The following is a 54066-nucleotide window of genomic DNA, read 5'->3' on the forward strand; positions in this document are numbered from 1 at the left end:
CTGCACGCCGTCGACCGCATCCTCGACTGGACCCTGTGGCGCCGACGTCACCAGAAACGCGCCCAACAATGCCACCAAAACCGCAGGTCACAACAACAATAAACCCGATCTACGGCTGTAGTATTAGGTGCCGCGGCATAGAACTGCCGGTCGACCAGATCCGTCGGCCGCTTGGCCGCCGCGTCGGGGATGGTCGTGCGCACCCGCTTCTTCTTGATCGCGCCGTGCCATCCCATCTCCCGCATGACCCGCTCAACCGTGCACCGAGCAACATCTAATCCGGTGCCACGCAGCATTATCCACGTCTTTCGTGTACCCAGAACGCGGGTCAGGGGTTTGTTCTTGCGGAGCATGAAGATCGCATCGATGACCTGCGCGTCGGTGAGCATCCGCACGCTCGGCCCGCGGTTGATGTGGTCGTAGTATGTGGACGGGGCGATGCGCCAGCCGTGCTCAGAGAGCACAGTGCACATCGAATCGACTCCCCAGATAAGACCATCCGCACCCACCCGGTGTCCCTGGTAGGTGCGGATGAAGTCCACAATTACCGGTGTGGCCGGTCGATTTCGGCCGCGAAGAAAGCCGACGCCGCCTTCAGGATCCCGTTGGCCCGTTTGAGTTCGGCGACCTCCTGTTTGAGCCTGCGGATCTCCTCGTTGTCGGCCTTCGCGGTGGCGCCCTCAGCATCGGCGGCCGGGGCCTTACGAACCCACTGGCGGACAGTTTCCGCCGAGGTCACCCCCAGCAGATCCGCGGTCTTGCGCATCGCCGGCCACTCCGCCGACCCTTTGCGCCACCAACTGGGCCACCATGTCCACGGCGTCTCGCTTCAACTCAGCCGAGTACCGCTTCGATCCTGCTGCCATAGGTTTCATCCTCCCTTGAGAGGAGCCCTCCGGAAACCCCGGGACGGATCACAGACGCGCCGCCGGATGAGACAGGTGTGGGCAAAATCGTGTCCGCCGACGGGCACTTTCCTGACCGCCGATGGGCAGTCCTTATTGGCCGTCAGCGGGCACTTTCGTGACCGCCCATGGGCAGTTTTTCATGTCCGCTGACAGGCGAGGTTCTCGCCGAGGCCGAGTCCTTCCCTCCCACCGCTGTCGCGACGGAGTCGTGGCCGCCGAACGTCGCGAAGGCCACCCGGCTGCTGCATCCTCGCGGTGTTGTCGTCGTGGCAGACCCGGACGAGCCTCCGTTGCCGTTTGCTGACGAGGGGTTCGATCTGGTCACCAGCAGGCATCCCGCGACGATCTGGTGGGAGGAAATTGCCCGCGTGCTCCGGCCCGGCGGCACCTACTTCGCCCAGCACGTCGGACCGGCGAGCGTGTTCGAGCTGATCGAGTTCTTCCTCGGCCCGCAACCCCAAGCCAGGCGAGGACGCCACCCTGACGACGAGGCAGCCGCGGCAGAGGCCGCCGGGTTGGAGATCGTCAATCTGCAAACAGCGAAGCTGCGGATCGTGATCCACGATGTTGCGGCCGTGGTGTACCTGCTGCGGAAGGTGGTCTGGTGGGTGCCAGGGTTCACGGTGGAGAAGTACCGGGATCGGCTCCGTGACCTCGACGAACTCATCCGGCAGGACGGACCGTTCATCGCCCACTCCACTCGTCACCTGATCGAGGCCAAGCGTTCGTCGTAGTTGTGCATTGCGCGAATGTCGGAGGCGCGGAAGCGGAGATTTGCGCCGGTTAACACGAGCTGCACGGCCTTCAGGGTGCGTCTGACCTGGATGGTCTGTCGCTTACTCCACGCGTACTCGCGGGCCCTGGGATAGAAGAAGTGGTCGGTGCGGCTGGTGATATGGCGCAGCCAGGGTCCATTTCATCGCGTGGTCATCCCTTCGAATCGGGCTTCCGGCTGTTGGTCGCAATCGTCTCAGTGATGGTTCAGAGTTCCAGAATTGAAGTGACGGAATGGATTCTGCGTCTGGAGCACCTAGCCCGCTGAGCGATAGAGCTACCGCGGGAGCGTCTGGCCCCCGCCGCGGTCACGATCTCGAATGCGAAAAGACAGGGCCAGGACAGACCGGCCGCGGCCGAGTCCGCTCAGGACAGAGAAAAACCCGCTCCGACCGAAGTCAGAGCGGGTTTCTCGATTGTGGAGCTAAGGGGACTCGAACCCCTGACCCCCACACTGCCAGTGTGGTGCGCTACCAGCTGCGCCATAGCCCCGTATTGTGTTGATCTCGCCCCTCGAAATGGGCACTGAGGAAGTTACACCATTGTGTCGGCGGGCAACAAATCGCCTGGTCAGTGAGTTGGTTGGCGACGCCGCGTATTCACCGGAACGTCACTGGGTCTCCTTGGTCAGGATCGTTGCCAACCACTGCGGGCCCTCTGTGATGTCGGGCACCGATTCTCCGTTGAGCAACACCGTCGGAGTGGCGACGGCACCGTCGAGTGCCTTCTGCAACTGCGTCGTCGACTGTTTTGCGGCCGCCTTGGCCTCGACGAGCTTCGCGTTGGCGGAGATGCATTGCTGGGTGGCCGGCGACGCCCCCTGGGCGGCGGCGATCCGGGCGAGATCGGCGTTGGAATGATCGGTGTCGCCGCCCTCCTTGGGCTGGTCGACGAACAGCGCCGTGTGGAATCGGAAGAACAGGGCGGGGTCCTTGGCATCGCCGATACATTGCAGTGCTCCGGCGGCTCGCTCGGAGTAGTCGCCCGACGCCGACTTCGAGTTGAGGAAGGTCAACATGTGGTACCGAACGCGCAGTGTGCCGGCGTTCACGGCGTCGACGATCGCCTGCCCGGACTCCTTCTCGAACTCCTGGCAGACCGGGCACAGGAAATCCTCGAAGACATCGATGGTGGTCGTCGCGGCCGGTTCGCCGACGATCAGTGCGGCGTTCTCGTTGAGAACGGTGTCGCTGACCGGCCCCAGATCCTTCTTGTTCGCGTTGAAGATGATGCCCATCACCACGAGCGCGGCCACCACGACCACGGCGACGCCGAGGAGGACGTAGGTGGCCTTACTCGACGTCGCTTTCGGCTGATGCCGCGTCGATGTATCGGTTCTCCGACGGCGCGAAGCGTCGGCGTTGGCCTTCTTCCGCGAGTCGGTCACGCACTCGACTGTAATGGGTGCGGCGCGGACCCCGTCGTCGGCTCAGTGGGCGGCTTCGAAAGCCTCGAGGACATTCGCCGGGATGCGACCCCGGTCACTGATCTCGAAACCGTTCGCCACCGCCCACTTGCGGATGGCCTGGGTCTGCTCCTTGCTCCGGGCACCGCCGACGGCGCGACGCTTGGCGGCCACCGCACGACCGGCATCCGCGGTCCGCGAGACCTCGAGATACTTCGCCACCGCATCACGGAATTGCTGAGCGTGCTTGGCCGAAGTATCGAATTCGTACTCCTTGCCGTCAATCGCCCAACGCACCGTTTCGTACTTGTCGAGAACCTTGCCGTCGATGTCGTCGACGATCTGAACGGACTGAACCTTTGCCATGTCAAATCTCCTGAGTCTGCGTGGACAAATCGCTGTGGACAAATCGTGGGGACGCGTCTCGGTGAATGTCACACTCTCTTCCGGAGACGGCTCCTCTGAGTTACCGCTGCTGGCGTCGATCATAGCCCCCGACTTTAAGACTTGGCTGAATTCGTGGCCGTGAGCCTCACTTATTTTCTCGGCGTCGATTCGGTTATGTTCGGCGAATCAACTCGGGGTGGCGGTTGTCGATGGAATGGAATCTGTATCACTGGTTCCGATCAACGCTGCCGGGGCTCGTTCGTTTGCGTATATCTTGCGGTAACCCGTTGTGGTGAGCGCGAATCCGGTATCCGAACTCGATTCGAGGCAGTAAGTTCCATCGGTCTCGACCAGGCACGAGAATCGTCCGATTGCGATAGTCGTTCCGAAGTCGACTATCGCCGAACGGTAGAGCACGGTGGTGTCGTCGGCGCATGCACCGTGTTGGGGTCCGGAGGAGTCCAGCACGGCGAGATTTGCCTCCCACTGGCAACTCGAGGGGGCCGACGCGGGCGGATTTCCCTCGGCGGGCTGATCGTTGAGCCGACAGGCGAGTGTTGTGCTCCCGTTGACGCCGGTTGAGCAATTGACCGTGCGGTCGGGGGTGGAGAAATGGAAACCCGATGTCTGTTCCAGTGGCTGCTGCGGCCCGGTGGCCCCATCGTGATATCGAGAATTATCGGCGCGGGGTGCGAGTGAGATCACTCGGCCGATACTCCAATCGGGTAACTCGGTGGCGGTCTCCGTTATGTGAGAGGTCGATGACGACGAGGAACTCGATGTGTCCGATTCGGTTGTCAATCGGTCGGTCGGCGGCAGCACCAACGAGGTGGATTCGGTGTCGTTCGACATCGAACATGCGGTGATCAGTGCGCCGGCTCCGACGATGAGCGCGGCGCTCGCCGGGAGCGCCAGACGCCGGCGTCGTCGAACTCCGTAATCTGACAACTGTGTCGACCCCCAAGATCGTCCTGTTCTATGTGTTCACCCCCTTGCCGGATCCCGAGGCGATTCGACTGTGGCAGCAGACGCTCTGTGAGTCGCTCGGGCTCCACGGCAGGATCATCTTGTCACCTCACGGCATCAACGGCACCGTGGGCGGGAATCTGGCCGAGGTCAAACGTTACGTCAGAGCGACCCGCGGTTACCGGCCATTCGCCGATGCCGACATCAAATGGTCCGAGGGCACCGGTGATGACTTTCCGCGATTGTCCGTGCGCGTGCGCCCGGAGATCGTCACCTTCGGTGCTCCGCAGGAGGTCGCCGTCGATGCGCACGGCGTGATCGACGGGGGAACCCGGCTCAGTCCCACCGAACTCCACGAGCTCGTCGCCGCCCGGGGCGACGACGTGGTGTTCTTCGACGGCCGCAATCGCATCGAATCGTCCATCGGGCGGTTCGCCAACGCCATCACCCCGGATGTGGAGACCACGCGGGACTTCCTGCCGCTACTCGACAGCGGCGCATTCGACGACCTCAAGGACCGGCCGGTGGTCACCTACTGCACCGGCGGGGTCCGCTGCGAGGTACTCACCGCACTCATGCGCCATCGCGGGTTCGAGGAGGTCTACCAACTCGACGGCGGCATCGTCGCCTACGGGGACCAGTTCGGCGACGACGGGCTCTGGGAGGGATCGCTGTACGTCTTCGACAAGCGGATGACCGTCGACTTCACCGAACGCGCCGCCGTGATCTCCACCTGCGTCGAATGTGGCAGTCCGACAAGCAATGTGGCCAACCACCCCGACCGGCTGGGACGCGATCTCGCGGTGATATGTGCCGAATGTTTCTCGGCGAGTGAGGAATCGGTGACCGGCCTCGTCGGGGAGCGATGAGTCGAGCACCCATCCCCGTGGTCATCGTCGCCGGGTTCCTCGGATCGGGCAAGACGACCCTGCTCAACCATCTCCTGCGCACCGGGGGTGCGGCGTCCGGTACGCGAATCGGGGTGCTGGTCAACGACTTCGGGGCGGTGAACATCGACGCGATGCTCGTCGCCGGGCAGGCGGACGGGGCGGTGAGCCTCACCAACGGCTGTATGTGTTGTTCGGTCGACCGTGACGGTCTGGAAGCGGCGCTGGACTCGCTGTTGCGACCGTCGTCACGTCTGGACGCGATCGTCATCGAGGCGAGCGGGATCGCCGAGCCGAAGGCCCTGATCCGGATGGTCGTCTCGGCCGCCGATCCACGGATGCGCTATGGGGGTCTGATCTACGTCGTCGATGCCGCCATGTTCGAGCGTGTCCGGGCCGAGCACCCCGAGATCGACGGCCATGTGGGGGTTGCCGACCTGGTGATGGTCAACAAGGCCGACCTGGTCGACGCGGACGCCCTGGCGCACCTGCGCACCGAGCTGGCCGAGCTGAATCCGACCGCGGCGCAGGTGGCGGTCACCGATGCCCGGATCGATCCGCAGATGTTGTTCGATCCGGTGGCGGCCGACGGTGCGGGCACGGCCGGCCCGGACCGTGGACCGCAACAGTTGACGCTCGATGCGCTGCTCGCCGAATCCGGCGACGACCATGCCGGCGGCCCCGATCCCGACGACCATCATGCCGACGACCATCATGCCGACGACCACCTTGCCGACGACCACCTTGCCGACGAGGCCGCCGGCCATGGCCATCCGCACCCGCACCTGCACGATTCGTTCACCTCGGTCCACTTCGGCACGGACGAGGCGATGGACCCACGAGCTCTGGCGGCCTTTCTGGAGCGGCCGCCGACCGGCTGCTACCGCATCAAGGGGATCGTGTGGTTCGATCTGCCCGGACATCGGCAGCGGTTCGTCGTGCACGGGGTCGGGGGATTCGTGGAGGTCCGGCGCGAATCGTGGTCGGGTCGTCCACGCTCGACGTCGCTGGTGGCGATCGGTGCGGGGATGGACGAGGAGCAGGTGCGCACGGCGCTGCGGGCGGCCGTCGCGACAGCGGCCACGGGCGACGATGAACACGGCATTCTGCACATCACCCGACATCTGCCGGCGCGGTGACCGTCGCCGCTCGGTCTCGGCGCAGTTCACGTCGCGTCACAGCTGGCTAACGAATCCGATCGGGCCAGGTCACCGATTTCCCCATCCGGAGCAGGACTGTTTGACTGTGTGACAGCTGTGACTACTGTGGCCACTGTTGCTGGATGGAAGGAGTGTGGTGCGATCGCCGACGGGGCGTGCGCACCCGTACCGCAATGACCCAGACAAGATTCTCGCGACTGCGGCTGTCGATCGCGGCGGTCACCGTCGCCACCCTGGCCGGTTCGGCGCTGCTGACCGCGACAACAGGAACCGCACCCGCCGCGGCAGCCCCGACAGCAGGGGCCCTGACCGGCAAGACGATCTTCCTCGATCCCGGTCACCAGGGCAGCGCTGCCGGACATGACCTCGCCAAGCAGGTCCCCGACGGTCGCGGCGGCACCAAGGACTGCCAGACCACCGGCGCGACGGGAGTCAACGGCACACCGGAGCACACGGTGAACTGGGACATCGCCCAGCTGGTGAAGGCCGGACTGGAGAGTCAGGGCGCCCGCGTGGTGCTCAGTCGCAACGACGACACCGGCTGGGGCGGATGCGTCGACGAGCGGGCCGCGGCGGCGAGCCGCTCGGGTGCGGCCGTCGCGGTGAGCCTGCACGCGGACTCCACGACAACCGGATCGGATGCCACCAAGAAGGGCTTCCACATGATCGTGCCGACGCTGCCGGTGCCGGATGCCACGGTCAACCAGGTCCAGGGCAGTGGCGGACGCACCGCGTCGAACCTGATGCGTGATGCGTTCCTCAAGGCCGGTTTCCCGGCCGCCAACTACGCCGGCGTCGTCAACGGCATCCAGACCCGCTCCGACATCGCGGCGGTCAACCTGACCAAGGTGCCCGCGGTGTTCATCGAGATGGGCAACCTGTCCAACCCGCAGGAAGCCGCGGCGCTGTCCGGGCGTGACGGCCAGCTCAAGTACTCGATGGCCATCACCGACGGCATCCTCAACTACGTCTCGGGTGCTGCGGCCACCTCGGGGTCGAGTGCCCCGACGACGAGTGCTCCGACCACGAGTGCTCCCGGCGCGGCGGCGACCACGCCGCCGACGACCACGACCACGCCGTCCGGGGATGACTCCGAACTCTCGGCCGTGCTGCCGTTCATCCAGAAACTGCTGGGCACCGAGGATCCGGCGGAGATCGCCCAGCTGATGCTCACCGAAGGGCAGGACGCCTCCGCGCAGGTGCTCAACGCGATGCTCGAGGTGATCTACGGGCTGTTCGGTGGAAAGCTCCCGATCGGCTGAGTGATCCGAACCCCCACGATTAGGGTCGAGGCATGGCACTTCGAGATCTCGTCTGGATGGCTCCGCCCGTACCGACCCTGCGCGGGCGCCGGGTCCTGATCACCGGAGCGGCGAGCGGGATCGGTCTGGCCACCGCGCGCGCCGCGGCGCGTGAGGGCGCCGAACTGGTTCTCACCGACCTGCACGCGGATGCGCTCGATCGTGCCGTCGCCGACCTGGTGGGCGACGGCGCGAGTGTGGTGTTCCATGCCGCCGGCGACGTCTCCGACTTCGACTGGGTGTGCGGGTTCGCGCGGGAGGTCGACGCGGAGGTCGGCGTGATGGATGTGGTGATGAACATCGCGGGCGTCTCGGCGTGGGGAACGGTGGAGAATCTGGAGCACCGGCACTGGCGCACGATGGTCGACGTGAACCTGATGGGGCCCATCCACATCATCGAATGCTTTGTGCCGCAGATGGTCCGGCGGGGTCACGGTGGTCAGCTGGTCAACGTGTCGTCGGCGGCCGGGCTGCTCGCGTTGCCCTGGCATGCCGCCTACAGCGCCTCGAAGTTCGGGATTCGTGGGGTGTCGGAGGTGCTGCGCTTCGACCTGCGGCGTCATCACATCGGGGTGTGCCTGGTCTGTCCCGGCGGTGTGGACACCCCGCTGGTCAACACCGTGGAGATCGCCGGCATCGATCGCGCGGATCCGCGGGTGGCCCGTCAGATCGACAACTTCCACAAGGTCGCCGTCAGTCCGGACAAGGCGGCGTCGTCGATCATCAAGGGCATCAAGAAGAATCGGTTCCTCGTCTACACCTCGTTCGACATCCGGTTCGGGTACTGGTGGGCGCGCAAATTCGCCCTGCCCTACGAAATCGTCATGCGGATCGCCAACGACCGTTTCGCGAAACTGGCCCGGATCAGCGCCTCCGCCCGGGGCGAGGCGGTCGACTCCGACTCCGGGATCGGCTCCCCGCAAGGCTGATCTCCATTGACCGACAACGTCTTTCGGAAGTCGCGTCGCGGCTCCGATCCCGACTTCTTTGCCGCCGAAGCCGCCGGCCTGCGCTGGCTGGCGGCGGCCGGCGCCCCGGTCGTCAAGGTGATCTCGGTGTCCGACGACGCCATCGAGCTCCGTCGACTGGCCGCAGCACGACCCGACCCGGTCGCGGCCCGCACCTTCGGGGCCGCACTCGCGGCGATGCACGATGCGGGTGCGCCGGCATTCGGGTCGCCGCCGCCGGGATACACCGGCCGCCAGTTCATCGGGGAACGCCCACTGAGTTCCCGCACCCACGACCGGTGGGGCGAGTTCTACGCCCGCGAGCGGGTCGAGCCCTACCTCGACACCGCGGTGCGGGCCGGGTACCTCACGCGCGCGGACGAACGGCTCACGCGACGCGCCTGCGAGGTGATCGCCGACGGCGTCTTCGACGACGACGAGGCGCCCAGCCGTCTGCACGGCGACCTGTGGAGCGGGAACGTGATGTGGACACCCGACGGGGTGGTGATGATCGATCCCGCCGCCCACGGCGGGCACCGCGAAACCGACCTGGCGATGCTGGCACTGTTCGGTGCGCCGCAGCTGTCGGCGATTCTCGACGGCTACCTCGCGGCCCATCCGTTGCGCGCCGGATGGCGGGAGCGGATACCGGTGCATCAACTCCATCCGCTCGCCGTCCACGCGGCCGGGCACGGACCGTCCTACGGCGACGAACTGGGGCGGGCGGCGCGGGCGACGCTGGACTTGGCGACAATCATCTGATGCACACCGATTCCACGGTCCTGATCGTGTCCGCCACGCGGTCGGAGGCGGCTCACGTTCCCCCGGGCGCCCGTCTGCTCATCACCGGCATAGGGAAGGTGGCCACCTCACTGGCGCTCACCCGTGAACTCGCGACCGGACCCGCGGTCCGCGAGGTCGTCAACATCGGGACCGCCGGCGCCCTGCGCACCCACCACAGCGGGCTGTTCGTACCGTCGGTGGTCGTCGAACACGACATCAGCAGCGCCGAACTGATCGCGATGGGCTATCCGGTCACCGACCGCTGGGATCTTCCCGAGGGCGACGGCACGGTACTGGCAACCGGCGACACCTTCGTCGCCGACCCGGCCCACCGGGACCGTCTCGCCGAGCAGGCCGACCTCGTCGACATGGAGGGCGCCGCGATCGCCCACGTCTGTGCCGCGTTCGGCGTCGGATGCCGGTTGGTCAAGGTCGTCACCGACACCGCCGACGAGGGGGCGATGGACTGGCCGGCGCTGGTCGACGACGCGGCCGCGCGTCTGGGGACGTGGCTGACCGACACCGTGCTCTGACTGACACCGTGCTCTGACCGACACCGTGGCCTGGGGTTCAGGCGCGGTTGCCGCCCTCGCGGCTCGTCCGATAGGGCGCCGCGCCGGCGGCCCGGGGTTCGTACCGATCGAGATCGGCGGCGGCGGATCGGGCACGTCGGCGACCGGGGTCGGCGGATTCGGTTGCCGCGACCGGACGTTCGGTCCCGCGCGGCGGGGTCTCGCCGGCGGGGCGACGGGTCGACGGACTCGCCGTGGCGGCCACCGCGGTCGGTTCGTCGGAGCGTCGGCGTCGGGGACGCTCACCTGCGCGCGCCGCCCGTGTTGCGCTGTTTTTCTGGGCGCGCACCGTATCTGGGCGTGGCGACTGCTGACCGGCGGCGTCGGCCCGGGCCCGGCTTCGGCGACCGGGCTGGGCCTCGGGCGCCGGCGATGCGGACGCACGACGCCGGGTGGGTGTGCGCTTCGCCGGGGCCTTGGCCGGGGTCGGGGTGGACGCGGGACGCGTCAGGTACCACCGCAGCAGCACCAGGATCAACGTCACCACGAACGTGATGGCCATCCACGGGAAGTTCGCGGCGATCGGCAGCAGCACCTTGAGCACCAGCGACCGCAGGCCAGACGAATCGTCGGCGTTGAGTCCGTAGAGCGCGAGCATGCCGACGACGAAGGCGATCAGCGGAGGCTGAGCCGCCGCGGTGAACAACGCGCGCCGACGCACCGCCAGCGCAGCGAGACAGCAACCGACGAGCAGACAGAAGTTGAAGGTCGCACCCAGGCTGTCATTGTTCTTCGCGTCGATGACGGCACCGATCGCGGTCAGGATCGTCGCAATGAGGACGGCGCCCCACCAGGGCACACCACGGACGGTCGGCAGCACCGACTGCTGATCCAGTGGTACCGCGGAGGAGCTTCGTTGCGGAAAGGGCACCCCTAGACGGTACCGGTTGTGGGCTGCTTTCCCGGCAACCGACGTGTCGTGGTGATCCGTCAGGTATCGATGCCGACGCCGTGTGTCCGACTCGCGGTGCGGATGGGATCGTCGACATGACGTGGTGCCGTCGGCTCGGGCAGATCGCCGAGCGCCTCGAGGGAGGCGAGTCGGCGGGCCGTCACACCCACGCGCGAATCCAATGCCCCCACGGTCGAGTTGTACGCCTCGACGGCCCGACGAAGGCCCACGCCCACGCGATCGAGGTGGCCGAGGACGGTCTCGAGTCGGTGATGCAATTCGACGCCGAGTTCGTGGATCACCGCCGCGTCGCGGGCCATCGCGTCGTGACGCCACCCGAGGGCGACGGTCCGCAGCAACGACACCAGGCTCGACGGGGTGGTCAGGACCACATTCTTGGTGATGCCGAATTCGATGAGTGTCGGGTCGGCGCGGGCCGCCCACTCGAGCACGCCGTCGGCCGGCACGAACAGCACGACGAGTTCCGGTGACTGGTCGAAGGCCGACCAGTACGCCTTCGACGACAACGCCGAGATGTGCGACCGAACCGCCCGGGCATGATCGGACAGCAGATCCCGACGCATCTCGGGATCATCGCAGTCGGCAGCCTGCAGGTAGGCCTGCAGCGGCACCTTCGCGTCGACGACGATGTCGCGGCCCCCGGCGAGGTGCACGACCATGTCCGGGCGCAGATCCCCGGTCAGCGTGGATCGCACCGAAACCTGCGTGTCGAAGTCACAGTGACGGGTCATGCCGGCGAGTTCCACCACCCGCTCGAGCGCCACCTCGCCCCACCGGCCGCGCAGGTGCGGGGTGTGCAGCGCGGTGGCCAGCGCCTGGGTCTGATCACCGAGACGCATCGACGCCACATGCATTCCCCGCACCTGTTCGCTGAGTCCCGCGTAGGCGCTGGTCCGGTCGCGTTCGACGCGACGGAGCTCGTCTCCCATCTGCCCGACCAGCGAATGCAGTGGTTCGACGATGTGGGTCAGTTGCGCGCCGATCGCGGCCGACTGCCGCCGCGCGGCGTCCTCGGAGGCCGCGGCCAGGGACTGGCCGACGAGATCCTGCGACGACCGCAGCGCCTTGGCCTCGGCGCGCGCCGCGGCGACGGCACCGGCGGATCGTCCGGTGCATGCGAGCCAACCGAGCAACACGCCGAGTGCGACGCCGACGGCGAGTCCGATGACGAGAGCGACGAGGGTGGAGGTCATGGCCACGATCCTGTCGGATGCCACCGACAGAAATCGTCCGACAGAAACCTCCGACCACCACCATGCGCCTCGTCGTCGGGTCAGTTCGTGGCTGCAGCGGCCTCGCGGTCGATCAGCCGCTGCTTGAGCTCCACCCCGTAGCGGAAACCGCCGAGTTTGCCGTCACGGCGCAGGACTCGATGACAGGGGACGAACAATGCCGCGGCGTTGCGGGCGCACGACGTGGCCGCGGCGCGTATCGCGGCCGGTTCGCCGGCGAGCTCGGCCAGATCGGAGTAGGTGACCGGCGCGCCGGCGCGCACGGTGCGCAGCGCGGTCCAGGACTTCTCGAGGAACGGTCCACCATGCTGGAACACCGGGACCGACTGTGGTGCGTCGTGCTCACCCGCGTAGTACGCGTCGACGACGTCACCGATCGCCGACAGGCAGGCGGACCGGCCGATGTCGGCCGGTCGCAGGTCACGATGGACGAGTTGGAGGAGGTACTCGGGTTCCGACGTCCAGCCGGACGCCAGAACAGTGCCGGAATCGTTCACGACGACGGTGAACGGTCCGTCGGGGGTGGACACCGTCGTCCAGCCGGCCGTGGGCGTCGCGTCGGTGGTGTCGGAGCTGTCGGGTGCGGTGATCGTCATCGGGGGTCCTGTCAGTTCGGGGATGTGGTGGAGAGCAGCGGTGGTGGTGGCGTCGACACGCTCGGTGCCGGTGTGGCGGGTGCGGGTGATCGGGGCAGCAGGCGATGGCGCCACAGATGCATGGACGCATACGACCGCCAGGGCGCCCACCGGAGGTGATCGTCGAGGTCGAGACCGAGATCGTCGGCGGCGTGCCGGATCACGAGGTCGTGGCGGAGCAGGATGTCCGGGTTGCCGGTGACCTGCATGGTGACGTAGTCGGCGGTCCACGGACCGACACCGGGAAGCTCGAGGAGGTGCGCACGTAGATCTGACGCAGCTGCCCCCGCATTCGGTTCCACCGAATTTTCGGCAATCGCCCGCGCGGCGTGGACGACCGCGTCGATCCGACGGCCCGGACCGCGTAGCACCTCGGTGCCGTGTTCGGCGATGGCGGTGGGCGTGGGGAACTGCCGCCACGAACCGTCCGCCCATCCGGTGGGCTCACCGAGCGCCTCGACCAGGCGGGTGATGTGCGCACGCGCCGCCTTCACACTGATCTGCTGGCCGATCATGGTGCGGATGAGGGTCTGTGCGCCGTCGTCGGTTCCGGGCACCCGGATGCCGGGTGCGGCGGCCACCAGCGGCGCCAGGGCCGGATCGTCGGCGAGGACGTCGGTGGCGGCCACGATGTCGGCGTCGAGATCGAACATCCGCCGCACCCGGTTGACGGCGACGCCGAGATCGCGCAGATCCAGATGATCGAGGACGACCCGCAGAAACCCCGTCGCGGGCCGTATCTCGGCGAGTGCGGGTCCGTGGGGCAGGCTCAGCACCCGGCGATGGGTCCACGTGCCGTCGGCGTCGACGTCGAGCTGTTCGAGTCCGTCGACGGCGTGTGCCCCCAGATACCACCGGAACCAGGAGGGGTCGAAGGGGTCCCGGAAGGCCAGACGCAGTGAGACCCCCGACGCCGACACCCCCGACGCCGACCCGGTGCCCGACCGCCCCGGACGCAGACTGCGCAGTGCCCGTGGCGTCAACGCGAACACCTCGCGGATGGTGTCGTTGAACTGACGCACGCTGCTGAACCCGGCGGCGAAGGCGACGTCGGCCATGGGCAGGTCGGTGCACTGGATGAGGACCCGGGCATTGGCCGCGCGGTGCGCGCGTGCCAGGGCGAGCGGACCCGCGCCCAACTCGGTCGTGAGTACCCGGGTGACGTGGCGTGGTGAATAGCCCAGTCGGGCGGCCAGGCCGTCGACACCTTCGCGTTCGATGGTGCCGTCGCCGATCAGTCGCATCGCGCGTGCCGACAGATCCTCGCCGAGATTCCATCGGGGTGATCCGGGTACCGCATCGGGCAGGCAGCGTCGGCAGGCACGGAAACCGCGGGCCACAGCGCTCGCCGCGGTCACGACGAAGTCCACATTGTGTGGCCGGGGTGTCTGCGCCGGGCAGGATGGCCGGCAGTAGATGCCGGTGGTGCGGACGGTGACGAAGAACTGGCCGTCGAAGCGCGCGTCGCGCGCGCACAGTGCGCGGTAGCAGCTGTCGAAATCCAGGTCGGTCGTCGTCACCCCTCCACTCTGGCATTCCCGGACGGGAGAAATCTGGCGGGAATCGGACACGGCCTCGCCGGGGATCTCTGGGCCCAACCAGTTTACCGATTTGGGTGACGTAGATCATATTTCATGTCACGATGTGCGCATGGGCACGTACTTTCGCGGCGTCCGACAGAGTCGGGGCGCACACATGGACCTGCACGACTTCCCCGAGTGGGGACTGGACATCATGCGCGGCCTGTACGGCCCGGATACCGTCGCCGCGGAATGTGAACGCGGGCGCGCGCGGACCCGGCCCGAGCCGCCGCCGGCGGACCCGCCCGAACCCGCCATCACCGCCCTGGAGGCCGAACTCCTGGCGTTCGACGCGCTCGGTGCATTTTTCATGCGGCTCGTTCGTCGTCGCTGAGACACCCGCGTGCCCGGGTGTGCCGGGTATGTGAGGATCGACGCGTGACCGCAACTGGCGACGCGACCCCGGCCGGACCCCCCGAGAACCCGACCCCGCCCACGCGGCTGCGGGTGCTGCTCGACGGACTGCGGTCATCCGCCGTCGTCGGAGCACAATTCGTCATCGTCGTCGCCGCCTTTGCCGTGCTGATGTGGGTCGTCGGCCGCGTCTGGGTGGTCCTGTTGCCGGTCCTGCTCGCGATCATCGTCTGCACGTTGCTGTGGCCGCCGGTGCGGTGGATGCGTGACCGCCACGTCCCGGCGGCCGCGGCCTCATTGGTGATGATGCTCGTGGGGATCGGTGTGCTCGCGGGGGTCATCGCGGTGATCGTGCCGTCGATCGTCGATCAGTCGCCGCAGCTTGCCGACGGCGCCGTCAAGGGGGTCCACGAGCTGCAGGACTGGGTGCAGGGGCCGCCGTTCAATGTGCGCGACGAGCAACTCAACGACGCGGTGGCCGCGATCACCAGCAAGGTGAAGTCGAGTGCGAGCACCATCGCGGCCGGTGTGTTCACCGGTGTGGGCACCGCGACGTCGATGCTGGTGACCGTGTTCACCACGATCGTGCTGGTGTTCTTCTTCCTCAAGGACGGGCCGAAGTTCGTGCCGTGGCTTCGTCGGACGGTGGGCCACCCGGCCGGCGCGCACATCGGGGAAGTGTTGCAGCGCATGTGGAATGCGCTCGGAGGTTTCATCCGGACCCAGGCGATCGTCAGCTTCGTCGACGCCTCCCTGATCGGTATCGGCCTGCTCGTCCTGCAGGTGCCGTTGGCCGGTGTGCTGATCGTGATCACCTTCCTCGGCGGGTTCATCCCGATCGTCGGTGCGTTCGTCGCCGGGGCCCTCGCGGTGCTCATCGCGCTGGTCTCCAATGGATTCACCACCGCGCTGATCGTGCTCGCCATCATCATCGCCGTGCAGCAACTCGAGGGAAATGTCCTGCAACCGTGGCTGCAGGCGAAGTCGATGGATCTGCATGCGGTGATCGTGCTGCTCGCGGTCACGCTCGGCGGCAGCCTGTTCGGCATCACCGGCGCGTTCCTCGCGGTGCCGGCCGCGGCAACGATCGCGGTGATCCTTCGCTACCTCAACGAGCAGGTCGCCCTGCGCGCCGGGGAGACCCTGCCGCCGTCGGGGGAGCCGGACGACGGGGACGGCGATGACGATGGCGGCGATCCCGTCGATGACCCGGAACCGTCCGGCGCGCCGGCCACCTGAGGTGAGGGCGCGGCCTACCGCCCGCCCGCGGCGGATAGACTGATCGCCCGTGAGTCTTACCCTCGGTATCGTCGGATTGCCCAACGTCGGCAAGTCCACCCTGTTCAACGCTCTGACCCGCAACGACGTGCTGGCCGCGAACTACCCGTTCGCGACCATCGAACCCAACATCGGAGTGGTCGAGCTGCCCGACGCCCGGCTGGGTCGCCTCGCCGAGATCTTCGGCAGCGAACGCATCCTGCCCGCGACGGTGTCCTTCGTCGACATCGCCGGCATCGTGAAGGGTGCCTCCGAGGGTGAGGGGATGGGCAACCAGTTCCTGGCCAACATCCGCGAGGCCGACGCGATCTGTCAGGTGGTGCGCGTGTTCGCCGACGACGACGTGGTGCACGTCGACGGTCGCGTCGATCCGCTCGCCGACATCGAGGTCATCGAGACCGAATTGATCCTCGCCGACATGCAGACCCTGGAGAAGGCGATCCCGCGGCTGGAGAAGGAGTCGCGCAAGAACAAGGACCTCGCCGAGACCCTCGCCGCCGCCAAGCAGGCGCAGGAACTCCTCGACAGTGGCAAAACCCTGTTCGCGCAGAAGGATTCGTTTGACCTCGGGTCGGTACGCGAACTGCACCTGATGACGGCCAAGCCCTTCCTCTACGTCTTCAACGCCGACGAGTCGGTCCTCACCGACGACGCGAAGAAGGCGCAGCTGCGCGAGACGGTGGCGCCGGCGGATGCGGTGTTCCTCGACGCCAAAGTGGAGAGCGAACTGCTCGAACTCGACGAGGAGGATGCGCAGGAACTGCTCGACTCGATCGGGCAGGACGAGCCCGGGCTGCGGTCGCTGGCGCGTGCCGGTTTCCACACCCTCGGTCTGCAGACCTACCTCACCGCCGGACCAAAAGAGTCCCGCGCGTGGACAATTCACCAGGGTGACACAGCCCCCAAGGCGGCCGGCGTCATCCACACCGACTTCGAAAAGGGCTTCATCAAGGCCGAGATCGTCTCCTTCGGTGACCTCGACGACGCCGGCTCGATGGCTGCAGCCAAGGCCGCGGGCAAGGTGCGCATGGAAGGCAAGGACTACGTCATGGCCGATGGTGATGTGGTCGAGTTCCGGTTCAACGTGTAGTTGGTTCCGATTCAACGTCTCACGTTTCACGCGGGGCGACGCGACTGTAGACAAACATGTCACGGTCCTCGGACCCGACGCGCTGCCAGCAGCGCAGCAATCCCTCCCGGTCGAATCCGCAGCTCTCGGCGGTGCGCCAGGAGGCCGCATTCTCCGGTTCCACGTGCAGTTCAAGGCGTGCCACTTCCGGAAATGTGAAAGCCCAGTCGGACAGCGTGGCCAATGCCGCGCGGGCAAACCCACGGCCGCGATGTGCTTCGGCGATCCAGTAGCCAGTCGAAACGCGCCCTCTTGCGATGTCGCGCGTCCAGAGGCTGATCTGCCCCACGGCCACGTCGGTGTCAGCAGCGGCGGCCGCGAACGAGTAACCAACTCCGGCGGCAAGCCTCGCGTGCTGACGATGGATGTAGTCGACTGCGTCTTCGGTGGAGCTGGACCTGCGGACCGATGTGATCAACGGAATCAGCGAGTCGTGCGATGCGGCGACGACGAACGGAACGTCGCCGTCGGCGAATGGACGCAGCCGCACGCCGCCACCGTGGAGTACAGGAACCCCGGACGGCATGGGCATGTGGCGACAATCCCGACTTCCAGGCATCATTGACGACATAGTTTGATGCGAATGGAGATGCAGATGCGCACGACGGTGACCCTTGACGACGACCTTTTGGCGAAGGCGGCCGAGCTGACCGGGGTTCACGAGAGAGCGGCGCTCATTCGCGAGGGGTTGCAGGCGTTGATCCGCATGGAGAGTGCGCGTCGCCTTGCTGCGCTCGGCGGTACCGATCCGGCGGCCGCGGCCGCTCCGCGCCGTCGTTCGTCCGTCGGATGATCCTTGTTGACACGTCGGTCTGGATCGACCATCTGCATACCAAGAACGAACGCTTGACCGCACTCCTCGGTGAAGACGAGATCGGTTGTCACCCAATGGTGATCGAGGAACTGGCGATGGGATCGATCGCGAACCGGGACACGGTGATCGATCTGCTCGGCAATCTTTTCCGATTTCCCTTTCTCACTCATGTGGAGTTGCTGCACCTGGTCGAGGCTCGGCAACTCTGGGGTCGCGGATTGAGTCCGGCCGACGCTGGATTACTCGGGTCGGTGCTTCTCGTCGATGGCGCGACACTGTGGACGAGAGACAAGCGGTTGAGCGCGGTGTGCGAAGAGGCCGGGTTGGATGCCGTGATCGGGTGACGTTTATCGATGCCGTTATCCGGTCGAGTTCCGGTTCAACGTGTGACGCATGCTCGACGCACCCGGCGTTCGCCGCGTGCAAGGATCGAGAGGTGATCACGAGTCTCGGGGACGCGCTGCGGGGCGCGGCTTCCCTGCCCTGGACACATGCGCTGTACGCGCCGGTCGCTGCCGATTTCAGCGACGAGCGCCTTTCGGTCCTGGTCTGGGACGTCGACGACGTCAGCGACGATGACGACCTGCCCGAAGCGGCCAGAGCGCTCGGTTACGAGTACGTGCTCGGCGTGGTCGACCTCCAGGGAATCGTCGCCAATGCGTGGGATCAGAGGCCGGAGGCGAACGTGGCGGATCTTCTGGTCGCATTCCGGCACTACGTTGATCGCGATGCGTTCGTGGACTGGTCGTCCGGCTCCCCGCACTAGATGCCGTTCGGTGGTGCGACCCGGTGGAGTTTCGCTTGAATGTATGTTTGCCCTCCAGTTCAGGTCCTACTCCACACGTCGACCGGCTCCGCCCCGCTGCAGGCTTTGTCTCGGTATCACGATGAATGGACTGCGCCGCCATTTCTGACAATTCGCCGTGTCAATTGGCGATGGTGTTGATGATGTCACATCTCCTTTCTTACCCACCGGTTCATCCGTAGTCTCCCGTGGCAATTGCGGTGCGCGCCGGTCGGGGTAATTCATTGCTGCTGCGAACGTCATTGCGATCACGTTCTGGAGCCTGAATGTGCGATGTATGACCCGAAAACGGCCGCACGACTGCATGTTTCGCCAACTGACTGAGGAGATGACACCGATGGAATATCACGGCCGCACGGCACTCATCACCGGCGCGAGCGCCGGTATCGGTGCCCAGTTCGCGAAAACCCTGGCGGCGAAAGGGACGAATGTCATCTTGGTGGCGCGTAATGAGGTCGCACTCAAGGAGTTGGCCATGCAGCTGCAGGATCAGCATGGCATCCGGGCCGAGTACATCGCCCAAGACCTGTCGAGTGTGAATGCCGCCGATGGCCTGATCGCCGAGGTCGATCGCCGCGCACTCGACGTCGACATCCTGATCAACAACGCGGGCTTCGCGATTCACGCAGACCTGGTGGATTCGGACCCGATGAGGATTCGGGATCAGGTGCGGCTCAACGTCGGACTCCTCACCGACCTCACCACCGTCTACCTCAAGCGTATGACCGACAAGGGTTCCGGCGCGATCGTCAATGTGTCGAGTGTTGCTGCCTTCCAACCGGTTCCGCACCTGGCGGTGTATGCGGCGTCGAAGGCGTACGTGCTGTCGTTCAGTGAGTCATTGTGGTGGGAGAGCCGGCGCCGCGGGGTGAAGGTGCTCGCCGTGTGTCCGGGTGCGACCGACACCGGTTTCTTCGAGGTGGCCGGTGCCGACCGGGATGCCGTGGGCCCGCGTCGCACCACGCAGCAGGTCGTCGACACCGCCTTGCGCGGGCTCGAGACGGGGAAACCGAGCGTCGTCGACGGATTGCTGAACGTCATCGGCACCACCATCAGCCGTATTGCGCCTCATCGGCTGGTCATTGCGGCGGCAGAGCTGGCCGTGCGGCAATCCTTGCGAACCCTGAAGAACTGAGCCGACGACTCCGAAGGCAGGGGAAGAAATCTCGCCCCGCAGTAAGGTGTCGCCCATGGCCATCACACTCGAGAACGTCGGCATCGCAGTCGAGGACATCGACGCCGCGATCGCCTTCTTCACCGACCTCGGCCTCACCGTTGTCGGGCGGGACACGGTCAGCGGCGAGTGGGCCGACACCGCCGTGGGACTCGACGGCAATCACGCCAAGATCGCGATGCTGCAGACCCCGGACGGGCACGGCCGCATCGAGCTCTTCGAATACATCCACCCCGAGGCGATCGCGACGTCACCCACCCTGCCCCACGAGATCGGCATGCATCGCGTCGCCTTCTCCGTCGACGACATCGATGCGGCCCTCGAGGTGGCCGCCGGGCACGGGTGCCATCCGCTGCGCGGCGTCGCCACGTACAACGACGTCTACAAGCTCACCTACCTGCGCGGTCCGAGCGGGATTCTCGTCATGCTCGCCCAGGATCTGACCAAGGGCTGACACCTCGGGCCGGCGCCATCGCGCATAACGATGTGGTGCGCCCGAGGCCGAAGTGATGCGCGGTGAGCCGGTCCTCACCGATACTGCTCCGGTGAGGTATCCCGCTCGAACCATGCTGTTCATCGCGTCGGTGGCGTTGCTGACCGTCGCCGCGCTGCTGATCGCTGTGCCCGGAGTCGGTGCGGCGGCACCGCCCGCCGGGTGGCGCTACACGATGGTGGCGTTCAGCAACGCCAGCGACCGCGCCATGGACGTCTACGAATCGTCCGACGGCACCACGTATCACCTGCTCAAGAAGGACGCGTTCACGCCTCCGGCCGGTAGCGTGCGCGATCCGAGCATCTTCCGCCATTCCGACGGGTGGTACTACGTCACCTACACGACGGCCGACGGGGCGAACATCGGGTTCGCGCGCAGCAAAGACCGCATCAGCTGGACATTCCTGCAGAACCACCCGGTCCCGCTGTGCTGCTTTCTGCTTCCCGGCACGGGAGATGGCACCGGCTCGCTCGGGTCGGCGGGGTCGGTCGACATCCCGTCGCTCTCGCCGTTCACCACCAAGGCGTGGGCTCCCGACTGGTTCGTCGACGGAGGTCGGGTCCACGTCATCCTGTCGATGTCGACCGGCGGTGGCTTCGTGCCCTACCTGATGACCGCCAACGATTCGTCGTTGCGATCGTGGAGTGCGCCCGTCCCGATCCTCGGCATCGGCGCAGACCACATCGACACCACCATCGTCAAGGTGGGATCGACCTATCACGCATTCACCAAGAACGAGACCCACAAATTCGTCGAACACGCGGTGTCGTCGTCGCTGATCGGTCCGTATTCCTTTGTGACACCCGGCAATTGGGGAACCTTCGTGGAAGGCCCCGAGGTCGTCCAGTTGCCGAACGGGGCCTGGCGCATCTACCTGGACTCCTACAAGTCCGGGAAGTATCTCTACTCCGACAGCGGCGACGGGATGCGGACCTGGACGGCCCCGTCGGTACTGCCGGAGGTGTCGGGCATCGTGCGACATGCCGGGGTGATGCGAGAACCGGCGTGATCACCGGTCGATGTCGTCCCCTGTGGTGCGCGGCGGTTCGTCAGGTGGCGGCTCCGTGGCGCTGCGACCCACCTGATCTGCCAGTTCCAGGCCGGCACCCGAGTAGACGTTGAACGCGATGTCGACTCCGTGATCCTTGGCCCATTGCACCTCGTCCTCGTATCGCGCGGCCGACGCGATGCGACCGCTGAAACCGGACTTGCGCAGACACTCGAGCGCGACGACGTTGGCGCTGTGACTGGGCATGGCCAGCACCGCGTGCCGGACCGAGTCCGAATGACGTAGCCGGATCCAGAAGTCCAGGTCGGTGGCGTCGGCCTCGATGACCCGGATTCCGCGATCGGAGAGTCGCTGAATCCGACTGCCGTCGTAATCGACGCCGACCACCCGCAGGCGGTGTTGTTCGGTCAGGCGCTGGTAGGCGGCGAATCCGACGCGACCCATGCCGATGACGACGACCTCGGCGTCGCCGGCGTCGCCGGGCCGTTCCTCTGGCTGCAGAGAGTGTTCGTCCTGTTCGGGTAGACGCGCCACGATCTTCTCCGCGATCACATTCGCACGCCCGTTGACCAGTGCGGAGATGACGAAGCTCAACGCGACGGCGATGGACAACTCGACCAGCCAGGCCTGCGTCAGCAGTCCGGCACTCACCCCGACGGACACGACGATCAGGCCGAACTCCGAATAGTTCATCAACCCCAGTCCGGCCAGAATCGCGGTGCGATACCTCAGCTTCAGCACGGCCAGCAGCGCGGTGTAGCCGATCGCCTTCATCGGCAGCAGCAGCATCATCAGCAGCGCGACACCGATGGTGGGTGCATCGGGGAGACCGGTCAGGCCGATCGACACGAAGAACGCCACCAGCAGCAGTTCCTTGATGTGGAACAGCGACCGGGACAGTTCGGTGGCGGCCGGGTGCGAGGCGAGCAGGACACCGACGATGAGCGCCCCGAGATCGCCCTTGAGCCCAACCGAGGAAAACCACACGTAGCCCGGCACCAAAGCCATGACGATGCCGAACAGTGACTGCATCTCACCGTGGCCCAGGCCGCCCCAGACCCGACGGGCGAGCAGGGTGACCGGCCACAGAGCCACCAGCGTCAATGCCCACGGGCTGGGCGCGTGACCGCTGGTGGCCGTCAGGAAGATCACGGCGATCAGGTCCTGCATCACCAGGATGCCGATGCAAATACGCCCGTACAGCGAATGCGATTCGCCACGTTCGTCCAGGATCTTGACGACGAAGACCGTGCTGGAGAACGACAACGCGAACCCCAGCAGGGCGATGGTCGTCAGGCTCGCGCCGGACAGCATCGTCACCCCGACGACCGCGGCCAGCCACAGGAACGCACCCCCGAGAACGACGCTGACCACCATGTGGATCGAGGTGGTCAGCCACACCTCGCGGCGCAGCAGGATGCGCACATTGAGCTTGAGACCGATGGCGAACAGGAGGAGGGTGACACCGAGGTCGGCGAGGGTGTCCAATCCGGAGAGATGTTCGACGTGCGCCGCGTTGAGCACGAATCCGGCGGCCAGGAAACCGACGAGCGGCGGCAGGCGCATCGCGAGGGCGAGGCCGCCCAGCCCGAAGGTGACGACCAGATAGATGGCGACGACGCTCATACGTCCCCCTTTCTCCCTCGGTGGGTGACGATCACGACCGACGACGGCCGGCGGCCACGACCGCCCGTGGTGCGCCGCTGACGGACTCTCAGTATCGACGATTCGTCACCTGGCATGACCGACCCGTCGGCTCAGCCGTGTCGCACGGGCACCTCGCTCAGCGTCCGGCGGGTGACGAACCGGCGTCGTCGTCCGGTCAGCGGATCGACGAAACGCAGTTCGCGGGCCAGCAATTGGAGGGGCAACCGACGATCGTCGGGCTCCTCGGGTTGCAGGTCCGGATACCAGCGGTCGCCGAGAATGCCCAGGTCGAGCGCAGCGAGGTGGACGCGCAGTTGATGCATCCGTCCGGTGTGGGGTCGCAGCCTCGTGTGTACGACGGTCCGTCCCGAGGCGCTGGTACCGGTACCGTGCACCTCGATCAGTGTCTCCGCGTTGGGTTCTCGTGCGTCGTCGACGGTCACCCGCAGTTCCCCACGGCGCGAACAGATGTGGTTGCGGTACACGAACGGAGTGGCGTATCGCGCCGGGATCGGTGCGTCGGCAGCCCAGTCGGCGGGCCGCCCCGAGACCGCCTCGTAGACCTTGGTGACCTCCCGCTTCTCGAACAGCGACTGGTAGGCGCCGCGCGTCGCGGGCCGGGCCGAGAACATGACCAGCCCGGCCGTCGCACGATCGAGCCGATGGATGGGCGTCACGTCGGGATTGTCGAGTCGGGTGCGCAACCGGACCAGGGCCGACTCCCGCAGGAAGCGGCCACCCGGTGTGGTCGGCAGGAAATGCGGTTTGTCGACGACGACGAGATCGTCATCGACGTACAGGATCTGCTCGTGAAACGGCACCGGCTCCTCGGCCGGCAGTTGTCGGTAGTACCAGAGGAATTCGATTGTGCCCAGCGGGGTCTCGCGCGTGATCGGCGTTCCGTCGTCGTCGACGATCTCGCCGTCGTCGAATCGTCGGCGTAGGTCGTCGGCGTCGAGGTGGCCGAACCGCTCGATGACGAAGTCGGCGATCGTCGACCACGGTCCCGACGCCGGGATGCGCAGACGCGTGGGTCCGATACCGTCGCGGACCGGCAGGGGAGCGGACGGGGCCATGGTGGGCAGGCTATCGGATACGCGGGCCGGTCCACACCGGCGCACTACACTCGGCGGCATGGGGTTCGACCGGGCGGTCCGCGCGCTCGTCACCCGTCGCGGCGACGCGTTGCGCGCGATGTATGTCGGCGGCAAGGGCAATGCCACCGCACGATGGTTCGCCCGGGTCTGGGCGTGGGCGTTCGGCAAAGGCATCATGCCGGGCAGGCGCTGGGTGACCCTGGAGGTGCCCGGCCGAAAGACCGGGAATCCCACACGTTTTCCTCTCGGCATGGCCACCGTCGACGGGCAGGACTATCTGGGCGCGATGCTGGGTAACGACTGCAACTGGGTGCGCAACGTCCGCGCCAACGACGGTGACGCGATCATCGAGAGACGCCGACGACGCCAGGTACATCTGATGGAGGTTCCGGTGGCGGCGCGCCCACCCCTTCTCCGGGAGTATCTCCGGCAGGTTCCCGGAGCCCGTCCCCACATACCGGTGGCATACACACAACCTGTCGCCGACTTCGAGTCGATCAGCGCGGACTACCCCGTTTTCGCCGTCCGGGCCGCGCGCCCGGTTGGTTGAGGCGGATCAGCGGACGGCGCTGCGCTGTACCGCGATCTGGACGATCGCCCGCAGATCCACGTTGCGCGACCGTCGGCGCGACTCGGCCAGCGGATTGTCGGCGGGCACCAACAGGCGCAGACCGCGGTGATGACTCCGGAACACCAGGGGAGTGGCGAGGTCGAGTGCTTCGCCATCGATTCCCGCATACGCCTGGCCGCTTCGGGAGTTCACCTCGAACTCGTCGGTGGTGAATTCGTGCCACGCCGGGCTGGTCTTGCGCAGACCCACCGCCGACAATGCGACCAGGCGGGCGGCGTCGGCGCCGGTCTGTGCCGAGACGGCGACCACCCCGAGCGTGCCGGTGTCCATCCGGCGTCGACTCCCGGCGTCGAACAACGCACCCGAATACGGATTGTTGGACACCAGGATCAGGAAGGAGCCGTCGATGTCACGGCCGTCCGGGGTGCGGAACTGCAGGTCGAAGGGATGCGCCGTGCTGCCGAGAAGCTCGGGCAGCATGGCCGCGGTGGTCTGGGCCTTCTCGTTGCGGTAGGAGTCCTGCTGCACGATCGTGGCGTATACGCCGAGCGAGACGTTGTTGACGAAGACCCGATCGTTGACCGTCGCATAGTCGACGTGCCGTTGCACCCCGTCGACGAAGGCCGACAGATTTGTGCGCGGATCGAGTCGGTCGAGGCCGAGATCGAGGGCGAAGTGATTGCGCGTTCCCGCACTCACGCATACGAATGGGACGTCGTGTTCGACGGCGACCGAGCACACCAGCGCCTGCGAACCGTCGCCACCGGCCATCCCCAGGCAATCCGCCCCCCGCGCGATTGCGTCGCGGGCGAGTTGTTCCAGATCGTCGCCCGGCGCCAGGACGATCGTCTCCACGCCCAGATCCCGTGCGTGCTCGACGAGGCCGAATCGTTCGACCTTGCCGCCGCCGGACTTGGGGTTGCAGATCAGCACCGGATGGCGTGGCCGGAACGGTTGGTGAAGCCGGTCGAGTTCGTGCAGGTGCGGTGTCAGTGCGTGCCGTGCGCATCCGGTGGTCACCGCGAAGAGTCCGAGCGCGACGAAGGCCATGATGACAAAGCGTCCGGTGTCGACGATGGCGAGCACCAAGGCGATGATGACGATCGCCAATCCGATGATCGCCACGGACGAACCGATGATCCGTCGCCGGTCGCGTTCGGTGATCGCGAACCACGCGCCGGCGGCGGCGATCGCCAGACCCAGGAGTCCGAACACCAGGTACACCCCATGGTGGATCAGGAACAGGGTGGTGATGACGATGAGGGCGGCGCCGGCGATCAACGCGAGGGCGGCGCTGAGCCGTCGATCGGTGCTCACCGGGGCCGGTGCGTCTGGCCGGTCGGTCTGCATGGAGATTCCTTTTCGTCACGGGCTCGGCGTATCGCCGCCAGAAGTATCACCCATCGACTCCGGCGACGTGGGTTCCGTGAGTGAAACCCTCACTCGTTGTCGGAGCCGATCAGCGCGCAGATCTCGGCATGACGCAACAGGAACCGGCGTTCGTCCAGACGCTTGCGGCGCATCCAGGCGGTGACCTCGAGATTGCACTTGCCGGCGTTACAGGATCGGCAACTCGGCACCACGTTGGTCACCGTGTAGCGCCCGCCTCGGGAGATCGGCAGCACGCAATCCTTCTGCACGGGTGTGCCCGTCCGTCCGCAGTAGGCGCACCCTTCCCACAGCGACGTCAGGCGCTGCCATTGTGCCGCGGTGAGGTCGTGCTCGACGGCGTCCATCCGCCGTTTGCGGCGTCGAGCGTATCGGCGTGCGCGGGTGCGGTTGGGCGTGGACACGACGACCACCGTAGTGGGACCGGCGTACCCGACCTCTGGTGACGCGCCGATGAGGTGGTGGATGCGACGCGCACGGTTTCGGCTCGCCCCGGACGGGTGGTGGCGGCCTACTCGTGCCGATCCGCGCCGGACCCCACCGACGGCGTGGCCGTGACGCGCCTGGGTTCCCGCCGACACCAGCAGTCCGTGGCGAGCGTCACGGATCAGGCGGTGAGTTCCGTCGACTCGGGTGTGGCGGCAGCGGAATACCGCTCCCGGTTGATGTTTCGTCCGGCCATCCGGCGGCGCTTACATGCCTTGACCGTCGCGTCGACCATCGCGGGCGGCCCACACAGGTAGCCGACATATCCCCGCAGCGATGCGAAGTCCTCGAGCAGTGCATCTCCCACGTAGCCACGCCGACCGTCCCACTCCTCGCGACTCAGACATGGCGTGAACCTCACGTGCGGATGGTTCCGCGTGAGTTCGGTCCAGAAGTCCAGGTCGTAGAGATCTCCCCGGTGGCGAACCCCGTGATACACATGTATCTCGTGGTCGGCGTTGATCGTGAGCGCTTGCCGCGCAATCGCTTTCAAGGGTGCGAGTCCGGTGCCACCGGCCACCAGGACCAACGGTGCATCGGTGGCGTCGTCGTGGACGAAGTCGCCCCACGGGCCGCGTATCCGGACGCGATGGTCCACCGCGAGTTCGGCGAAGATCCACTTGTCGGTGGCGGCCCCGCCCGGCACCCGGCGGATGTGGAACTCCATCGTCGAGTTCTCCGACGGAGTGTTGGCCATCGAGTACTGGCGTACCTGACGTGTCCCCGGAATCTCCACCTCGACGTACTGTCCGGCCGAGAACTCCAGCGGCTCATCGAGTTCCAGATGCATCGCCACGGTGTCCTCGGCGACGCGCCGCAGCGCCGTCACGGTGCCGTCCACATCGCGAAGCCGGTGTGCCGGAGCGGAATCGCTTGCGGTGTCCACGACGATCCGGGCGGCCGAGAGTGGCCGCGACTGGCACGCGAGAACGTATCCGGCGGCCCGGTCGTCGGCTCCGAGGACGGTGTCTGGGATGTCGGGCGCGTCGACGCTCCCGGTGCTCAGTCGCACCTTGCAGGTTCCGCAGGTGCCCTGATTGCAGGAGTTGGGCAGATAGACGCCGTTGCGGAGAAAAGCGTCGAGCAGGGTCTGATCCTCGGTGCAGACCACCGAGCGTTCGGCATCTCCGGCGACCGCGCCGTCGACGATGATCTGATGGGTCACGGGGTCCATCTCAGGCCTCCCACACCACGTTCAACGAGGTCGGTCCGCGGAAACCCCAGCCCCAGAACTCTACGTCGGAGGACGTGTCACGCTCGAGGTTCGGGATGGACTCGAAGAGTTCCTCGAGACCGATCCGGCACACGTGATTGGCGAAGTAGATGCCGGCGCAGGCGTGGTTTCCGGCGCCAAAGGCCAAGTGCGGCAGCGGCGGTCGTGCCAGGTCGTACTCCGATGGTGCGGTGTGGGTGGCGCTGTCGTGATTGGCCGACCCGTACGACATCAGCACCACGGTGCCCGCCGGCAGTTCGACGCCGGCCACCTCGACGTCGGTGATCGCCACCCGCGCGGTCGCCGACCAGATGGGGGAGGTCCAGCGCATGCCCTCGGAGATGGCGCGCGGGATGAGGCCGGGCTCGTCGACGACCTGCTCCATCTGATCGGGCCGGGTGAACAGTCCGACCAGGGTGGAGGCCATTGCGTGGCCGGGTTCCTGCATCGCGCCGAGCAGGTACACATACAGCGTCGGGTAGATGTAGTCGCGATCGCGGGTCTGGCCTTCGGGCATCCCGTCGTGCAGCCAGTGCGAGATCGCGCTGTCGTCGGGATGGGCGATCCAGTGATCGATCTTGGGGTCGACGATGGCCCGGATCTCGGCCTTCGCCGCGTCGCCCTCACGGAATCCGTCCGGGTTGGTGAATTCTCCGTTTTCGTCGACCCCGGCGTTGGTGAACGAGTGCGACAACTTGTGGAACCACTCGCGCAGCGTGTCGGAGCTGACGTCGTGCAGTCCGAGCAGGTCACCGAGGGCGCGAACGCTCACCGGTTCGCAGTACTGGGCCACCAACTCGGCGCTGCCCACGTCCTCGAACTGCTCGAGGTAACCTCGCGCGATCGGACGCACCAGATCGTCGATCCACCGATCGACCTCCTGCGGCTGCAAGGCCGGATCGACCATCGACCGAAGGTCCGCGTGGATCGGCCCGTTGACGCCGATGACAGCAGGATGCCCGAAGGTACGGCCGCCGGCCTTGGTGATGATCGCCTCGAACCGATCGCTGGTGGCGATCGTCCGGCAGATCTCCGCGGTGCTGGCGACGTAGGAGCCCAGCACCGGGATGTAGGCGAGCGGTGCCTCTGCCCGCAGCCGTTCGTACACCGGATACGGGTTGCGTTCGAGTTCGGCCATGGTGATCTCGTCGATCCAGGTCAGCGTCGTGGTCATGGTGCGTTTCCTCACACGTCGGGGGACTGATGATGTGCCGCCGACGGTAGGGGTGCGGGGCGACGGTCCACGACACCGATCACGCGGCGGTGGTACGGAATGCGCGGCGAAAATGTGACGGGCATCGCTATCGCGGGTGACTGTGAGGTAGACAAGGTGTGGGTCGGTTCAGCCCGCCGACTCCAGAACAGACCGAAAGACCGCACTCGATGTCCACCGAACGCGCTCACGGTGACGGCTCCGGCACCCGTGACTGGGATAGCGCCCACCGGGCGGTGGCCGCTGCGTACTTCCCGCACGAGCTCACCGATCTCGACGGCGACGGAAAGGTCGACCTGTCGCTGCAGACCGTCGAACTGGGTGCGGTGACCATCGGCCGCCTGTCCTGGGGCACCGACGTCGCCATCGAATGTGCTTATCCGGGTGCCTACGAGGTCAACATCCCGCTGTCGGGACGTCTGCATTCCCGGTCGCGCCCGTCGCGCGGTGACGTCACCGACATCGTGTCGACACCCGGCCGGGGCACGGTGTCCACCGCGGGCCGGCCGTCGCTGATCAGTCGCTGGACGGCCGACTGCGACGTGATCGGCGTGAAGTTCGACGCCGCTCATCTGGAGCGGGAGGCCGACCGCGTGCACGCCGCGCGGTCGCGTGGACGACTGGTTCTCCCCGAGCAGGTGGACCTGCGGACCGACGAGGGCCGCTCGTGGCTCAACCTGGTGACCGCGTTGTCGACGCAGCAGCGTGAACCCGTCGATCTGCTGGCGAATCCGCTGGTCGGTCCGCAACTGGCGACCGCGGTCACGGCGGCATTCCTGCTGATGGTGGGTCCCGAACCCGTCGACGCCGCGCGGCCGCTGCGCCCGCGCACGGTCAAACGTGTCCTCGATGCCCTCGAAGCGGACCCCGCGCATCCGTGGACCCTCGCGGAGATGGCCGCGCAGGCGCCGACGAGTGTGCGGCGCCTGCAGGAGGCCTTCTCTGAACATCTCGGGACCACTCCGACGGTGGTGTTGCGTGATATCCGGCTTGCGCGGGCCAGGCGTGACGTCGAAGCGGGGACGGGAACGGTCGGCGACATCGCGGCCCGGTGGGGATTCAGTAGCGCCAGCCGGTTCGCGGCGGCCTACCGACGGCGGTACGGCCATCCGCCGTCGACCGCACTGCGGAGTTGAGTTCGCGCGCATGAACTGTGTGAGGCGGCCCTGCGGTGTACGCAGAGTGATGTATGTCGTAGATTGGGTGCGATCATATATGTGATACGGATACTGGCCGACACGACAAGGTGGCACACCGATGGACATGAACTTCTCGGACGCGGACATCGCGTTCCGCGACGAGGTGCGCGAATTCCTCGGCGCCGAACTCACGCGAGAGCTGCGGGAGGCGGGCCGCCTGCGCACCAGCGTCTACACCGACCACGAGGCGTCGATGGAGTGGCAGGCGATCCTGCACAAGCGGGGGTGGGCCGCTCCGGCATGGCCGGTCGAGCACGGCGGCTGTGACTGGTCGCTGACCCAGCACTACATCTTCAGCCGGGAATCGGTGCTCGCCGGTGCGCCCGCGCTCTCGCCGATGGGTATCCGGATGGTGAGCCACGCGATCATCGCCTTCGGCACCCAGGAGCAGAAGGACTACTTCCTGCCCGGCATCCTCACCGGCGACGTGTTCTTCTGCCAGGGCTACTCCGAACCCGAATCCGGCTCGGACCTCGCGTCGTTGTCGATGTCGGCCGTCGAGGACGGCGACGACCTCGTCTGCACCGGCTCCAAGATCTGGACAACCCATGCCGCAGAGGCGAACTGGATCTTCTGCCTGGTGCGCACCTCACGCACCGGGAAGAAGCAGGAGGGCATCACCTTCCTCCTCATCGACATGAACTCGCCGGGCATCGAGGTGCAGCCCTTGGTGATGGCCTCCGGTGAGAAGGTGCAGGCGCAGGTCTTCTTCGACGGAGTTCGCGTGCCCAAGAAGAATGTCCTCGGCAGGATCGACGACGGCTGGACCGTCGCCAAGTACCTGTTGGTGTTCGAGCGTGGCGGTGGCGCGGCCGCACCCGCCCTGCAGGTGATGGTGGAAAACCTCACCGAACACGCGGCGACGGTGATCGGGCCCGCCGGCGTTCCGTTGGCCGACGACCCGGCGTTCTCCGCGAAGATCTCCGATGCACGGGCACGCGCCAAGGTTCTCGAGGTTCTCGAATTCCGGGCCCTCGCGGAGATGAATGCCGGCCGCAACCCGGGTGCCATCTCGTCGATGCTCAAGGTGCTCGGCACCGAACTGAGCCAGGAGATCACCACCCTCGCCGTGGAGGCGGCCGGAACCCGCGGGCGCGCCTACCAGCCCGTTGCGGCCAAGCCGGGCGGGCCGATCGCCGACTACGTGGCTCCGGCCGACGGATACGTCTCCGGCCAACCGTGGCAGGCGGTCGCGCCGCTGCTGTACCTCAACGATCGCGCCGGCTCGATCTACGCCGGCAGCAACGAGATTCAGCGCAACATCCTCGCCAAGGCCGCTCTCGGCCTGCCCCAATTCTGACCGGCCGCGCGGCCCGATACCGAGTAGGAACCCATGGACTTCGATCTCACCGCCGAGCAGCAGTTGCTCTCCGACGGACTCACGAAATTTCTCGACTCCCGCTATGACCTCACCGAGAGCCGCAAGGCCGCGAAGGTCGGCGACGGCTGGCAGCCGACGATCTGGCGTGCCTTCGTCGACGAACTCGGCGTGGTCGGCGCCTGCCTTCCGTCGTCGGTCGGTGGATTCGACGGCGGCCCCGAGGAACTGATGGTGGTCACCGAGGCGCTCGGCCGTGCGCTGGTCGTCGAGCCGTTCGTGGACACCGTGGTGTTGGGCGCGGCGCTTCTGGCGCGGACCGGACACGAGGGCGCCCTCGCGGTGGCCCACGCCGTCGCCGAGGGCGGCGAACTGCTCGCCACCGCAGCCCTCGAGGAGGGTTCGGGAGGTCGGCTGCATCACGTCACCACCACCGCCGAGCGCTCCGGTGACGAATGGATCATCAACGGCGCCAAGACCGTTGTCACCACCGCCCCGATCGCCGGGCATCTGATCCTGACCGCGCGCACCGCCGGCGAGGCCGACGACCGCGACGGCATCGCGCTGTTGTTGATCCCGCTCGGCGACGCGACACCGGATGGTCTGAGGCTGCACGCGTTCCGCACCGTCGACGACCGGCAGGCCGCCGACATCACCCTCGACGGTGTGCGCCTGCCGGACTCGGCGCTCATCGCCTCCGGCGAGGAGGCACTGGGCCTGCTCGAGCAAGCCTGGGACACCGCCACCGCGGCGGTCGTGTCGGAGGCCGTCGGCCTGATGCGCAAGGTCCTCGCCGACACCGTCGAGTACACCAAGCAGCGTCAGCAGTTCGGTCGTCCCCTGGCCGGTTTCCAGGCACTGGCCCACCGCATGGTGGACATGTACATCGAACTCGAACAGGCCGTTGCCGCACAGTATCTCGCGATCCTGTCATTGAATTCTGAACCGGCCGAACGTGCGGCGGCGGTGTCGGCGGCCAAGGCCACGATCAGTCGGGCGGCGCGCTTCATCGGGCAGAACGCGGTGCAGCTGCACGGCGGTATGGGGATGACCGAGGAACTGGCGGTGGGCCACTACTTCCGTCGGCTGACGGTCATCGAGTACGAATTCGGTTCCGCCGATGCGCATCTGGCTCGATTCGAGCAGCTGTCGAGGGCGTGACCGGACGCGGACGTGTCGGATCATCGGCACGTCCGCACGGTATCTGCGCGATTGAAGAACGTGCGCGGTTCAGAATTGGGCGGCGGAGATGCGGCGCTCGACCTCGGTCCGATCCAGTGGCAGGTCGCTGCCGGGGACGTGCGTTGATTCGGTGTGATCGGCGGTCGTTCCGGCTGCCACCCGTCGTCGGGCCTGCTCGAACTCCGGGGTGTCGCCCATCGTGGCTCGCAGACCGTTGAGCAGACTCCACACGATCGCGCGACGCGCGCGCCGTTCGATCGGTGACGGCGGCCGGTGCATCACCAACTGTGCCGCCCACCGTGGCATGGTGTCGCGGATGGCCCAGTCGACGGCGGCCTGAGTGGGATCGGTGACGTTGCTGCCGGTCGCCATGGCGGCGCCGTAGGTGAGCGACAGCCGGGGAAGGTACTCCCGCAGACAGATGAGGGTGTCGGCCTTGGTCATCGGCAGGTCGGTGGCGCCCAACGCCTTCCCGACGCGGACGAACTCGGCGTAATACCGATCGAGGTCGGCACCGCGGAGCGGACGGGGGTGATAGATCTCGTGGGCGGTGGCGATTCCCCAGACGACCGTCGCATAGTTCCAGCGCAACCAGTCCGGGTCGTCGGCGTCGTAGGCCGCTCCGTCGGGCCGGGTGCCCTTGATGGTGTGGTGCATCGCGCGCACGGTTCGCGCCAGACGTTCGGCGGTGTCGGAGGTGCCGTAGGCGGTGCCGATGAAGAAGGCGAGCGAGTGGCCGAGTCGGGTGGCCGCGCCGTCGGGATCGAGACGTGGCAGTGCTGCCGGGTCGTCGGACTGCTCGACGAGTCGGGAATGGTGCATTCCCATCCAGTAGATGCTCGGATCGAGGCGTTCGAGGTACGACGCGCACTGCAAGCCGAAGATCAACGCCGGCGTGTGCGAGTGGACATACCACGTGGCGCTGTCCGGACCGAACCACCCGGGATCGCCGGCGGGCTGATCGAACACCATGCCGCGGAAGAACTTCGAGCGCACATTGGTATCGAAGAACTGGTTGAACCAGTGTCCGAGGAGTTGGTGCGGCAGGGGGACCAACGACCCGACGGGCACGACCGGCAACTCGGGCAGGCGCAGCGGGCCGGTGGGCGTGAGGCGGCGGGGCAATGTGGCGAGCGACGACATCGGCAGGGCCTCCCGGGTGAGAAAGTCTGGTCACAGGTGTACCCAGACTACATTCTGGTCACGGACGTGACCAGGGTTTCGCCGGCCGCCGATCCCGTCGTACGGTGATGCGATGGCGAATGCGACCCGATGGGCGGGGGTGCCCCTGAGTGATCGGCGTGCCGATCGGCGCGCCCGGCTCATCGATGCCGCGTTTGCCGAGGTCGGCGGCGAGACCCCCGGTGTGCTGTCGGTGCGATCGGTCTGCCGCGCCTGCGGTTTCAACACGCGATACTTCTACGAGAGTTTCACCGGCGTCGACGAATTACTCGGGGCGGTCTACGACGATGTCGCACGGGATCTGGCCGAGGAGGTGGCAGCCGCGGTGACGGCGGCCGGCCGTTCGGCTCGGGCGCGCACGGCCGCGGGAATCCGTGCGGTTCTCGGATTCTGCTCGCAGGACGTGCGCCGTGGCCGCATTCTGTTCACCCACGATCGGGCCAATCCGGTGCTGGCGGAGCGCCGAGCGGCCACCGAGGAACTACTGATGACCTCGGTGCTCGCGGAAACGCTGAGCAGACAGCAGATCTCGGGCGGTCGGGGCCGGGATGTCGTGGGCGGCAGGGTGGCGGCGGCGATGTACACCGGTGCGATGACCGCACTCGCCGAGCAGTGGATCGGCGGGCACCTCGGTGACGACCTCGACGAGGTGGTCACCGCCGCACTGACATTCATTCTGCGGTGACGGCTGCTCGTTCCTCGGGTCTCGAGGCGCTCAGGGTGTGCCGTTGCCGGGCACCGTGGTCTGCTCGGTGTCGACGGCGCTGCCGAGCGTCACCGACACGGTGCGCTCGCCCCCGCTGCCGGACACGGTCACCGGGACGGCCTCACCGGGCGTGTGGGTGAGGACCTGGGCCATCAGATCGGCATACGAGTCGACCTTTTCGTCGCCGACCTTGGTGATGACGTCGCCGGCACCGATACCCGCCGCGGCCGCGGCGCCGTCGCGGGTCACGCCGGTCACCTGCGCGCCGGTCACACCGCCGGCGGCGGCGTTCTGTGTGTCGCTGATCGAACCGGTTACGCCCAGAACAGGTTTGGTGGCCTTCCCGTCCTGGAGTAGTTCGTTGGCGACGCGTCGTGCGGTGTCGATGGGGATGGCGAAACCGAGGCCGAATGCCTGTACGCCACCCTGTGAGGACTGGCCGGTGTCGACGGCCGAGTTGACGCCGATCACCTGTCCGGACAGATTGACCAGCGGCCCACCGGAATTGCCCGGATTGATGGGTGTGTCGGTCTGCAGGCCGTTGTACACCGTCACCTGCGAACCCTGCTCGTCGCCGGCGGTCACCGTCCGCGACAGCGCGCTGATGATGCCGGAGGTCACCGTGTTCGACAGGCTCTCGGGGCTGCCCACGGCGACGACCTGCTCGCCGACCTGGAGATTCGCCGAACTGCCCAGCGGTGCCGCGGTGAGACCGGATACGTTCTGCAGCTTGATGACCGCGAGATCGTAGGACGGTGACGTGCCGACAATCGTTGCCGCGTTGGTGTTCTGATCGGCGGTGGTGACCTGTATCCGGGCGCCGCTGCCCACACCGTTCACGACGTGATTGTTGGTCAGGACGTAGCCGTCGGAGGACAACACGATGCCACTGCCGATGGCGGTGCCCTGCGCCGTCGCCACCGCGATGTCCGCGGTGAACTTCGAGGCCGCAGCCGCCGCGTAGGTGACCGAGCCCGGTTGTGACGGTTGCGCGGGAGCGGTGGCCGCCGTCCCCAGTTGTGGTGTCGCGGTGGTGGTGTGATCGATCAACGTCGCGCCCCCGAGCGCCACCGCACCGCCGAAGAGGCCGGCGATGAGGGCGGTCGCGATGATCGGTTTCAGCGTCGATCTCCGTTGCGCGACGGGTGCAGGAGCGGTGTGGTGCGGCAGCACTCCGGTGACCGGAGGCATCGGCGGCGGCGAGTATCCTCCCGGCACCTGATGGGTGCCGGGAGGATACGGCTCGGTCCACTGCGTACCCGGACGGCGCCACTCCGGCGGGACGTCGGCGGCCGGACCGGGGTGGGCGCCCTGTGAAATCGGGATGGTCGGCTCGGGTCCGATCGGTCCGGTGGTGCCCGGTCCGGTGGTGATCGGTCCGGTGGTCTCGGAATGAGGATCGCTGGTCACCAGACCACGTTGCCGACGCTCACTGAGAGGAGGCCAAGCGAAACATCAAGAATTCTCTGACATTTCGCCGTCATCTGCAGGTGCAGATCTACTTGATCTCACTGCGCAGGATGCGTGCGACACCGATCGCGAGGGGGAGGGCGATCCAGAGGAGTGCGGAGACCGCGATCTTGGCCCACTCGCCGCCGGTCGGCCAGAACTCGGTCTGGAACGGCTCCTGGGTGGCTGCCACGTCGATCCATTGGCCGAGATGGTCGGCGAACCACGGGACCACCTGGCTGATCAGGGCGAACAGTGTCGGCAGTGCGAAGTACGCGACGATCGCACCGGGAGTACTGAGCAGCAGGGCGGCGAAACCGAAACCGAGGAGGAGACCGAACAGTTGCAGGACAAAGGAATTGACGAGCCCGGCGGCGGTGAACGACCACGCGCCGGCCGGATCGGGCAGGGCGACGGTGGCGATCACGTTGCCGAGGGCGCCCATGGCCAGCGCCACCGCGACGGCCCCGACGGCCGCGATGAGCGCCGTGGTCAACTTCGCCACGACGATGCGTTCCCGCCGTGGCTCCATGGTGAATGTGGTCAGTGCGGTCCGCTGGCTCCACTCGCCGGTGACCAACAGGATCGCCATAACCGGCAGGATGATGCCGATCGGGATGTTCATCATGCCGAAGAACTGGCCGAAGGTGAGGTTCGCGGGGTTGTCGCGATTGGCGATCAGCATGGCGACCATGACGATCACCGAGCCGAGTCCGATGGAGGCGGCCAGCCAGAATCCCGCCCGGGTGTCGACGAGCTTGCGTAATTCGACCCGAATCAGACGGCTCATCGGGATGGCGGTGGCCCGTTCGGCGACGGCCGCGGTGGTGGTGGGGGATGCGGTGAGTGTGGTCATCAGAAGGCTCCTGCGGTGAGTCGTTGTTCGCGTTGGGTATCGGCGGTCAGGGACAAGAACATCTCCTCGAGTTGTGCTCCGTCGCCGCGCCGCAACTCGGTGAGCGCGATGGAGCATTCGGCGGCGATGCGTCCGACGTCGACGGGTTCGGCGTCCACGGACAGGCCACCGGTCGCGGTCCGCGTGACGGTGAGGCCGGCGCGATCGAGCGCGTCGGCCAGCGTTCGGTCGTCGGTGGAGGCGACGACGGTGCCGGTGCCGGCGAGCAACTCCGACTTGGTGCCCTGGGCGACGATATGGCCGTTGCCGATGACGACGAGGTCGTCGGCGATGATCTCGATCTCGTGGAGCAGGTGAGACGACAACAGGACGGTGCCACCACGATCGGCGTAGTTGCGCAGCAGTGACCGCATCCAGTGGATGCCGGCGGGGTCGAGACCGTTGGCGGGTTCGTCGAGGATCAGGATGCGCGGGTCACCCATCAACGCGTTGGCCAGACCGAGACGCTGACGCATGCCCAGGGAGTAGTTCCGGACGCGTCGTCCCGCCTCGTCCGGGGTGAGGCCGACGAGTTCGAGCATGTCGTCGACCCGGCTGCGGGGTGCGCCGATGGTCATGGCCGCGAGGCGGAGGATCTCGTCGCCGGTACGCCCGGCATGCTGGGCGGACGCGTCGAGCAGGACGCCGACCTCGGCAGCCGGATTCGGGATGTCGCGGTAGGCGACCCCGTCGATGAGTGCGGTGCCCGACGTCGCGGGAGTGAGCCCGGTCATCACGCGCATGGTGGTCGATTTCCCTGCGCCGTTGGGGCCCAGGAAGCCGGTGACCTGCCCCGATCGGCAGGTGAAGGTGACGTTGTCGACGGCGGTGTACTCGCCGTATCGCTTGGTGAGTTCGGTGACGGTGATCATGTGTCCCATCGTCGGCGTGACGAATGGTCGTGTGCATCGGGCATGAGGCCGGGATCGGTCTACGACCAAAGTCGGATGCACGGTGGCCGCCGGTGGGACGCGGATCAGGGTTGCCCCCCACTACGGTGAGGGGGTGCGCCCCGAGGACTATCAACCACCACTGACGTGGTGGAGTCACATCTGGCGTCTGCTGCTCATGCTGGCGATCTCGGGCCTGGTGGTGAGCTCACGGGCCGACACCGGATTGGGCGGTACCACGTGGTGGTTGGCGGTGGACCTCGGACTCGGCGTGGCGAGTTACGTGGCCACCTGGTGGCGGCGCTCGCACCCGGTTCTGGTGTGCACGTTCACCACCCTGTGTGGTGCGGTGTCACTGAGTTCGACCGGTGCCGGTGCGCTCGCCCTGGTGTCGCTGTCGACGCGGCGGCGCTGGCGGGAGATCATCCCGCAGGCCGTGCTGGGTCTGGTCTGCGGGCTGATGTCCGAGGAGATCTTCCGGACGTCGAGCGATGGCGGTGCGAGAGAACCCCTTCTGGTGCTGCTGGTGTTCCTCACCGCCATCACCGCGGTCATGGTGGCCTGGGGTATGTACATCGGATCGCGTCGAGAACTGCTGGCCACCTGGCGATCTCGGGCGATGCTCGCCGAACAGGAGCAGCAGGCCAAGGTCGCCCAGGCGCGCTCGGTGGAGCGGGCGCGTATCGCACGGGAGATGCATGATGTTCTGGCGCATCGGATTTCGACCGTCAGCATGTTCGCCGGGGCGTTGGCCTACCGTACCGATCTGAGCTCGGACGAGGTGGCCGACACCGCGAGGACCATCGAGGAGAATTCCCGGCTCGCGCTGACCGAACTGCGTGAGGTGCTCGGCGTGCTGCGTGAGGGTCCGGGTGACGCCGATCCGGAGCAGCCGCAGGTGGGTCCGGCCGAGATCGATGATCTCGTCGCAGCGGCCGACGACACCGGTATTCGGGTGACCTACACGCGCACAGCGGATCTCGACGAGATGCCGGCGAGCACCGTGCGAACCCTGTATCGCTGTGTGCAGGAGGGGTTGACCAACGCGCGTAAGCACGCTCCGTCGTCGGCGGTGACCGTGCGGATCGAGGCGGGCCGCGAGTCGGGTGTGGATCTGCTCGTGGTCAATCCGTTGCCGATCGGCGGTGTCCCCGCGGCCCTGCCGCGTTCGGGTCTCGGGCTGATCGGTGTCGCCGAACGAGTGGAACTCAGCGGCGGTCGGCACTCGACGACGCGCACCGACGACGGGATGTTCATTCTGCATGTGTGGCTGCCCGGCACGGGTGCGCCCGAGTGAGGGAGTGGTGACCGCCATGGCACGTCTGATGATCGTCGACGACGATCCACTGGTCCGATCGGGGCTGAAGTTGTTGCTCGGTGGCGATCCGGCGTTGTCGATCGTGGCCGAGGCACCCGATGGTCGTGCGGCACTGGAGGTCTTCGCCGCCGATCCGGTGGATCTGGTGCTGATGGATCTGCGGATGCCGGTGATGGACGGGATCGCGGCCACCGCGGCGCTCAAGGAACTCGAGGCACCGCCCGCGGTCATCGTGCTGACCACCTTCGACGCCGACGACTATGTGATGCGTGCGTTGGCCGTCGGCGCCGACGGATTCCTGCTGAAGGACACCCCGCCGGAGAAGATCGTCGCGGCGATCGCCGATGTGCTCGCCGGTCAGCCCGCACTCAGTCCGTCGGTCACGGCGGCGTTGATCAAGCAGGTGGTGGATTCCCCCGACCGCGCGGGCACGGTCCAGGCCCGGGCGAACCTCGACTCGCTGACCGAACGGGAACGGACCGTGGCGATCTGGTTGGCCAAGGGAGCATCGAATGCGGAGATCGCGGCGGCGCTCTACATGAGCGTGGCGACGGTCAAGGCACACATCACCCACATCTTCGCGAAACTCGGTGTCGCGAACCGGGTTCAGGTGGCGATCCTCGTCCACGACGCCGGGTGGGAGTAGCGGGCTCGGCCCGGATCTGTCCGTGTCAGACGGGCTCGGGGACCGGTGTCGGCGTCCTGCGTCCGGCGGCGAGGAAGGAAGCGATCGCGATCACGGCGGCGATCAGCATGACCACGGCCAGTGGGGCGGCGGTGTCCGGGCCCTGGATGCTGACCAGTGGGGACACCAGTGCGCCGAGACCGAATTGCAGCGCGCCCAGCACCGCCGAGGCGCTGCCGGCGTGCGAGCCGACCGCCGACATCGCGAGGGCGGTCGCGTTGCCGAAGATCATGCCGAGGCTCCCGACCATGACGAACAGCGGCGCAGCCAGCCACATCGCCGGTGCAGCGGTGACGACGAGAACTCCGAAGGTGATGACCGCCAGGGACATCACCGAGAGTCCGACGCCCACCAGATGGCGGACCTGGCGGGTGGCGACCAGTCGTGCGGCCAGCGCGCTGATGGCCATCAGCGCGAGCGCGTTGGCGCCGAATGCCAGCCCGTAGCCGCCGCTGCTGAGTCCCATCATGTCCTGATAGACGAACGGCGACGCGGAGATGTAGGCCATCATGACCGCGAATGAGAACGCGAATGTGCCGGCGTAGCCGAGGAATCCCGGCCGGAGCAGCTCACGCGGTGAGGCTGCGGTGGTGGCCGCGGTATCGCGCCGACGTCGGTCCTTGGGCCGTGTCTCGCGGACGACGCCGATGATCGACACCAGCATGAGGACCGAAATACCCAGTACCACAACGAGGATCCCGCGCCAGCCGATCGGGTTCACCAGGAACCCGCCCAGCAGCGGTGCGAGGACCGGGGCCACGCCACCGACGATCATCATCAGGCTGAACGCCCGCGCCGCGGCTCGGCCGGCTGCCAGGTCGGAGATGATCGCCCGGCCGATCACCATTCCGGCCGCACCGCCGAATCCCTGCGCGAAGCGTGCGGCCACCAGGACGCCCACCGACGGCGCGATCACCGCGACGATGCCGGCGGCCACGCACAGTGCTGCGCCGAACAGCAGGGGACCGCGACGACCGAACCGATCCGACAGCGGGCCGAACGCCAACTGCCCGGTCGTCACGCCGACCAGAAAGGCGGTCAGCGTCAGCTGGATGGCGGTCGCCGAGGCCGACAATTCGCCGGTCATCTCGGGGAATGCGGGCAGGTACAGGTCGGTGGCGAAGGGTGCGACCGCCGACAGCAGCGCGAGTACCAGCAGCAGCGGACCGGTGATCGCTCGCTCGGTGCGCGGTTCGCTGGTCACGGACGCGGTGGTCGACGAGGTCATATAGTTATGAGATCATATCCAAATGAGTGATGTCGAATCGTACGGCCCTGCTGCGGGGTCGATGGGCGACGCCGGGTTGAGCGTGAACCTTCTCGTCGATATCGCCGAGGTGGTTCTGCGGGTGGCACGAGAGATCGAACCCCATGGGCCGGCCGGAGTCAGTGGGGTCGTTCCGCTCAATGGCAGCGAAGTCCTGGTGATGCGCTGGATTCATCACAATCCCGGGACGTGTCCCGCCGAGGGGGCCACGGCGACGGGCCTCAAGCGCAGCAACTTCTCGGCCGTGCTGCGTTCACTGGAGGCCAAGGACATGGTGCGACGCAGTCCCGATCCCGACGACGCGCGGTCGGTGCGGTTGTATGCGACACGACGAGCCGAGACCTCGATCGCGCGACTCCACGACTTCTGGCGGCGGCGACTGACCGGTGCTCTCGACCAGGCTTCCGCGGATTCATCCCTCTCTGAAGCTGAATTACTCACCGCGCGAATGGTTCTCGAGCGACTCTCGGCGGGCCTGCGCACCGCGCGCTGAGTTGTTGATCGGGTCGGGGCTTCGTCGGAGGGGCGTACATGCGCGCCCGTGTGAATTCTGTTCACCACAGGGGCTTGCGTTCACCCCAGTTCACCGCAGGGGAAACTGTTCACTGAAGGTACGAAATGCCTTGCAACCGTTACATATTCACCTCATGATTCACCCCATGGCGAACTGGTGATCGGCTACACTAGATGGCAGCGGCACTCACACAGGGGGACGAATGAGCGACCACGACCTCGCCGAGATTCTCGACGTCATCATCGACAACCTCACCGAACCGAGCATCGACCAGAAGTCACTGACCGACCGGCACGCCACCGAGGTGATGACCCAACTGCGCCTCATCCGCAACCTCGTCGACCACCTGTGCGTGGTGTTCACCGGACACCTCGAACAACTCCACGTCGCCACCCACCAAGGCCGTAAACTCCGAGAACTGTTGATCTGCATGGGATATCCACCCGCCGTCGCACAGCGCTACCTCAGACTAGCCGCCGCCACCGACATCCCCCGCGTCACCGCAAGCACCGCACTCGGCTCCCTCAGCTCCGAACACGCCGACGCCATCATCCGCGGACTGACCCACATCGCCCACCGATCCCCCGAAGACGTCACCCCCGACATGCGGCACGACCACACCATCACCCTGCTCTCCCACGCCGGAGCCGGAATGGCGCCCTCCGAGATTCAGAAGTACGCCCGACAACTCGGCAACCACCTCGCCGCCGACGCCGACGGCGGCCTCCCCGCCGCCGAGGACCGCAGCGTCAACGAACTGTCCCTGCACCATGATGCGGACGGACGACTCGCCGTGAAAGCCGACCTGGATGTCACCGTCGGAGAGAAACTGTGCACCGCGATCGACGTGCTGTCCGCCCCCGTACCCCAACCCGACGGCAGCAACGATCCCCGCTCCACCGAACGCCGCCAAGCCGACGCCCTCGAAACCCTCCTCGACGCCGCCGTCCGCGGCCTGGCCGATGACACCATCCCCACCACCGCCCGCCTCGAGGTCCTCATGATCAGATCCGCCGACGACCCGGCCGCAGCGTCACTGCCGCACTCCGGGCCCGTCACCGAATCCACCGCCGACATGCTCAGCTGTGACAGTGCCGTCACCGACATCACCACCAACGGTGACGGCGTCCCACTGAACGTCGGCCGCCGCAAACGGTTCTTCACCAACGCCCAACGCAAGGCCTACATCGTCCGCGACGACGGCTGCATCAAATGCGGGGCACCCGCATCCCGCTGCCACGCCCACCACATCCAGCCGTGGAGTGAGGGTGGCGCCACCGACCTCGACAACGGATGCCTGCTGTGCCCGTCGTGTCACGACGACATCCACCACGGCGGATGGGCAGTCATCATGGGCGCCGACCGACACCCCTGGCTCATCCCACCAGCCACCGTCGACCCCAAACAACGACCCCAACCCGCCTACAACCGCCGCACCATGCGACTCGACGACGCCGCCTGACCCACCCCCGCAGGACCGTCTCGGTGCACGACATGTGACCCCATAACCCGGTCCACACCAACAGCTTTCGTTCTTTGACAAGTCCACAGAGAAACAGCGCGGGTTCGCATCCGACGATGAGCAGCACACCACTGCGGCACTCGGATCCGAACCCGGCCGGCCCCGCCATGTGGTGGCGAAGTCGCTCGTCCGTCGGCACACTGGATCGCAGTAGATGCCTGTCACCGATGCCGGGCCGCGACAAGGGAGGCCCTCGATGGCTGGTCAGAACGGACCCTTCGGATTCGATCCCGAGGATTTCGACCGCTTCGCGCGGGAAGCCGGGGAAGGGCTGCGGCAGGTCTTCGGACGTGCGATGTCCGAACCCGGTGCGGCGAGTGTGTTCTCGACGTTCATGGAGGGATCGTCGGCGCGACGGTCCGCACCCCAGCCGAAGACCGCCGGCGAGGCCGGCGCCGGCGTGTGGGCCGTGTTCGTCGTCGACGAGCCGGGCGGTGCCCGAGTCGAGCAGGTGTTCTCCAGTGAGATCGACGCGCTGCGCGCCAATCAGCACAACACCGACCCCAAGCGCCGGGTCCGCTTCCTCCCGTACGGGATCGCCGTCAGTGCGCTGGAAGGATCCGCGCTGGATTCAAGCGACGGAGATGCCGACAACGGCGCCGATCGCGGCTGATATGCAGCGGCACTGGTGAACTCACTGCGCTGAGCGCAGCGCCTCGCGGCGCGCCTTCGCCTCGGCGAATCGTCGCTGGGCCACCGGTGTCTGCGGATTCAGCTGCGGTACCTCGATGGGGCGACCGTCGTCGCCCATCGCGACCATCGTGAAGTAGCAGCTGTTGGTATGACGGCGCTCCCCGGTCTGGATCGACTCGGTCTCCACCCGGATGCCGACCTCCATGGACGTGCGGCCGGTGAAATTGACCGACGCCGACAGGATCAGCAGTTCCCCGACGCGGATCGGTTCGCGGAAGATGACCCGATCCACCGACAGCGTGACGGCGTAGTGCCGCGAGTACCGACTGGCACAGGCGTAGGCGACCTGGTCGAGGAGTTTCAGCAGTGCTCCGCCGTGCACGTTCCCGGCGAAATTCGCCAGGTCCGGCGTCATCAGCAGCGACATCGACAACGTGCACCGGTCGGCTCCGGGCTGGACGGACGGGTCGACGTCAGGGCCCGCCGTCGTCGGCGTGCTGGGGGAGGACATGGGCAATCTTAGGCACAGACACCGGGGCCCTGCAGGACCATCGACTGCACCCGGACTCGCCGCCTGCGGCAGGATGATGCGGGTGCTCACACTCGCCGAGGCCGCGGTCAGTCCCGACCGCACCAGCGCCGTCACCTTGTTCTGGATCGCCCTGGCCGCGGTGATCGCTCCGCTGGTGGCACGCGCAACCCGCCGGTATGTGCCGGAGGTGGTCGTCCTTCTGGTGCTCGGCATGGTGGTGGGTCCGCACCTTCTCGATTTCGGCGACCCGGCGTCGGTCTCGGCGGTCAGTCAGTTGGGTCTGGGCATGCTGTTCCTGCTCGCCGGATTCGAGTTGGACCCGCACCTGTTGCGCGGCAAGCCGGGTGCGGTGGCGGGCGGTACCTGGCTGATCAGTCTGCTCATCGCGACCGCGGTGGTGGCCGTGCTCACCGGTATCGGCGACTTCTCCGCCCATGTCGCGATCGCCATCGCAATGACGTCGACGGCACTCGGGACTTTGCTGCCGATCATCAAGTCCGACGGTCTTCTCGATCAGCCGTTGGGGCGTGCGGTGATGTCGCACGGCGCCGTCGGCGAACTGGGCCCGATCATCGCCATGTCGTTGCTGTTGACCAGCCGTAGTGCAGGGTCGGCGGCGTTCGTGCTGGTGTTGTTCGCTGCGGCCGCGGTGGTCATCGCGGCCGTTCCGCGTCATGCGGCCCACATCCCGGCCCTGCGTGCGGCCGTCGAGGAGATGAACGGCGGCACCTTCCAGCTACCCGTGCGGGTGGTGGTGGCGCTGCTCGCGGCCCTGATGGCCGTGGCCGCGGTCTTTGATCTTGACGTGGTGCTGGGTGCCTTCGCGGCGGGAATCGTGTTGCGCCGCCTGCTGCCTCAAGGGACGACGGTCGTGGAACGGTTGGAGACCATCGGTTTCGGCATGCTGATCCCGGCCTTCTTCGTGACCTCGGGCATGAACATCGATCCCAGCGCGGTGATCTCGCAGCCGCTGGTGTGGCTTCTGCTGGTGCTGGGAATCGGGGTGGCGCGCGGGCTTCCGGTATGGATCGCCGAACGCACGATCACCCATGAGGCGAGTCTGCGGGTGGGCCGGGAACGCGTGCAGCTGGCGCTGTACGCCGCGACGGGATTGCCGATCATCGTCGCCGTCACGCAGGTGGCTGTTGCGGCGGAGCTGATGTCGTCGACACTGGCCTCCACCCTGGTGGCGGCCGGGGCCACGACCGTTCTGGTGTTTCCGCTGGTGGCGCGGCTGGTCACCCGCGCCGATGCGGTGGACCCGGCCGGACCCGGCGTCGTCGCCGATCGTTCGGGCGACGGCCGGCCCTGACGGGCTCCGATGCCCGGTGCTCGAGACCGCGCGCCGAGGCCACGACACGCGAAAAGGGGGCGACCCACCACGTGGATCGCCCCCTCGTCGTCACGCGTATGGCGCGGCGTCACTCATACAGGTCGTTGCCCTCAGAGGTACTGGCCGCAGACCGGCCAGGCGCCGGGGCCCTGGGTGGCCAGGGTGTTCTCCGCGACGCGGATCTGCTCCTCGCGCGAGGCGTTGGCCGGATTGCCGTAGCCGCCGTTGGCCTCCCACGTGGACTGCGTGAACTGCAGGCCGCCGTAGTAGCCGTTGCCCGTGCTGATGCCCCAGTCTCCGCCGCTCTCGCACTGTGCGACAGCATCCCAGTTGTGGCCGGTGTCGGCCGACGCGGTCGCGGTGGCGACTCCGAAAGGTGCCACGGCCAGGGCGCCGATGACTCCGGCGCGGACGGCGAGCTTCTTCATGGTGGTCGTCATCTTTCCTCCTCTCATCCACCCGGTATGGGGTGGGTGATTCTCGGACCGGTGGCGACCATACGGGCTCGGTAACGGCAAGGTCACGTCGGACATCGCGACCTGCGGCTTGTTGATCACGGTGAGATAACGCTGTGAACTCGCCGGGAAAGCCCTGCACATCGCGGCGTGTCGGTCGGCGGCCTCCGGGCGGGTGATCCGCCCTTAATGTGACCAAGGGCACGGCTAAAATGTGGTGCCCGTCACCGAGGCCGGTGGCGGCATATGCCTCGTCGCTGCCCGCCCCGGGGCTGTCGCGACCGTGAGCGTGAACCGGGCCCGGTGAGGCAGTCTGATTGGCGGGTACCACCGGACACCGCATCGGAATCCGGGGACCACAGCACCTCGAGGAGCATCGGCATGACGCAGACGGACACGGCATCGATCGAGACCATCGTGGACGGCCCACTGGGCATTCTCACGCTGGCCAACCCGCGTCGCCGCAACCCGCTGTCGACGGGCACGATGCGTGCGATCACCGCGGCCCTGCGAGCGTTCGCCGAGAATCCCGCGGTCCGCGTCGTCATCATCCGCGGCGACGGGCCCGCGTTCTCGGCCGGACACGACCTCGGTGAACTCGTCGAGCGCACCCTCGACGATGAGCGCGCCGTCTTCGACACCTGCGTGGAGATGATGACCGCCGTCCACGAACTCGACAAACCGGTGATCGCCGAGATCGCCGGTGCGGCCTTCGCCGCGGGATGTCAGCTGGTTGCGACGTGTGATCTCGCCATCGCCTCGTCGGCGGCGACCTTCTCGACCCCCGGCGTGCGCATCGGCCTGTTCTGCTCGACGCCGATGGTGGCGTTGACCCGCGCCGTCGGCCGGAAACGGGCGATGAAGATGCTGATGACCGGGGACCCCATCGACGCGCAGACCGCCGTCGACTGGGGTCTGGTCAACGATGTGGTCGCCCCCGAGAAGCTCGCCGAGACCGTGCGGGAACTCGCCCTGCGGATCGCCTCATCGAGTGCGTCCACCCTCGCCATCGGCAAGCGGGCGTTCTACCGGCAGATCGATGAGAGTGAGTCCCGCGCTTACGAACTCATGTCGGAGACGATGGCGACCAACGCGGTCACCTGCGACGCGCAGGAGGGGATGTCGGCGTTCCTGGGCAAGCGCACGCCGGTGTGGACCGACAGCTGAGGGCCGCCGGGGTGCGGCTCGGCCCACTGCACCGATCAGCCGTTCGGGCGGTCCGAGGCGTCATCTGCGGGCGGATCGGCCGGGGCGGCGGGCGAATCGCCGTCGCCGGGCCGGTCGGCGTCGGGTACCGACGCACCGACGGCATCGTCCGCCGGGGCGTCGGGCGTGCTCGCGTCATCATCGGCCGGCGTGGCGGGATCACCCCGCTTGGGTAGCGACGAGCTCAACAGCACGTCGGCCCAGCGGGTCGACGGGTCGATGTCGAGCAGCAGGGCCTTGCACATGATGGTCAGCGGTACCGCGAGGATCGCGCCGAGCGGCCCGAGCACCCACGCCCAGAACATCAGCGACACGAACGTCAGCGTCGTCGACAATCCGACCGCGTCGCCGACGAACTTCGGCTGGATCACCGACTGGATCACCATGTTGATCACGCTGTAGACCACGATCACCACGATCATCTGGGTCACGCCGCCATCGAGGAGCCCGAGCAGTGCCGGCGGGATCACACCGATGACGAACCCGATGTTGGGGATGTAGTTGGTGATGAACGACAGCAGACCCCACAGGATCGGCAGCGGAATGCCGATGATCGCGAGGGCGACACTGTCGAAGACCGCGACGATCAGACCGAACACCGTCGACACCCAGAGGTAGCTGCGGGTGGCCTGAGCAAAGGCGCTGAATGCGGCGGCGATATCCGGCCGTTCGGCGGTCAGGATCTCGATGCGGTCACCGAAGTTGACGGTGTCGGCAGCCATGAACAGCAGCAGGGCGAGGACCAGCACCAGCGTCGAGGCGACACCGGCTGTGGAGGACACGATGTCGCCGACCGCGCTGATGATCTTGCTGGAGTCCACGTTGTGGACCATGTCGTGCACTTTTTGCTGACTGACCCCGTGGGAGATGAGGAAGTTCTGAAACTGCTTGACGAGATCGTTGAACTTGTCGCTGTAGCTGGGGAGGATCGTCGCAAACCGGGCGATGGAGAAGGCCAGTGACGCGAAGAGCCCGATGATGATCGCGTAGACCGACAGCAGGGTGACGAGGAATGCCACCCACGCGGGTGCGCCCTTCCGACGGATCCAACTCGCGACCGGGGATACCGCGACCGTGAGCATCATCGCCAGGAAGATCGGCGCGACGAGACCCGAGATCGACCGGATGCCCGACACTGCCACCACCAGACCGGCCAGGGTGATCAGGATGATCGTCCCGCGCGGCATCGACCATGACGGGGCGTCCATCCGGACGGCCATCTCCGTGGGCTTCGACTTGTGGCCTCTGGCCATCGTTGGTGCCTCTCGTCCGGACCGGCGCGCCGCACACGGGAATCCGCGGCCGCACACAAGTGGTGTCGCAAACGGTGATGTTAGGCCAGTGATGCCGGATCCGGGAGGGTCGCCGCGGCGTGGCAGCCGACAATCATCCGGGAGGGATGAGTTCCGAATCGTGCTTACGCCCGCGGTGATCGCAAGGGTGGGCGCGCGAGTGCCGCGGGGGCAGACTGTCGTGGCTCGTGTCGCGGCGGCAGCGCCGGTTCTCGCGACACCGAATCTTCAGATGAAAGGAAGCACGTGAGCACCACTACCACTCGCGAGTACACCGACACCGACCTCGACGAGATTTTCGCCCCGGTGTTTGCCCGGATCGCGCGGGGGGCGGTGAGCCGCGAAGAGGACCGGCGACTGGCCCACGACGAGATCGGTTGGCTCAAGGAGGTCAAGTTCGGTGCACTGCGCGTGCCCGTCGAGTTCGGTGGGTACGGGGCGTCGGTGCGCTCGTTGTTCCGCCTCCTGATCGACCTGGCGACCGCGGAATCCAATCTGCCACAGGCCTTGCGGGTGCATTGGTCCTTCGTCGAGGATCAACTCCTCGCCACCGACGCGGCCGAGCGCGAGCAGTGGCTGCGGGCCGTCGCCGACGGCACACTGGTCGGCAACGCGATCACCGAACCCGGAGTCGGCGCGGTGGATCGCTACCGCACCACCGTCACCGACGTCGACGGCGGATACCGGCTCGACGGCACCAAGTACTACAGCACCGGCAGCCTCTACTCCGATCACATCCTGGTCGCCGCCGACCACAATGGCGAGCGTGTCTCGGTGCTGGTCGACGCCGACGCCGAGGGCGTCACCCAGCACGACGACTGGGATGGCTTCGGTCAGCGTCTGACCGCAAGCGGCACAACGGAATTCACGGATGTGCAGGTCCGTCCGGAACGGCTTCTCGGTGCCGGATACGGCGCACCCGGCCGCACCTACGCCACCTCGTACCTGCAGCTGGTGCAGCTGTCCGTGCTCGCCGGGATCGCCGCCCGCGCACTGGATGACACCGTCGAATGGGTACGTGCGCGCACCCGAACCTTCACCCACGGTTCGGCGGATCTGCCCCGAGAGGATCCGTTGGTCCAGCAGGTCATCGGCCGACTGACCTCGGCCGCCTACACCTCCCGTACCCTCGTCCTCGACATCGCCGAGAAGCTCGATCTGCTCCTCGACGGCGGGGCGACCGACGAGGCGCTGCTCGACGAGCTCGAATTCGATGTCGCCAGAGCGCAATACGCGGTCATCACCACCGTGCTCGACGCCACCACGGGGCTCTTCGAGGTCGGCGGTGCGTCCATCACCTCCGAACGACTTCGCCTCGACCGGCATTGGCGCAACGCGCGGGTGATCTCGGCGCACAACCCGTTGATCTTCAAGCTGCGTGCCCTCGGCGATCACGAACTCAACGGCGCCGCACTGCCCTACGCGTGGAGCGCGGGAAGTCGGACGACCTCGTAACCAACCGAAAGTGTCTGTTCAGCAGGAACATTGACTCAGCAGGGACACTGACTCATCCGGCCCGGGGCCGCCGACACACCGTCGGTGTCCCCGGGCCGGTCGTCATGCACCGGTGTCGAGATCGCCCCAGCGCACGTCGATGGCGCCGGCGGCCGCGCGTGCATGATCAGGTCCCAGCAGTGACGTCAGCACCTCGGTGACGACGTCGCGGATCAGATCCGATTCCTCGGGCAGGATGTCGTGGTAGCGGGCGACGAGTCCCAGCCGAATCCGCTCGACCCGGCCGTCGCTGCCCTCGGCGGTGATGCCGACCACCAGCCGACCCACGGTTCGCCGCACTCGCACGGCCATCACCTGGGTGAGCACACGGTCGGAGATCCACACGCCGGGGGAGTCGGTGAGCAGCGGACGCCCGGGGCGCCGAGCGCGGGGCAGGTGCGCGGTGATCGAGGCCACCAGGCGCGACGCATCGAAGTTCTGCCCGTCGGCGGGGTCGAGTTGTCGACCGGCATCGCGCAGCCAGACGTCTGTGTGGTCGTCGTCCATCCGAGAGGTCATGTCTACGCTCCTTCCGGTGTGCCGGTGTGGGTGCGATCGGGCCGCCACGGTTCCAGCCGGGTCGCCAGATACTTACGACTGCGTTGCAGGTGTCCCCGGACCGAGCCGGTCGAGATGTTCAGTACCCGCGCGATCTCGGAGAGGGACATGCCCTCGACCTCACGCAGCCACCACACCGCGCGGGAGGTCTGTGGCATCGACCGCAATTCGACACCGAGGGCGTCGACCAAGGTGTGCCGCAGTGCCTCATCCGACGGTAACGGTTCCGCCGCGGCGAGGTCGACGAAACGGGTGTCATCGGTCGGGATGTCGCGCTTCTTGCGGCGGTGATCGACGGTCTTGCGATGCGCGATGGAAAACATCCAGGTCTTGAACGTGGAACGAAATGCGAAGTCCGGCAGCCCTCGCCACGCATCGAGCAGGGTGTCCTGGGCGAGATCCTCGGCGACCTGAGGATCATTGACCATCCGGCGGAGGTAGCGCAGCAGTACCGGCAGCAGCCGGGTCACCAACTCGGTGAAGGCCTCGGTGTCACCGACTCCGGCGGCCGCCGCCAGCTCCTCGTCGGACAGGTCGGCCACGGCCAGCGGCGATCGCGGCGACTCATCGGTGGCAGGCACCCCCGGTGCGGCCGAGAGTGCCCTGTGATCAGGGTCACCCGAACTCACGCGTGCAGATTTCGGTTCCACTACGACTGACTCTATACCGGCACGCCGATACCGGGATCTCGCCGAGGATGGGACCCGCACACGGTCTTTCATCACGTGGAGTGCACCGATCGGCGTACCGGACGACCGCAGTGTCCACTGCGGGCCGGCCCATGGGGCAGCGGCCCGCGCCCGAGTACAGAGGAGTTCTCATGAGCGACGCAGCCCAGACCGACACCCGGACCACCACCGCAACGGGTCCCGACACCGACGCCGCCGGCAAGGGCCTCGCCTTGGCCCGCACCGACACGCCGGCAGGTGATCGAGGTAAGACGATGATCGCCGACGCCGTGGTCGCCAAGATCGCCGGCATCGCCACCCGCGAGATCGACGGTGTGCACGACGTCGGCGGCGCCGCCGAGCGTGTGGTCGGCAAGGTTCGCGGGGTGATCCCGGGTACCTCGGTCAGCACCACCCAGGGCATCGGCGTCGAGGTCGGCGAGCGGCAGGCCGCCGTGGACGTCTCCATCGTCGCCGAGTTCGGGGTCGCCATCCACGAACTCGCCGCCGCGATCCGACGCAACGTCATCAACGCCATCGAGTCGATGACCGGACTCGAGGTCACCGAGGTCAACGTCACCGTGCACGACATCCACTTCGGTGACGACGATGACGATCAGGCGTCGGACACCCCGCGGGTGCAGTGATGTCCGAGGGCGCCGACGCCGGGAACGGCACCGCCGAGGCGATCGAACGCGCCGTGTCGGTGATCGACGGGGTCACCGGACTGCACGGCGGGGTGTTCGGGGAGATCGCGACCTACCTCCCCGGCGGCCGGGTCAACGGCGTGCGCCTGACCGATTCCGGTGGCGAGGTCCACGTGATCGTCGACATCGGCCACGACCTCCGTGCGGTCGCCGAACAGGTGTCGCAGGTGGCGAGCGAGATCGCCGGAATGCCCATCGACGTCACCGTCGAGGATGTGAGCCTCACCCCGCGCGACGAGGACGATTCCGCCGGGCACCAACAACTCTCATCACGTGATGACATGACAGAGGTGAAAAACGATGGGTAACAACGCAACGATCGGACTGTTCGCGGGTCTGCTGCTCGCGCTGGCGGTGACCACCGGCGGATTCGGCGGGTTCGTTCTCGCGCTGGTCCTCGGGGCGATCGGGTTGGCGCTGGGTCTGCAACGCGACGGCACCATCGACCTCGGCGCACTGCTGCGCAGCCGGAACCGAGGCTGAGCATGGCCGCAACCGCAGCCGCACACGACACCGTCACCCGCGGCAGTGCCGGCAAAGACCCGCGCCGGGTGGGTACCGCCGCACCCGCCACCGCGGACGCCCGGGGTTCCTTGGTGATCGCCGACCGGGTCGGCACCAAGATCGCCGGCCGCGCCGCGCTCGAAGTGGACGGGGTGATCGCCTACAGCGGTGGGCTGGCATCACTTCTCGGGCCCGGCGGGATCGGAACCTCGTATCCATCTGCGCGCGTGGACATGTCGGAGACCGCACCCGTCGTGTCGGTGGCCGTCGCGCTGTCGTGGCCGTGCGCGGTCGCCGAGGTGTGCCGACACGTCCGTGCCCACGTGGCCGACGAACTGGCCCGGCTGACCGGGCTTCGACCCGGCCAAGTGAATGTGGCCGTCGCGGCACTGGTTCCGCCCACCACGGTCGATGAGCGCAAAGACGGCTATGTGGCCCTGCCGTCGGTCGTGCCGTCCGTCGGCGGCGACGGCGATACGGGCGACGGCGATACGGGCGACGGTGATACGGGCGGCGGCGATACGCACGAGACGCAGACGCGGGAGAGGACGGTCACGACATGAGCGCATCTGTCGATTCGACTTCACGAGCGCAGACCGACACCACCATGCGGGTCGCGGTGGACTCCGCGCCCGCGACGGAGACCGCCGACATCTCCGACATCGGCGAAGGCAAGGTGTTCGCGCCCGCGGCCTACCCCGGGGCGGCGATCGTCGGCTCGATCATCGGTCTGCTGCTGGTGGGTTTGGCTGCCGTCGGAATCCGCGATCACATCGTCAGATTCGGCTGGATCACCGGAAACCCCTGGTTGGGGGACGCCGCCACCTGGATCGCACACAGCACCTGGCAGGGCTGGATGTGGCCGGCCGCGATCGGCCTGGTGGTCGTCGGACTGGCGATGCTCTGGCTGGCCATCAAGCCGCGACGGAAATCCCATGTGTCACTGGGTGATCACCGGGTGATGTGGACCCGGCGTGGTGACGTTGCCCGGCGCGTCAGTGCATCGTTGCTCGCCGTCGCCGGGGTTGAACACGCGACCACCGTCGTGGGTCGACGTACCGCCAGGGTCACCGTGACCACCACCGGTGACGTCGACACCGCCGCGCTCATCGCACAGGGGCGCAGCGCGGTGGCCTCGTTGAAGCGTCCGCCGCGCATCAAGATCCGCAAGGTCGTTCGCACGACGGTCCCGCAGGAGACGGTCGCACAAGAGACGGTCCCGCAGGAAACGGTCGCACAGGAAACGGTCGCACAGGAGCAGGAGAAGACGCCATGAACAGAGGTCCGGTGATCGTGCACCGGCTGACGGTCGGGTTGTTCGGGCTGCTCTTCCTGGTCGCCGGCGGCGCAGCGCTGATCTGGCACACCGGGTGGGAACCCATCACAGGGTGGGTGGACCGGCTCAACCCGGCCTGGGCAACCAACCTGACGGCCG

61 protein-coding genes and 1 tRNA gene (1 of these 62 only partly in view) are annotated in these 54066 nt (G+C 67.0%); 36 read left to right on the forward strand and 26 right to left on the reverse strand.

What is annotated here, in order from left to right:
* Positions 1 to 47 precede the first annotated feature (47 nt).
* Both ABLE94_RS13885 and ABLE94_RS13890 read right to left on the reverse strand, forming a co-directional pair.
* Positions 48 to 473 (reverse strand): IS3 family transposase, encoded by a 426-nt coding sequence (locus ABLE94_RS13885; protein ID WP_348809046.1) that lies wholly within the window; start codon positions 471 to 473, stop codon positions 48 to 50.
* A 71-nt stretch (positions 474 to 544) separates the two neighbouring features.
* A complete protein-coding gene (locus ABLE94_RS13890; protein WP_348809047.1) occupies positions 545 to 766 on the reverse strand; it encodes a hypothetical protein in 222 nt (73 codons plus the stop codon).
* Positions 767 to 1033: 267 nt separating this feature from the next.
* Here ABLE94_RS13890 and ABLE94_RS13895 point away from each other — a divergent pair, with 267 nt between their 5' ends.
* Positions 1034 to 1642 (forward strand): class I SAM-dependent methyltransferase, encoded by a 609-nt coding sequence (locus ABLE94_RS13895; RefSeq protein WP_348809048.1) that lies wholly within the window; start codon positions 1034 to 1036, stop codon positions 1640 to 1642.
* A gap of 459 nt (positions 1643 to 2101) precedes the next feature.
* On the opposite strand, the gene ABLE94_RS13900 is transcribed toward ABLE94_RS13895, so the two are convergent.
* The 3 genes from ABLE94_RS13900 to ABLE94_RS13910 all read right to left on the reverse strand — a co-directional run bounded on the left by ABLE94_RS13900 (position 2102) and on the right by ABLE94_RS13910 (position 3453).
* Positions 2102 to 2174, reverse strand: a tRNA-Ala gene (locus tag ABLE94_RS13900).
* Between the two features lie 118 nt (positions 2175 to 2292).
* Complete coding sequence (locus ABLE94_RS13905; RefSeq protein WP_348809113.1) at positions 2293 to 2937, reverse strand: DsbA family protein; 645 nt, start codon at positions 2935 to 2937, stop codon at positions 2293 to 2295.
* A 174-nt stretch (positions 2938 to 3111) separates the two neighbouring features.
* Positions 3112 to 3453 (reverse strand): histone-like nucleoid-structuring protein Lsr2, encoded by a 342-nt coding sequence (locus tag ABLE94_RS13910; protein WP_348809049.1) that lies wholly within the window; start codon positions 3451 to 3453, stop codon positions 3112 to 3114.
* A gap of 802 nt (positions 3454 to 4255) precedes the next feature.
* Between ABLE94_RS13910 and ABLE94_RS13915 the strand changes: the two genes are divergently transcribed.
* The 7 genes from ABLE94_RS13915 (at position 4256) to ABLE94_RS13945 (ending at position 10051) form a co-directional block, all read left to right on the forward strand.
* The gene (locus ABLE94_RS13915) at positions 4256 to 4414 is read left to right on the forward strand and encodes a hypothetical protein (RefSeq protein WP_348809050.1); all 159 of its coding nucleotides are present in this window, start codon (positions 4256 to 4258) and stop codon (positions 4412 to 4414) included.
* 10 nt (positions 4415 to 4424) lie between these two features.
* The gene (trhO, locus tag ABLE94_RS13920) at positions 4425 to 5309 is read left to right on the forward strand and encodes an oxygen-dependent tRNA uridine(34) hydroxylase TrhO (protein ID WP_348809051.1); all 885 of its coding nucleotides are present in this window, start codon (positions 4425 to 4427) and stop codon (positions 5307 to 5309) included.
* The gene (locus tag ABLE94_RS13925; RefSeq protein ID WP_348809052.1) at positions 5306 to 6466 is read left to right on the forward strand and encodes a CobW family GTP-binding protein; all 1161 of its coding nucleotides are present in this window, start codon (positions 5306 to 5308) and stop codon (positions 6464 to 6466) included. The genes trhO and ABLE94_RS13925 overlap by 4 nt, the downstream gene beginning before the upstream one ends.
* Before the next feature lie 194 nt (positions 6467 to 6660).
* The gene (locus tag ABLE94_RS13930) at positions 6661 to 7749 is read left to right on the forward strand and encodes an N-acetylmuramoyl-L-alanine amidase (RefSeq protein WP_348809053.1); all 1089 of its coding nucleotides are present in this window, start codon (positions 6661 to 6663) and stop codon (positions 7747 to 7749) included.
* Positions 7750 to 7781: 32 nt separating this feature from the next.
* Positions 7782 to 8717 (forward strand): SDR family oxidoreductase, encoded by a 936-nt coding sequence (locus ABLE94_RS13935; RefSeq protein WP_348804304.1) that lies wholly within the window; start codon positions 7782 to 7784, stop codon positions 8715 to 8717.
* 6 nt (positions 8718 to 8723) lie between these two features.
* On the forward strand, positions 8724 to 9497 hold the full coding sequence (locus tag ABLE94_RS13940) for a fructosamine kinase family protein (RefSeq protein WP_348804303.1): 774 nt from the start codon (positions 8724 to 8726) through the stop codon (positions 9495 to 9497).
* The gene (locus tag ABLE94_RS13945; protein WP_348804302.1) at positions 9497 to 10051 is read left to right on the forward strand and encodes a nucleosidase; all 555 of its coding nucleotides are present in this window, start codon (positions 9497 to 9499) and stop codon (positions 10049 to 10051) included. Before ABLE94_RS13940 ends, ABLE94_RS13945 begins: the two co-directional genes overlap by 1 nt.
* Positions 10052 to 10088: 37 nt before the next feature.
* On the opposite strand, the gene ABLE94_RS13950 is transcribed toward ABLE94_RS13945, so the two are convergent.
* The 4 genes from ABLE94_RS13950 to ABLE94_RS13965 form a co-directional block, all read right to left on the reverse strand.
* Complete coding sequence (locus ABLE94_RS13950; protein ID WP_348809054.1) at positions 10089 to 10961, reverse strand: DUF6542 domain-containing protein; 873 nt, start codon at positions 10959 to 10961, stop codon at positions 10089 to 10091.
* Between the two features lie 59 nt (positions 10962 to 11020).
* On the reverse strand, positions 11021 to 12196 hold the full coding sequence (locus ABLE94_RS13955) for a DNA recombination protein RmuC (protein ID WP_348804300.1): 1176 nt from the start codon (positions 12194 to 12196) through the stop codon (positions 11021 to 11023).
* 80 nt (positions 12197 to 12276) lie between these two features.
* On the reverse strand, positions 12277 to 12831 hold the full coding sequence (locus ABLE94_RS13960) for a methylated-DNA--[protein]-cysteine S-methyltransferase (protein ID WP_348804299.1): 555 nt from the start codon (positions 12829 to 12831) through the stop codon (positions 12277 to 12279).
* A gap of 11 nt (positions 12832 to 12842) precedes the next feature.
* Positions 12843 to 14390 carry an AlkA N-terminal domain-containing protein gene (locus ABLE94_RS13965; RefSeq protein ID WP_348804298.1) on the reverse strand — a complete coding sequence of 516 codons (1548 nt, stop codon included), beginning with the start codon at positions 14388 to 14390 and terminating at the stop codon, positions 12843 to 12845.
* 130 nt (positions 14391 to 14520) lie between these two features.
* Here ABLE94_RS13965 and ABLE94_RS13970 point away from each other — a divergent pair, with 130 nt between their 5' ends.
* From ABLE94_RS13970 to ychF, 3 genes are read left to right on the forward strand one after another with little or no spacing between them, the layout of a single operon-like run.
* Entirely contained in the window at positions 14521 to 14784 is a 264-nt protein-coding gene (locus ABLE94_RS13970; RefSeq protein WP_348804297.1) for a hypothetical protein, read from the forward strand.
* Positions 14785 to 14828: 44 nt separating this feature from the next.
* Positions 14829 to 16043: an AI-2E family transporter gene (locus tag ABLE94_RS13975; RefSeq protein WP_348804296.1), complete on the forward strand. Its 1215-nt coding sequence runs from the start codon at positions 14829 to 14831 to the stop codon at positions 16041 to 16043.
* Between the two features lie 49 nt (positions 16044 to 16092).
* Positions 16093 to 17172: a redox-regulated ATPase YchF gene (gene ychF, locus ABLE94_RS13980; RefSeq protein ID WP_348804295.1), complete on the forward strand. Its 1080-nt coding sequence runs from the start codon at positions 16093 to 16095 to the stop codon at positions 17170 to 17172.
* Positions 17173 to 17191: 19 nt separating this feature from the next.
* Here ychF and ABLE94_RS13985 read toward each other — a convergent pair whose 3' ends face one another.
* A complete protein-coding gene (locus tag ABLE94_RS13985; protein WP_348809055.1) occupies positions 17192 to 17743 on the reverse strand; it encodes a GNAT family N-acetyltransferase in 552 nt (183 codons plus the stop codon).
* Between the two features lie 63 nt (positions 17744 to 17806).
* Between ABLE94_RS13985 and ABLE94_RS13990 the strand changes: the two genes are divergently transcribed.
* From ABLE94_RS13990 to ABLE94_RS14015, 6 genes are all read left to right on the forward strand, one after another.
* Entirely contained in the window at positions 17807 to 18004 is a 198-nt protein-coding gene (locus ABLE94_RS13990; RefSeq protein ID WP_348804561.1) for a type II toxin-antitoxin system VapB family antitoxin, read from the forward strand.
* Entirely contained in the window at positions 18001 to 18369 is a 369-nt protein-coding gene (locus ABLE94_RS13995; RefSeq protein ID WP_348804293.1) for a type II toxin-antitoxin system VapC family toxin, read from the forward strand. Before ABLE94_RS13990 ends, ABLE94_RS13995 begins: the two co-directional genes overlap by 4 nt.
* Before the next feature lie 92 nt (positions 18370 to 18461).
* Positions 18462 to 18791, forward strand: a complete 330-nt coding sequence (locus tag ABLE94_RS14000; RefSeq protein ID WP_348804292.1) for a DUF7716 domain-containing protein — start codon at positions 18462 to 18464, stop codon at positions 18789 to 18791.
* Positions 18792 to 19167: 376 nt separating this feature from the next.
* The gene (locus ABLE94_RS14005) at positions 19168 to 19965 is read left to right on the forward strand and encodes an SDR family NAD(P)-dependent oxidoreductase (protein WP_348809056.1); all 798 of its coding nucleotides are present in this window, start codon (positions 19168 to 19170) and stop codon (positions 19963 to 19965) included.
* Positions 19966 to 20020: 55 nt separating this feature from the next.
* Positions 20021 to 20458: a VOC family protein gene (locus tag ABLE94_RS14010; protein WP_348809057.1), complete on the forward strand. Its 438-nt coding sequence runs from the start codon at positions 20021 to 20023 to the stop codon at positions 20456 to 20458.
* Positions 20459 to 20570: 112 nt separating this feature from the next.
* On the forward strand, positions 20571 to 21506 hold the full coding sequence (locus ABLE94_RS14015) for a glycoside hydrolase family 43 protein (RefSeq protein WP_348804560.1): 936 nt from the start codon (positions 20571 to 20573) through the stop codon (positions 21504 to 21506).
* Here ABLE94_RS14015 and ABLE94_RS14020 read toward each other — a convergent pair whose 3' ends face one another.
* Together ABLE94_RS14020 and ABLE94_RS14025 are read right to left on the reverse strand one after the other, a co-directional pair.
* Positions 21507 to 23132: a cation:proton antiporter domain-containing protein gene (locus tag ABLE94_RS14020; protein WP_348809058.1), complete on the reverse strand. Its 1626-nt coding sequence runs from the start codon at positions 23130 to 23132 to the stop codon at positions 21507 to 21509.
* Between the two features lie 131 nt (positions 23133 to 23263).
* Entirely contained in the window at positions 23264 to 24229 is a 966-nt protein-coding gene (locus ABLE94_RS14025) for a pseudouridine synthase (RefSeq protein WP_348809059.1), read from the reverse strand.
* 58 nt (positions 24230 to 24287) lie between these two features.
* Here ABLE94_RS14025 and ABLE94_RS14030 point away from each other — a divergent pair, with 58 nt between their 5' ends.
* Positions 24288 to 24800 (forward strand): nitroreductase/quinone reductase family protein, encoded by a 513-nt coding sequence (locus ABLE94_RS14030; protein WP_348809060.1) that lies wholly within the window; start codon positions 24288 to 24290, stop codon positions 24798 to 24800.
* A gap of 6 nt (positions 24801 to 24806) precedes the next feature.
* On the opposite strand, the gene ABLE94_RS14035 is transcribed toward ABLE94_RS14030, so the two are convergent.
* From ABLE94_RS14035 to ABLE94_RS14050, 4 genes are all read right to left on the reverse strand, one after another.
* The gene (locus ABLE94_RS14035; protein WP_348809061.1) at positions 24807 to 26171 is read right to left on the reverse strand and encodes a diacylglycerol/lipid kinase family protein; all 1365 of its coding nucleotides are present in this window, start codon (positions 26169 to 26171) and stop codon (positions 24807 to 24809) included.
* Positions 26172 to 26260: 89 nt separating this feature from the next.
* Complete coding sequence (locus ABLE94_RS14040) at positions 26261 to 26557, reverse strand: HNH endonuclease (RefSeq protein WP_348809114.1); 297 nt, start codon at positions 26555 to 26557, stop codon at positions 26261 to 26263.
* 260 nt (positions 26558 to 26817) lie between these two features.
* The gene (locus ABLE94_RS14045) at positions 26818 to 27870 is read right to left on the reverse strand and encodes a 2Fe-2S iron-sulfur cluster-binding protein (RefSeq protein WP_348809062.1); all 1053 of its coding nucleotides are present in this window, start codon (positions 27868 to 27870) and stop codon (positions 26818 to 26820) included.
* A gap of 1 nt (position 27871) precedes the next feature.
* The gene (locus ABLE94_RS14050; protein ID WP_348809063.1) at positions 27872 to 29083 is read right to left on the reverse strand and encodes a cytochrome P450; all 1212 of its coding nucleotides are present in this window, start codon (positions 29081 to 29083) and stop codon (positions 27872 to 27874) included.
* A gap of 209 nt (positions 29084 to 29292) precedes the next feature.
* Between ABLE94_RS14050 and ABLE94_RS14055 the strand changes: the two genes are divergently transcribed.
* The 3 genes from ABLE94_RS14055 to ABLE94_RS14065 all read left to right on the forward strand — a co-directional run bounded on the left by ABLE94_RS14055 (position 29293) and on the right by ABLE94_RS14065 (position 32800).
* Positions 29293 to 30258, forward strand: coding sequence for an AraC family transcriptional regulator (locus ABLE94_RS14055; RefSeq protein WP_348809064.1), 966 nt, complete (start codon positions 29293 to 29295; stop codon positions 30256 to 30258).
* A gap of 121 nt (positions 30259 to 30379) precedes the next feature.
* Positions 30380 to 31621, forward strand: a complete 1242-nt coding sequence (locus ABLE94_RS14060; RefSeq protein ID WP_348809065.1) for an acyl-CoA dehydrogenase family protein — start codon at positions 30380 to 30382, stop codon at positions 31619 to 31621.
* Positions 31622 to 31654: 33 nt separating this feature from the next.
* Entirely contained in the window at positions 31655 to 32800 is a 1146-nt protein-coding gene (locus ABLE94_RS14065) for an acyl-CoA dehydrogenase family protein (protein WP_348809066.1), read from the forward strand.
* Positions 32801 to 32869: 69 nt separating this feature from the next.
* On the opposite strand, the gene ABLE94_RS14070 is transcribed toward ABLE94_RS14065, so the two are convergent.
* Positions 32870 to 33964 (reverse strand): oxygenase MpaB family protein, encoded by a 1095-nt coding sequence (locus tag ABLE94_RS14070; protein WP_348809067.1) that lies wholly within the window; start codon positions 33962 to 33964, stop codon positions 32870 to 32872.
* Positions 33965 to 34076: 112 nt separating this feature from the next.
* On the opposite strand from ABLE94_RS14070, the gene ABLE94_RS14075 reads away from it, so the two are divergent.
* Complete coding sequence (locus ABLE94_RS14075) at positions 34077 to 34688, forward strand: TetR/AcrR family transcriptional regulator (protein WP_348804275.1); 612 nt, start codon at positions 34077 to 34079, stop codon at positions 34686 to 34688.
* Between the two features lie 30 nt (positions 34689 to 34718).
* Here the strand turns inward: ABLE94_RS14075 and ABLE94_RS14080 are convergent, their stop codons facing one another.
* From ABLE94_RS14080 to ABLE94_RS14090, 3 genes are all read right to left on the reverse strand, one after another.
* A complete protein-coding gene (locus ABLE94_RS14080; RefSeq protein WP_348804274.1) occupies positions 34719 to 36119 on the reverse strand; it encodes a S1C family serine protease in 1401 nt (466 codons plus the stop codon).
* 88 nt (positions 36120 to 36207) lie between these two features.
* Positions 36208 to 37014 carry an ABC transporter permease gene (locus ABLE94_RS14085; protein WP_348804273.1) on the reverse strand — a complete coding sequence of 269 codons (807 nt, stop codon included), beginning with the start codon at positions 37012 to 37014 and terminating at the stop codon, positions 36208 to 36210.
* Positions 37014 to 37934: an ABC transporter ATP-binding protein gene (locus ABLE94_RS14090; protein ID WP_348804272.1), complete on the reverse strand. Its 921-nt coding sequence runs from the start codon at positions 37932 to 37934 to the stop codon at positions 37014 to 37016. Before ABLE94_RS14090 ends, ABLE94_RS14085 begins: the two co-directional genes overlap by 1 nt.
* Positions 37935 to 38058: 124 nt before the next feature.
* On the opposite strand from ABLE94_RS14090, the gene ABLE94_RS14095 reads away from it, so the two are divergent.
* Positions 38059 to 39240 carry a sensor histidine kinase gene (locus tag ABLE94_RS14095; protein ID WP_348804271.1) on the forward strand — a complete coding sequence of 394 codons (1182 nt, stop codon included), beginning with the start codon at positions 38059 to 38061 and terminating at the stop codon, positions 39238 to 39240.
* A 16-nt stretch (positions 39241 to 39256) separates the two neighbouring features.
* Positions 39257 to 39907, forward strand: a complete 651-nt coding sequence (locus ABLE94_RS14100; protein WP_348809068.1) for a response regulator — start codon at positions 39257 to 39259, stop codon at positions 39905 to 39907.
* Between the two features lie 25 nt (positions 39908 to 39932).
* On the opposite strand, the gene ABLE94_RS14105 is transcribed toward ABLE94_RS14100, so the two are convergent.
* Positions 39933 to 41174, reverse strand: a complete 1242-nt coding sequence (locus tag ABLE94_RS14105) for a multidrug effflux MFS transporter (protein WP_348809069.1) — start codon at positions 41172 to 41174, stop codon at positions 39933 to 39935.
* A gap of 22 nt (positions 41175 to 41196) precedes the next feature.
* Here ABLE94_RS14105 and ABLE94_RS14110 point away from each other — a divergent pair, with 22 nt between their 5' ends.
* The 3 genes from ABLE94_RS14110 (at position 41197) to ABLE94_RS14120 (ending at position 43862) form a co-directional block, all read left to right on the forward strand.
* Complete coding sequence (locus ABLE94_RS14110) at positions 41197 to 41706, forward strand: MarR family winged helix-turn-helix transcriptional regulator (RefSeq protein ID WP_348804268.1); 510 nt, start codon at positions 41197 to 41199, stop codon at positions 41704 to 41706.
* A gap of 223 nt (positions 41707 to 41929) precedes the next feature.
* The gene (locus tag ABLE94_RS14115; RefSeq protein WP_348809070.1) at positions 41930 to 43189 is read left to right on the forward strand and encodes an HNH endonuclease; all 1260 of its coding nucleotides are present in this window, start codon (positions 41930 to 41932) and stop codon (positions 43187 to 43189) included.
* A 256-nt stretch (positions 43190 to 43445) separates the two neighbouring features.
* Positions 43446 to 43862, forward strand: a complete 417-nt coding sequence (locus tag ABLE94_RS14120) for an Rv0313 family protein (protein WP_348807195.1) — start codon at positions 43446 to 43448, stop codon at positions 43860 to 43862.
* 21 nt (positions 43863 to 43883) lie between these two features.
* Here the strand turns inward: ABLE94_RS14120 and ABLE94_RS14125 are convergent, their stop codons facing one another.
* Positions 43884 to 44309: an acyl-CoA thioesterase gene (locus tag ABLE94_RS14125; RefSeq protein WP_348807256.1), complete on the reverse strand. Its 426-nt coding sequence runs from the start codon at positions 44307 to 44309 to the stop codon at positions 43884 to 43886.
* A 166-nt stretch (positions 44310 to 44475) separates the two neighbouring features.
* Between ABLE94_RS14125 and ABLE94_RS14130 the strand changes: the two genes are divergently transcribed.
* A complete protein-coding gene (locus tag ABLE94_RS14130; protein ID WP_348807196.1) occupies positions 44476 to 45726 on the forward strand; it encodes a cation:proton antiporter in 1251 nt (416 codons plus the stop codon).
* Positions 45727 to 45857: 131 nt separating this feature from the next.
* Here ABLE94_RS14130 and ABLE94_RS14135 read toward each other — a convergent pair whose 3' ends face one another.
* Positions 45858 to 46187: a transglycosylase family protein gene (locus tag ABLE94_RS14135; protein ID WP_348807197.1), complete on the reverse strand. Its 330-nt coding sequence runs from the start codon at positions 46185 to 46187 to the stop codon at positions 45858 to 45860.
* A 396-nt stretch (positions 46188 to 46583) separates the two neighbouring features.
* On the opposite strand from ABLE94_RS14135, the gene ABLE94_RS14140 reads away from it, so the two are divergent.
* Positions 46584 to 47369: an enoyl-CoA hydratase gene (locus ABLE94_RS14140; RefSeq protein WP_348807198.1), complete on the forward strand. Its 786-nt coding sequence runs from the start codon at positions 46584 to 46586 to the stop codon at positions 47367 to 47369.
* 35 nt (positions 47370 to 47404) lie between these two features.
* Here the strand turns inward: ABLE94_RS14140 and ABLE94_RS14145 are convergent, their stop codons facing one another.
* Complete coding sequence (locus tag ABLE94_RS14145) at positions 47405 to 48595, reverse strand: AI-2E family transporter (protein WP_425476205.1); 1191 nt, start codon at positions 48593 to 48595, stop codon at positions 47405 to 47407.
* A gap of 351 nt (positions 48596 to 48946) precedes the next feature.
* Between ABLE94_RS14145 and ABLE94_RS14150 the strand changes: the two genes are divergently transcribed.
* A complete protein-coding gene (locus tag ABLE94_RS14150; RefSeq protein ID WP_348809071.1) occupies positions 48947 to 50155 on the forward strand; it encodes an acyl-CoA dehydrogenase family protein in 1209 nt (402 codons plus the stop codon).
* A 102-nt stretch (positions 50156 to 50257) separates the two neighbouring features.
* Here the strand turns inward: ABLE94_RS14150 and ABLE94_RS14155 are convergent, their stop codons facing one another.
* Together ABLE94_RS14155 and ABLE94_RS14160 are read right to left on the reverse strand one after the other, a co-directional pair.
* On the reverse strand, positions 50258 to 50713 hold the full coding sequence (locus ABLE94_RS14155; RefSeq protein WP_348807201.1) for a hypothetical protein: 456 nt from the start codon (positions 50711 to 50713) through the stop codon (positions 50258 to 50260).
* A gap of 2 nt (positions 50714 to 50715) precedes the next feature.
* The gene (locus tag ABLE94_RS14160) at positions 50716 to 51333 is read right to left on the reverse strand and encodes an RNA polymerase sigma factor (protein WP_348809115.1); all 618 of its coding nucleotides are present in this window, start codon (positions 51331 to 51333) and stop codon (positions 50716 to 50718) included.
* Between the two features lie 239 nt (positions 51334 to 51572).
* Here ABLE94_RS14160 and ABLE94_RS14165 point away from each other — a divergent pair, with 239 nt between their 5' ends.
* The 6 genes in view from ABLE94_RS14165 to ABLE94_RS14190 are tightly spaced (at most 2 nt apart) and all read left to right on the forward strand, a layout consistent with a single transcriptional unit that may run on beyond the window.
* Positions 51573 to 52067 (forward strand): Asp23/Gls24 family envelope stress response protein, encoded by a 495-nt coding sequence (locus ABLE94_RS14165; RefSeq protein ID WP_348807203.1) that lies wholly within the window; start codon positions 51573 to 51575, stop codon positions 52065 to 52067.
* Positions 52067 to 52435 (forward strand): hypothetical protein, encoded by a 369-nt coding sequence (locus tag ABLE94_RS14170; RefSeq protein WP_348809072.1) that lies wholly within the window; start codon positions 52067 to 52069, stop codon positions 52433 to 52435. The genes ABLE94_RS14165 and ABLE94_RS14170 overlap by 1 nt, the downstream gene beginning before the upstream one ends.
* Positions 52428 to 52610 carry a DUF2273 domain-containing protein gene (locus tag ABLE94_RS14175; RefSeq protein WP_348809073.1) on the forward strand — a complete coding sequence of 61 codons (183 nt, stop codon included), beginning with the start codon at positions 52428 to 52430 and terminating at the stop codon, positions 52608 to 52610. The genes ABLE94_RS14170 and ABLE94_RS14175 overlap by 8 nt, the downstream gene beginning before the upstream one ends.
* Before the next feature lie 2 nt (positions 52611 to 52612).
* The gene (locus ABLE94_RS14180) at positions 52613 to 53194 is read left to right on the forward strand and encodes an Asp23/Gls24 family envelope stress response protein (protein ID WP_348807206.1); all 582 of its coding nucleotides are present in this window, start codon (positions 52613 to 52615) and stop codon (positions 53192 to 53194) included.
* Positions 53191 to 53907 carry a hypothetical protein gene (locus ABLE94_RS14185; protein WP_348807207.1) on the forward strand — a complete coding sequence of 239 codons (717 nt, stop codon included), beginning with the start codon at positions 53191 to 53193 and terminating at the stop codon, positions 53905 to 53907. The genes ABLE94_RS14180 and ABLE94_RS14185 overlap by 4 nt, the downstream gene beginning before the upstream one ends.
* Positions 53904 to 54066 carry the 5' portion of an Asp23/Gls24 family envelope stress response protein gene (locus ABLE94_RS14190; RefSeq protein WP_348809074.1) on the forward strand. It continues 392 nt past the right edge of the window, so 163 of the gene's 555 nt are visible here — the first part of the coding sequence; the start codon lies at positions 53904 to 53906; the stop codon falls past the right edge of the window. Before ABLE94_RS14185 ends, ABLE94_RS14190 begins: the two co-directional genes overlap by 4 nt.

The organism is Gordonia sp. VNK1 (assembly GCF_040049135.1).
GTDB classification, from domain to species: domain Bacteria; phylum Actinomycetota; class Actinomycetes; order Mycobacteriales; family Mycobacteriaceae; genus Gordonia; species Gordonia oleivorans.

What these genes read in the sequence shown, in the direction of transcription:
- ABLE94_RS14020 (WP_348809058.1), bottom strand. Translation starts at nt 23,132, where the DNA reads ATGAGCGTCGTCGCCATCTATCTGGTCGTCACCTTCGGGCTGGGCGGC.
- ABLE94_RS13890 (WP_348809047.1), bottom strand. Translation starts at nt 766, where the DNA reads ATGCGCAAGACCGCGGATCTGCTGGGGGTGACCTCGGCGGAAACTGTC.
- ABLE94_RS14175 (WP_348809073.1), top strand. Translation starts at nt 52,428, where the DNA reads ATGGGTAACAACGCAACGATCGGACTGTTCGCGGGTCTGCTGCTCGCG.
- ABLE94_RS14115 (WP_348809070.1), top strand. Translation starts at nt 41,930, where the DNA reads ATGAGCGACCACGACCTCGCCGAGATTCTCGACGTCATCATCGACAAC.
- ABLE94_RS14120 (WP_348807195.1), top strand. Translation starts at nt 43,446, where the DNA reads ATGGCTGGTCAGAACGGACCCTTCGGATTCGATCCCGAGGATTTCGAC.
- ABLE94_RS14180 (WP_348807206.1), top strand. Translation starts at nt 52,613, where the DNA reads ATGGCCGCAACCGCAGCCGCACACGACACCGTCACCCGCGGCAGTGCC.
- ABLE94_RS13895 (WP_348809048.1), top strand. Translation starts at nt 1,034, where the DNA reads ATGGGCAGTTTTTCATGTCCGCTGACAGGCGAGGTTCTCGCCGAGGCC.
- ABLE94_RS14100 (WP_348809068.1), top strand. Translation starts at nt 39,257, where the DNA reads ATGGCACGTCTGATGATCGTCGACGACGATCCACTGGTCCGATCGGGG.
- ABLE94_RS14005 (WP_348809056.1), top strand. Translation starts at nt 19,168, where the DNA reads ATGGAATATCACGGCCGCACGGCACTCATCACCGGCGCGAGCGCCGGT.
- ABLE94_RS14145 (WP_425476205.1), bottom strand. Translation starts at nt 48,595, where the DNA reads ATGCCGCGCGGGACGATCATCCTGATCACCCTGGCCGGTCTGGTGGTG.
- ABLE94_RS14155 (WP_348807201.1), bottom strand. Translation starts at nt 50,713, where the DNA reads ATGACCTCTCGGATGGACGACGACCACACAGACGTCTGGCTGCGCGAT.
- ABLE94_RS13910 (WP_348809049.1), bottom strand. Translation starts at nt 3,453, where the DNA reads ATGGCAAAGGTTCAGTCCGTTCAGATCGTCGACGACATCGACGGCAAG.
- ABLE94_RS13955 (WP_348804300.1), bottom strand. Translation starts at nt 12,196, where the DNA reads ATGACCTCCACCCTCGTCGCTCTCGTCATCGGACTCGCCGTCGGCGTC.
- ABLE94_RS13970 (WP_348804297.1), top strand. Translation starts at nt 14,521, where the DNA reads ATGGGCACGTACTTTCGCGGCGTCCGACAGAGTCGGGGCGCACACATG.
- ABLE94_RS14025 (WP_348809059.1), bottom strand. Translation starts at nt 24,229, where the DNA reads ATGGCCCCGTCCGCTCCCCTGCCGGTCCGCGACGGTATCGGACCCACG.
- ABLE94_RS14085 (WP_348804273.1), bottom strand. Translation starts at nt 37,014, where the DNA reads ATGACCACACTCACCGCATCCCCCACCACCACCGCGGCCGTCGCCGAA.
- ABLE94_RS14140 (WP_348807198.1), top strand. Translation starts at nt 46,584, where the DNA reads ATGACGCAGACGGACACGGCATCGATCGAGACCATCGTGGACGGCCCA.
- ABLE94_RS13885 (WP_348809046.1), bottom strand. Translation starts at nt 473, where the DNA reads ATGTGCACTGTGCTCTCTGAGCACGGCTGGCGCATCGCCCCGTCCACA.
- ABLE94_RS14055 (WP_348809064.1), top strand. Translation starts at nt 29,293, where the DNA reads ATGTCCACCGAACGCGCTCACGGTGACGGCTCCGGCACCCGTGACTGG.
- ABLE94_RS14135 (WP_348807197.1), bottom strand. Translation starts at nt 46,187, where the DNA reads ATGACGACCACCATGAAGAAGCTCGCCGTCCGCGCCGGAGTCATCGGC.
- ABLE94_RS13935 (WP_348804304.1), top strand. Translation starts at nt 7,782, where the DNA reads ATGGCACTTCGAGATCTCGTCTGGATGGCTCCGCCCGTACCGACCCTG.
- ABLE94_RS14060 (WP_348809065.1), top strand. Translation starts at nt 30,380, where the DNA reads ATGGACATGAACTTCTCGGACGCGGACATCGCGTTCCGCGACGAGGTG.
- ABLE94_RS14105 (WP_348809069.1), bottom strand. Translation starts at nt 41,174, where the DNA reads ATGACCTCGTCGACCACCGCGTCCGTGACCAGCGAACCGCGCACCGAG.
- ABLE94_RS13985 (WP_348809055.1), bottom strand. Translation starts at nt 17,743, where the DNA reads ATGCCCATGCCGTCCGGGGTTCCTGTACTCCACGGTGGCGGCGTGCGG.
- ABLE94_RS14185 (WP_348807207.1), top strand. Translation starts at nt 53,191, where the DNA reads ATGAGCGCATCTGTCGATTCGACTTCACGAGCGCAGACCGACACCACC.
- ABLE94_RS14170 (WP_348809072.1), top strand. Translation starts at nt 52,067, where the DNA reads ATGTCCGAGGGCGCCGACGCCGGGAACGGCACCGCCGAGGCGATCGAA.
- ABLE94_RS14015 (WP_348804560.1), top strand. Translation starts at nt 20,571, where the DNA reads ATGCTGTTCATCGCGTCGGTGGCGTTGCTGACCGTCGCCGCGCTGCTG.
- ABLE94_RS14110 (WP_348804268.1), top strand. Translation starts at nt 41,197, where the DNA reads ATGAGTGATGTCGAATCGTACGGCCCTGCTGCGGGGTCGATGGGCGAC.
- ABLE94_RS13925 (WP_348809052.1), top strand. Translation starts at nt 5,306, where the DNA reads ATGAGTCGAGCACCCATCCCCGTGGTCATCGTCGCCGGGTTCCTCGGA.
- ABLE94_RS14035 (WP_348809061.1), bottom strand. Translation starts at nt 26,171, where the DNA reads ATGCAGACCGACCGGCCAGACGCACCGGCCCCGGTGAGCACCGATCGA.
- ABLE94_RS14040 (WP_348809114.1), bottom strand. Translation starts at nt 26,557, where the DNA reads ATGGACGCCGTCGAGCACGACCTCACCGCGGCACAATGGCAGCGCCTG.
- ABLE94_RS14125 (WP_348807256.1), bottom strand. Translation starts at nt 44,309, where the DNA reads ATGTCGCTGCTGATGACGCCGGACCTGGCGAATTTCGCCGGGAACGTG.
- ABLE94_RS14045 (WP_348809062.1), bottom strand. Translation starts at nt 27,870, where the DNA reads ATGGACCCCGTGACCCATCAGATCATCGTCGACGGCGCGGTCGCCGGA.
- ABLE94_RS14010 (WP_348809057.1), top strand. Translation starts at nt 20,021, where the DNA reads ATGGCCATCACACTCGAGAACGTCGGCATCGCAGTCGAGGACATCGAC.
- ABLE94_RS13995 (WP_348804293.1), top strand. Translation starts at nt 18,001, where the DNA reads ATGATCCTTGTTGACACGTCGGTCTGGATCGACCATCTGCATACCAAG.
- ABLE94_RS13960 (WP_348804299.1), bottom strand. Translation starts at nt 12,831, where the DNA reads ATGACGATCACCGCACCCGACAGCTCCGACACCACCGACGCGACGCCC.
- ABLE94_RS13945 (WP_348804302.1), top strand. Translation starts at nt 9,497, where the DNA reads ATGCACACCGATTCCACGGTCCTGATCGTGTCCGCCACGCGGTCGGAG.
- ABLE94_RS14065 (WP_348809066.1), top strand. Translation starts at nt 31,655, where the DNA reads ATGGACTTCGATCTCACCGCCGAGCAGCAGTTGCTCTCCGACGGACTC.
- ABLE94_RS13990 (WP_348804561.1), top strand. Translation starts at nt 17,807, where the DNA reads ATGCGCACGACGGTGACCCTTGACGACGACCTTTTGGCGAAGGCGGCC.
- ABLE94_RS14075 (WP_348804275.1), top strand. Translation starts at nt 34,077, where the DNA reads ATGGCGAATGCGACCCGATGGGCGGGGGTGCCCCTGAGTGATCGGCGT.
- ABLE94_RS14030 (WP_348809060.1), top strand. Translation starts at nt 24,288, where the DNA reads ATGGGGTTCGACCGGGCGGTCCGCGCGCTCGTCACCCGTCGCGGCGAC.
- ABLE94_RS14090 (WP_348804272.1), bottom strand. Translation starts at nt 37,934, where the DNA reads ATGGGACACATGATCACCGTCACCGAACTCACCAAGCGATACGGCGAG.
- ABLE94_RS13930 (WP_348809053.1), top strand. Translation starts at nt 6,661, where the DNA reads ATGACCCAGACAAGATTCTCGCGACTGCGGCTGTCGATCGCGGCGGTC.
- ABLE94_RS14050 (WP_348809063.1), bottom strand. Translation starts at nt 29,083, where the DNA reads ATGACCACGACGCTGACCTGGATCGACGAGATCACCATGGCCGAACTC.
- ABLE94_RS14070 (WP_348809067.1), bottom strand. Translation starts at nt 33,964, where the DNA reads ATGTCGTCGCTCGCCACATTGCCCCGCCGCCTCACGCCCACCGGCCCG.
- ABLE94_RS14165 (WP_348807203.1), top strand. Translation starts at nt 51,573, where the DNA reads ATGAGCGACGCAGCCCAGACCGACACCCGGACCACCACCGCAACGGGT.